At 42.7% G+C, this 57671-nt stretch carries 63 protein-coding genes and 1 pseudogene (1 of these 64 running past the window's edge); 19 read left to right on the top strand and 45 right to left on the bottom strand.

From position 1 onward, the window contains the following. The 9 genes from ABIB39_RS21520 to ABIB39_RS21480 all read right to left on the bottom strand — a co-directional run. Positions 1-161: the 5' portion of an RteC domain-containing protein gene (locus ABIB39_RS21520; RefSeq protein WP_354432248.1), read on the bottom strand. The gene continues 709 nt to the left of window position 1, outside the view; the window shows 161 of its 870 coding nt (coding positions 1-161); its start codon is at positions 159-161; its stop codon lies beyond the left edge, outside the window. 129 nt (positions 162-290) lie between these two features. After that, positions 291-2228 carry a conjugal transfer protein MobC gene (gene mobC / locus ABIB39_RS21515; RefSeq protein ID WP_354432247.1) on the bottom strand — a complete coding sequence of 646 codons (1938 nt, stop codon included), beginning with the start codon at positions 2226-2228 and terminating at the stop codon, positions 291-293. A 10-nt stretch (positions 2229-2238) separates the two neighbouring features. Beyond that, positions 2239-3483, bottom strand: coding sequence for a relaxase/mobilization nuclease domain-containing protein (locus tag ABIB39_RS21510; protein ID WP_354432246.1), 1245 nt, complete (start codon positions 3481-3483; stop codon positions 2239-2241). Beyond that, positions 3438-3860: a plasmid mobilization protein gene (locus tag ABIB39_RS21505; protein WP_354432245.1), complete on the bottom strand. Its 423-nt coding sequence runs from the start codon at positions 3858-3860 to the stop codon at positions 3438-3440. Before ABIB39_RS21505 ends, ABIB39_RS21510 begins: the two co-directional genes overlap by 46 nt. 179 nt (positions 3861-4039) lie before the next feature. Continuing rightward, positions 4040-4297, bottom strand: a complete 258-nt coding sequence (locus ABIB39_RS21500; protein WP_354432244.1) for a hypothetical protein — start codon at positions 4295-4297, stop codon at positions 4040-4042. 69 nt (positions 4298-4366) lie between these two features. Next, entirely contained in the window at positions 4367-4654 is a 288-nt protein-coding gene (locus ABIB39_RS21495; RefSeq protein WP_354432243.1) for a hypothetical protein, read from the bottom strand. A gap of 60 nt (positions 4655-4714) precedes the next feature. Beyond that, positions 4715-4972, bottom strand: coding sequence for an AAA family ATPase (locus ABIB39_RS21490; RefSeq protein WP_354432242.1), 258 nt, complete (start codon positions 4970-4972; stop codon positions 4715-4717). Positions 4973-5390: 418 nt separating this feature from the next. Further along, positions 5391-5711, bottom strand: a complete 321-nt coding sequence (locus ABIB39_RS21485; RefSeq protein WP_354432241.1) for a hypothetical protein — start codon at positions 5709-5711, stop codon at positions 5391-5393. Beyond that, positions 5708-6037 (bottom strand): helix-turn-helix domain-containing protein, encoded by a 330-nt coding sequence (locus ABIB39_RS21480; RefSeq protein ID WP_295793729.1) that lies wholly within the window; start codon positions 6035-6037, stop codon positions 5708-5710. The genes ABIB39_RS21485 and ABIB39_RS21480 overlap by 4 nt, the downstream gene beginning before the upstream one ends. Positions 6038-6733: 696 nt before the next feature. On the opposite strand from ABIB39_RS21480, the gene ABIB39_RS21475 reads away from it, so the two are divergent. Together ABIB39_RS21475 and ABIB39_RS21470 are read left to right on the top strand one after the other, a co-directional pair. Next, the gene (locus tag ABIB39_RS21475; RefSeq protein WP_354432240.1) at positions 6734-7522 is read left to right on the top strand and encodes a DNA/RNA non-specific endonuclease; all 789 of its coding nucleotides are present in this window, start codon (positions 6734-6736) and stop codon (positions 7520-7522) included. Positions 7523-7566: 44 nt separating this feature from the next. Next, positions 7567-8409 carry an ion transporter gene (locus tag ABIB39_RS21470; protein WP_354432239.1) on the top strand — a complete coding sequence of 281 codons (843 nt, stop codon included), beginning with the start codon at positions 7567-7569 and terminating at the stop codon, positions 8407-8409. A 324-nt stretch (positions 8410-8733) separates the two neighbouring features. Here ABIB39_RS21470 and ABIB39_RS21465 read toward each other — a convergent pair whose 3' ends face one another. Then, complete coding sequence (locus ABIB39_RS21465; protein ID WP_354432238.1) at positions 8734-9666, bottom strand: hypothetical protein; 933 nt, start codon at positions 9664-9666, stop codon at positions 8734-8736. 571 nt (positions 9667-10237) lie between these two features. On the opposite strand from ABIB39_RS21465, the gene ABIB39_RS21460 reads away from it, so the two are divergent. The 9 genes from ABIB39_RS21460 (at position 10238) to ABIB39_RS21420 (ending at position 19785) form a co-directional block, all read left to right on the top strand. Then, positions 10238-11908, top strand: coding sequence for a tetratricopeptide repeat-containing sensor histidine kinase (locus ABIB39_RS21460; RefSeq protein ID WP_354432237.1), 1671 nt, complete (start codon positions 10238-10240; stop codon positions 11906-11908). A 10-nt stretch (positions 11909-11918) separates the two neighbouring features. Beyond that, positions 11919-12584, top strand: coding sequence for a response regulator transcription factor (locus ABIB39_RS21455; RefSeq protein ID WP_354432236.1), 666 nt, complete (start codon positions 11919-11921; stop codon positions 12582-12584). 92 nt (positions 12585-12676) lie between these two features. Continuing rightward, positions 12677-12880, top strand: a complete 204-nt coding sequence (locus ABIB39_RS21450) for a hypothetical protein (RefSeq protein WP_354432235.1) — start codon at positions 12677-12679, stop codon at positions 12878-12880. Positions 12881-13076: 196 nt separating this feature from the next. Further along, positions 13077-13355, top strand: coding sequence for a hypothetical protein (locus ABIB39_RS21445; RefSeq protein ID WP_354432234.1), 279 nt, complete (start codon positions 13077-13079; stop codon positions 13353-13355). A gap of 35 nt (positions 13356-13390) precedes the next feature. After that, positions 13391-15391 carry a phospholipase D-like domain-containing protein gene (locus ABIB39_RS21440; protein ID WP_354432233.1) on the top strand — a complete coding sequence of 667 codons (2001 nt, stop codon included), beginning with the start codon at positions 13391-13393 and terminating at the stop codon, positions 15389-15391. A gap of 127 nt (positions 15392-15518) precedes the next feature. Next, entirely contained in the window at positions 15519-16343 is an 825-nt protein-coding gene (locus ABIB39_RS21435) for a hypothetical protein (RefSeq protein WP_354432232.1), read from the top strand. Positions 16344-16370: 27 nt separating this feature from the next. Continuing rightward, entirely contained in the window at positions 16371-17744 is a 1374-nt protein-coding gene (locus ABIB39_RS21430; RefSeq protein WP_354432231.1) for a DUF4236 domain-containing protein, read from the top strand. 178 nt (positions 17745-17922) lie between these two features. Then, positions 17923-18387 (top strand): hypothetical protein, encoded by a 465-nt coding sequence (locus ABIB39_RS21425; RefSeq protein ID WP_354432230.1) that lies wholly within the window; start codon positions 17923-17925, stop codon positions 18385-18387. Positions 18388-18534: 147 nt separating this feature from the next. Beyond that, positions 18535-19785: a hypothetical protein gene (locus ABIB39_RS21420; RefSeq protein ID WP_354432229.1), complete on the top strand. Its 1251-nt coding sequence runs from the start codon at positions 18535-18537 to the stop codon at positions 19783-19785. 104 nt (positions 19786-19889) lie between these two features. Here ABIB39_RS21420 and istB read toward each other — a convergent pair whose 3' ends face one another. Beyond that, the gene (istB, locus tag ABIB39_RS21415; protein ID WP_295674711.1) at positions 19890-20636 is read right to left on the bottom strand and encodes an IS21-like element helper ATPase IstB; all 747 of its coding nucleotides are present in this window, start codon (positions 20634-20636) and stop codon (positions 19890-19892) included. 20 nt (positions 20637-20656) lie between these two features. Continuing rightward, positions 20657-22186 carry an IS21 family transposase gene (istA, locus tag ABIB39_RS21410; protein ID WP_354432228.1) on the bottom strand — a complete coding sequence of 510 codons (1530 nt, stop codon included), beginning with the start codon at positions 22184-22186 and terminating at the stop codon, positions 20657-20659. A 71-nt stretch (positions 22187-22257) separates the two neighbouring features. Here istA and ABIB39_RS21405 point away from each other — a divergent pair, with 71 nt between their 5' ends. Together ABIB39_RS21405 and ABIB39_RS21400 are read left to right on the top strand one after the other, a co-directional pair. Next, positions 22258-23070: an McrB family protein gene (locus tag ABIB39_RS21405; protein WP_354432227.1), complete on the top strand. Its 813-nt coding sequence runs from the start codon at positions 22258-22260 to the stop codon at positions 23068-23070. After that, the gene (locus tag ABIB39_RS21400) at positions 23063-24301 is read left to right on the top strand and encodes a 5-methylcytosine restriction system specificity protein McrC (protein ID WP_354432226.1); all 1239 of its coding nucleotides are present in this window, start codon (positions 23063-23065) and stop codon (positions 24299-24301) included. The genes ABIB39_RS21405 and ABIB39_RS21400 overlap by 8 nt, the downstream gene beginning before the upstream one ends. Before the next feature lie 190 nt (positions 24302-24491). Here the strand turns inward: ABIB39_RS21400 and ABIB39_RS21395 are convergent, their stop codons facing one another. The 7 genes and pseudogenes from ABIB39_RS21395 to ABIB39_RS21365 all read right to left on the bottom strand — a co-directional run bounded on the left by ABIB39_RS21395 (position 24492) and on the right by ABIB39_RS21365 (position 31972). Continuing rightward, positions 24492-24791: a hypothetical protein gene (locus ABIB39_RS21395; RefSeq protein WP_354432225.1), complete on the bottom strand. Its 300-nt coding sequence runs from the start codon at positions 24789-24791 to the stop codon at positions 24492-24494. A 40-nt stretch (positions 24792-24831) separates the two neighbouring features. Continuing rightward, positions 24832-26463: pseudogene (locus ABIB39_RS21390) on the bottom strand (DNA translocase FtsK); the annotation flags it as partial. A gap of 280 nt (positions 26464-26743) precedes the next feature. Then, positions 26744-27970, bottom strand: a complete 1227-nt coding sequence (locus ABIB39_RS21385) for a site-specific integrase (protein ID WP_354432224.1) — start codon at positions 27968-27970, stop codon at positions 26744-26746. 470 nt (positions 27971-28440) lie between these two features. Then, the gene (locus tag ABIB39_RS21380; protein ID WP_354432223.1) at positions 28441-29706 is read right to left on the bottom strand and encodes a type II toxin-antitoxin system HipA family toxin; all 1266 of its coding nucleotides are present in this window, start codon (positions 29704-29706) and stop codon (positions 28441-28443) included. 2 nt (positions 29707-29708) lie between these two features. Next, complete coding sequence (locus tag ABIB39_RS21375) at positions 29709-29972, bottom strand: helix-turn-helix domain-containing protein (RefSeq protein WP_354432222.1); 264 nt, start codon at positions 29970-29972, stop codon at positions 29709-29711. A 369-nt stretch (positions 29973-30341) separates the two neighbouring features. After that, entirely contained in the window at positions 30342-31019 is a 678-nt protein-coding gene (locus tag ABIB39_RS21370) for a hypothetical protein (RefSeq protein ID WP_354432221.1), read from the bottom strand. After that, on the bottom strand, positions 31016-31972 hold the full coding sequence (locus ABIB39_RS21365; RefSeq protein ID WP_354432220.1) for a hypothetical protein: 957 nt from the start codon (positions 31970-31972) through the stop codon (positions 31016-31018). The genes ABIB39_RS21370 and ABIB39_RS21365 overlap by 4 nt, the downstream gene beginning before the upstream one ends. 98 nt (positions 31973-32070) lie before the next feature. On the opposite strand from ABIB39_RS21365, the gene ABIB39_RS21360 reads away from it, so the two are divergent. Continuing rightward, entirely contained in the window at positions 32071-32442 is a 372-nt protein-coding gene (locus ABIB39_RS21360) for a ubiquitination-like system serine protease family protein (RefSeq protein ID WP_354432219.1), read from the top strand. A 35-nt stretch (positions 32443-32477) separates the two neighbouring features. On the opposite strand, the gene ABIB39_RS21355 is transcribed toward ABIB39_RS21360, so the two are convergent. Both ABIB39_RS21355 and ABIB39_RS21350 read right to left on the bottom strand, forming a co-directional pair. Then, on the bottom strand, positions 32478-33917 hold the full coding sequence (locus ABIB39_RS21355) for a HesA/MoeB/ThiF family protein (RefSeq protein WP_354432218.1): 1440 nt from the start codon (positions 33915-33917) through the stop codon (positions 32478-32480). After that, positions 33895-34272, bottom strand: coding sequence for an E2/UBC family protein (locus tag ABIB39_RS21350; RefSeq protein WP_354432217.1), 378 nt, complete (start codon positions 34270-34272; stop codon positions 33895-33897). The genes ABIB39_RS21355 and ABIB39_RS21350 overlap by 23 nt, the downstream gene beginning before the upstream one ends. A gap of 724 nt (positions 34273-34996) precedes the next feature. Between ABIB39_RS21350 and ABIB39_RS21345 the strand changes: the two genes are divergently transcribed. Beyond that, positions 34997-36124, top strand: coding sequence for a Fic family protein (locus ABIB39_RS21345; protein WP_354432216.1), 1128 nt, complete (start codon positions 34997-34999; stop codon positions 36122-36124). A gap of 79 nt (positions 36125-36203) precedes the next feature. On the opposite strand, the gene ABIB39_RS21340 is transcribed toward ABIB39_RS21345, so the two are convergent. Continuing rightward, positions 36204-38390 carry a TonB-dependent receptor gene (locus ABIB39_RS21340; protein WP_354432215.1) on the bottom strand — a complete coding sequence of 729 codons (2187 nt, stop codon included), beginning with the start codon at positions 38388-38390 and terminating at the stop codon, positions 36204-36206. Positions 38391-38445: 55 nt separating this feature from the next. Beyond that, entirely contained in the window at positions 38446-38766 is a 321-nt protein-coding gene (locus ABIB39_RS21335) for a DUF6660 family protein (RefSeq protein WP_354432214.1), read from the bottom strand. An 84-nt stretch (positions 38767-38850) separates the two neighbouring features. On the opposite strand from ABIB39_RS21335, the gene ABIB39_RS21330 reads away from it, so the two are divergent. From ABIB39_RS21330 to ABIB39_RS21320, 3 genes are all read left to right on the top strand, one after another. Continuing rightward, entirely contained in the window at positions 38851-39036 is a 186-nt protein-coding gene (locus tag ABIB39_RS21330) for an ATP-binding protein (RefSeq protein WP_354432268.1), read from the top strand. Positions 39037-39334: 298 nt separating this feature from the next. Then, positions 39335-39682 carry a helix-turn-helix domain-containing protein gene (locus ABIB39_RS21325; protein ID WP_354432213.1) on the top strand — a complete coding sequence of 116 codons (348 nt, stop codon included), beginning with the start codon at positions 39335-39337 and terminating at the stop codon, positions 39680-39682. Continuing rightward, positions 39682-40974 carry a type II toxin-antitoxin system HipA family toxin gene (locus tag ABIB39_RS21320; protein WP_354432212.1) on the top strand — a complete coding sequence of 431 codons (1293 nt, stop codon included), beginning with the start codon at positions 39682-39684 and terminating at the stop codon, positions 40972-40974. Before ABIB39_RS21325 ends, ABIB39_RS21320 begins: the two co-directional genes overlap by 1 nt. Positions 40975-41115: 141 nt before the next feature. On the opposite strand, the gene ABIB39_RS21315 is transcribed toward ABIB39_RS21320, so the two are convergent. The 21 genes from ABIB39_RS21315 to ABIB39_RS21215 form a co-directional block, all read right to left on the bottom strand. Beyond that, the gene (locus ABIB39_RS21315; RefSeq protein ID WP_354432211.1) at positions 41116-41730 is read right to left on the bottom strand and encodes a hypothetical protein; all 615 of its coding nucleotides are present in this window, start codon (positions 41728-41730) and stop codon (positions 41116-41118) included. After that, positions 41723-42046: an RNA recognition motif domain-containing protein gene (locus tag ABIB39_RS21310; protein WP_354432210.1), complete on the bottom strand. Its 324-nt coding sequence runs from the start codon at positions 42044-42046 to the stop codon at positions 41723-41725. Before ABIB39_RS21310 ends, ABIB39_RS21315 begins: the two co-directional genes overlap by 8 nt. Before the next feature lie 436 nt (positions 42047-42482). Beyond that, positions 42483-42962, bottom strand: coding sequence for a hypothetical protein (locus tag ABIB39_RS21305; RefSeq protein ID WP_354432209.1), 480 nt, complete (start codon positions 42960-42962; stop codon positions 42483-42485). A 64-nt stretch (positions 42963-43026) separates the two neighbouring features. Then, positions 43027-43797, bottom strand: coding sequence for a hypothetical protein (locus tag ABIB39_RS21300; RefSeq protein WP_354432208.1), 771 nt, complete (start codon positions 43795-43797; stop codon positions 43027-43029). Positions 43798-43826: 29 nt separating this feature from the next. Continuing rightward, a complete protein-coding gene (locus tag ABIB39_RS21295; protein WP_354432207.1) occupies positions 43827-44657 on the bottom strand; it encodes a DUF4138 domain-containing protein in 831 nt (276 codons plus the stop codon). A 33-nt stretch (positions 44658-44690) separates the two neighbouring features. Next, entirely contained in the window at positions 44691-45266 is a 576-nt protein-coding gene (locus tag ABIB39_RS21290) for a hypothetical protein (protein ID WP_354432206.1), read from the bottom strand. After that, a complete protein-coding gene (locus ABIB39_RS21285; protein WP_354432205.1) occupies positions 45263-48004 on the bottom strand; it encodes a TraG family conjugative transposon ATPase in 2742 nt (913 codons plus the stop codon). The genes ABIB39_RS21290 and ABIB39_RS21285 overlap by 4 nt, the downstream gene beginning before the upstream one ends. Continuing rightward, complete coding sequence (locus ABIB39_RS21280) at positions 47976-48284, bottom strand: DUF4133 domain-containing protein (protein WP_354432204.1); 309 nt, start codon at positions 48282-48284, stop codon at positions 47976-47978. The genes ABIB39_RS21285 and ABIB39_RS21280 overlap by 29 nt, the downstream gene beginning before the upstream one ends. Beyond that, positions 48284-48595 carry a DUF4134 domain-containing protein gene (locus ABIB39_RS21275; RefSeq protein ID WP_354432203.1) on the bottom strand — a complete coding sequence of 104 codons (312 nt, stop codon included), beginning with the start codon at positions 48593-48595 and terminating at the stop codon, positions 48284-48286. The genes ABIB39_RS21280 and ABIB39_RS21275 overlap by 1 nt, the downstream gene beginning before the upstream one ends. Before the next feature lie 41 nt (positions 48596-48636). Then, positions 48637-48951, bottom strand: coding sequence for a DUF4134 family protein (locus ABIB39_RS21270; protein ID WP_354432201.1), 315 nt, complete (start codon positions 48949-48951; stop codon positions 48637-48639). A 7-nt stretch (positions 48952-48958) separates the two neighbouring features. Beyond that, positions 48959-49270 (bottom strand): hypothetical protein, encoded by a 312-nt coding sequence (locus ABIB39_RS21265; protein ID WP_354432200.1) that lies wholly within the window; start codon positions 49268-49270, stop codon positions 48959-48961. Continuing rightward, positions 49267-49626 (bottom strand): hypothetical protein, encoded by a 360-nt coding sequence (locus ABIB39_RS21260; protein WP_354432199.1) that lies wholly within the window; start codon positions 49624-49626, stop codon positions 49267-49269. Before ABIB39_RS21260 ends, ABIB39_RS21265 begins: the two co-directional genes overlap by 4 nt. Next, complete coding sequence (locus ABIB39_RS21255) at positions 49623-50258, bottom strand: ParA family protein (RefSeq protein ID WP_354432198.1); 636 nt, start codon at positions 50256-50258, stop codon at positions 49623-49625. Before ABIB39_RS21255 ends, ABIB39_RS21260 begins: the two co-directional genes overlap by 4 nt. A 57-nt stretch (positions 50259-50315) precedes the next feature. Continuing rightward, a complete protein-coding gene (locus ABIB39_RS21250) occupies positions 50316-51539 on the bottom strand; it encodes a relaxase/mobilization nuclease domain-containing protein (protein ID WP_354432197.1) in 1224 nt (407 codons plus the stop codon). 6 nt (positions 51540-51545) lie between these two features. Beyond that, entirely contained in the window at positions 51546-51923 is a 378-nt protein-coding gene (gene mobC, locus ABIB39_RS21245) for a plasmid mobilization relaxosome protein MobC (RefSeq protein ID WP_354432196.1), read from the bottom strand. Between the two features lie 12 nt (positions 51924-51935). Continuing rightward, on the bottom strand, positions 51936-52976 hold the full coding sequence (locus ABIB39_RS21240; RefSeq protein WP_354432195.1) for a DNA cytosine methyltransferase: 1041 nt from the start codon (positions 52974-52976) through the stop codon (positions 51936-51938). 775 nt (positions 52977-53751) lie between these two features. Then, complete coding sequence (locus ABIB39_RS21235) at positions 53752-54735, bottom strand: DUF8464 domain-containing protein (protein ID WP_354432194.1); 984 nt, start codon at positions 54733-54735, stop codon at positions 53752-53754. 15 nt (positions 54736-54750) lie between these two features. Further along, entirely contained in the window at positions 54751-55575 is an 825-nt protein-coding gene (locus ABIB39_RS21230) for a DUF8464 domain-containing protein (RefSeq protein WP_354432193.1), read from the bottom strand. 24 nt (positions 55576-55599) lie between these two features. Next, the gene (locus tag ABIB39_RS21225) at positions 55600-55875 is read right to left on the bottom strand and encodes a hypothetical protein (RefSeq protein ID WP_354432192.1); all 276 of its coding nucleotides are present in this window, start codon (positions 55873-55875) and stop codon (positions 55600-55602) included. 292 nt (positions 55876-56167) lie between these two features. After that, positions 56168-56446 carry a hypothetical protein gene (locus tag ABIB39_RS21220; RefSeq protein WP_354432191.1) on the bottom strand — a complete coding sequence of 93 codons (279 nt, stop codon included), beginning with the start codon at positions 56444-56446 and terminating at the stop codon, positions 56168-56170. Positions 56447-56611: 165 nt separating this feature from the next. Next, positions 56612-56848 carry a helix-turn-helix domain-containing protein gene (locus tag ABIB39_RS21215; RefSeq protein ID WP_354432190.1) on the bottom strand — a complete coding sequence of 79 codons (237 nt, stop codon included), beginning with the start codon at positions 56846-56848 and terminating at the stop codon, positions 56612-56614. A gap of 127 nt (positions 56849-56975) precedes the next feature. Here ABIB39_RS21215 and ABIB39_RS21210 point away from each other — a divergent pair, with 127 nt between their 5' ends. Beyond that, positions 56976-57194 carry a hypothetical protein gene (locus ABIB39_RS21210; protein ID WP_354432189.1) on the top strand — a complete coding sequence of 73 codons (219 nt, stop codon included), beginning with the start codon at positions 56976-56978 and terminating at the stop codon, positions 57192-57194. Here ABIB39_RS21210 and ABIB39_RS21205 read toward each other — a convergent pair. After that, entirely contained in the window at positions 57189-57521 is a 333-nt protein-coding gene (locus tag ABIB39_RS21205) for a hypothetical protein (RefSeq protein WP_354432188.1), read from the bottom strand. The two genes, ABIB39_RS21210 and ABIB39_RS21205, sit on opposite strands and share 6 nt — an antisense overlap. Positions 57522-57671 lie beyond the last annotated feature (150 nt).

Below are 57671 nucleotides of genomic sequence, written 5' to 3'. Positions count from 1 at the left end.
TCAAAATTGTAGCTGGCTATATAGTTCTTCAATTTTGCCATTGCTTTTTTACAAAGTATAATGGATGTCTTATATTGATCGGACAATGATTCGCCGTTTATAGAAACCTCGTTTAATTGGTTTTCTAAAGCGCCGTAGAAGCGCTCTGTGATTGTTCTCATAGCTGGATGTTGGAAACTAGGTATTGCATAATACGCAAAGACGGAATAAGATGTTCCAACATATTTTAACCAAAAATTAATAAATTTTTAAGTTATTAATTATCAGGCATATAATTAACCATTGCAATATTATTTTGACTGAGCGATTACATTCGCCACAATTCCCTTTATATCTTCTTTGATTTGCTGATAATTATCAAGGATTTCTTCCTTGTCAACATTGCGTACCAATGGTATTGATTGATACACAGCTTCCTGAATTCTTATAGACTCGTGATCATTTTGAATAGCATTATGAAAAGTTTTGAGGTCAATTTTGTTATTAGGATCATCGGCTACCATTCCCACGAACTCGCCGGATGAAAGACCTGAAATTTTTGATGCGGGTATCGCATAATCCAATTGCACTGATTTACTTATGGAAGTGTCCTGACTATTTATGGTAACGCTTTCCTTTACCTGGTTGATTTTTCCAAAACGTTCCGAGAGCTGTTTGGCGGTGTCGCCTGTTACCTGGCCGAACACTACATTGCCGACAATATTTAATATAACTTCTGCCTGTTCACGCCCATAATCCTTTTTCAATTGGCTGTAGTCCTGCACGGCCAATGTAACCGCTACCTTATTTGATCTCGCTGTAGCAATCAAATTATCTATGCCATTAAAGTAAATAGTTGGAAACTCATCAAATATCATACTGCATTTTTGCTGATTTTTTCGATTGACCAATTTGTTTATGCGATTGATATATAATGATAATACAGCACCATATATCTGCGACTTTTGCGGATTATTTGCTAAACAGACAATTTTCGGCTCTTCGGGATTATTGATATCTAATGAAAAATCATTACCACTTAAAACGTAATATAGTTGAGGGGAGGATAGCCGTGCAAGGCTGATCTTCGCACTTGCAATTTGTCCTTCTAACTGTTCAAATGCTTCATTTTGCCAGGCTGATACAAAAGGATTGATTAAAACTTCTATTTCTGGTTCCTGAAGCAATACTTCAAACAAATCCTTATACTCTACCTGTGCCAGTTCAATTACATGGGGAAGGGTACAGTAGCGCCCATTCTCGTACTTCTTTAAAAACCACATGATTGCGGTTATGAAATTTATCGGAGATTCAACAAAAAAGTCGCCTTGTTTTTTTATCCATTCACGGTTAAGGCCCAACATTATTGTACGGCTGGAATCAATGGCATCTGTAATGTCAAACATGGTGTGCGGTTCTAATGGATTAGCGCGGTGCATGATTTGTTCAAGGTTGATGACATACTGAACTGGCTTGACTTTATATAAGTGTCCGTATTTTAAGAGCGTGTTATAGACAATTTTAGTCAGATCATCATACTTAAAATCATAAACCAACATCGTAAATCCCTTTTGAATATGTTGCTGAATGATGTGACGTATTACAAAATAAGATTTACCAGAACCGGGGCTTCCTCCAATTAATGTTCCTCTGAAGGGATTGATAATATTGATCCAACTTTTGCGGGTTTTCCCTTTAAGATTATATACAGCCGGCAAATTGATTGAGTATTCATTTTCGAGTAAGCGTTCTTCCTGGGGGAATGATTCATTTTCTTTGTTAAAAATATCTTTGCCAAGGTTTAATTTAATCATTCTGAATAATAGGCTGCCCCCTGACATGATGAAGAAATACCCTAAAGTGGACAAGCTGATGTACAATAGCGCCACAGTATTAAAAGGATATTTTAAACCTAATACCAGGTTGCTGATAAAGTAAATTATCAATCCTGCAAAGCAGTAAGTGACTATGGTTCTAATTCTGATCGTTTCATCTTTTTTGCCCTTGCTTCCAACTAATGAAACCAATAATAAAATAAGGGCAGATAGTTTTGCAAATAAAACCGTTCTAAATATTGCCATTTTAGTTAGAGGCAATAACACCTGGTTTATAATTGGCTTAGTCAGGCCCCAGGCTACAAAAGCCGGGTAGCATGATAAGTAAAAATGCACCATCAATACCGCTAAACTCAATAATCTTGTAAAGTCAATTATCTTTCTAAGGGCTTGTTCATTTTCTCCGGTTTGCATAAAACATAAATTAAAGTGAATGACCTTTGCGTTTCTTCTTCCGCTTATTTTGGGTAAGCCGTCCAATGGCGGCCATATCCTGATGCTCCTCTTTAAATAGCATATCTATTAAAGATTCTCCACTACTACGTCCAGAAGTGGAACCTGAAATATTGTCAGTAAAATTGCAAGACGTATTTACCTTATCCGTTTCCTTTGTAAAGGTTGTATTAGCATTTTTGAACCATCCTGAAAGTGAAGAGGCACTATAAATTTTACCTAAATCGCTGCCGTTAAATACTGCTTTTGATTTATGATCTACGAACGTTATTCCATATAAACGGCCTTCTTCATTTTGCCGGAGTATTACCTCGATGCCCTCATTTTTTAATTGTTTCTGAAAAGCGGTTTGCGACATTGGTTTCGATAATGCCTTGTCAATTGTTGTTTTTAATTGGTTTTTTAATGGCTTCCTAAGCATTTTATTTAACCGGAATCTGTCATCCAAAGCTTTCATAGTTGGCTTGCCGTATATGCTGCTTGCCTTGATAGGTACTCCAAGTTTGTTGCCTTTTCCATCCAAAACCCAATAAACCAACCCATTTTTTTCGTACATTCTTGAATCTTTAGACCCTCGGTCTGCGGAAATATTATACTGATTCAGTACTGCGTTAAGTTCTGGGATGCTGGTAAATTTGTATGCTCTAACCACCTCCGTTACGACATTAGTAATGGATCTTTTTATTTCCGACTTACCATAATTCACTTGTTCGAGGGGTTTCGCAATAACGTTTTGTTGCTTACCTTGATCCTCCGCCTTAACAAGGTTGTAAGTTAATTCGACTTGTTTACGTGCACCTTCGGATGCCCTATTGGCGAGTAGATGAAAGCTGATCCGCTTACCATCCCGTTCAATATTAGTAGTTACTATATGTAAATGGGGATGCCCGGCATCGTAATGTTGATATACTAAATAGGGTTGTTTTCCAAACCCTAAACCATCCATATAATCATCTGCGATCTGCTGAAGAATGTCCTTATCTAAATTTTCACTTACGGCAAAGTTCAAGGAAACATGCAATGTATTGACAAGGGTACGCTCATTGCGCTTTGTCAAATCGGCTAATCTTTGCAACTTATCATTGAACGATAAATCGACCGGATCTTTGAGATAGCCCTGTGCTAAAATCAATTCCGCTTTACCCAGCCGCACCTTGTGCTCATTATAATTTATTGCACCGATGATACTTCTTCCGGTTTTAATTTTTGCGACCATAATTCAGAGAAACTTTGCATACGTTCTTTGATTTGCCCTATTGACGGATCAACCTTGCTACCAATGATAAAAAGGAGATTAGACCATAACCTGTTATCGGCATTTCCGTGGGCACTACTTATTTGACGGACTGCCTGATTAAGATTATTCCCGATTGCATTTAATTCTTTCCGCAGCAAGGCCAGCTCTTCAAGCATATCATCCATTGATTTATCACGGTAGTTTATAACCACCGGTTTGCCTAATAGAATGCTACGGGCATATTCACTAAGCTTGTTAAATCTTGTCTTTTTAAACGCGTTATAAATCAATTGATATTCAGTTGGCTTTAGTCTTGTAAGCAATGTTTTTGATCTGTTATTATCCTGATTTTCCATAATTCTTATCCTTAAAAATTCGACCCCGGAGAATTTTTCAATAGCCCCGCACTGACTTCGGAAGGAAGGGCAAGATTTCGTTTGTAATACAAACGTTTATCTTGCTGATTGCTATTAAGAGGCAATCTCATCCTTTAGGACGTCTTCAACCTTCATCCATTCTTTAATGACTGCCACCGTTATGACTTCTTCAATTTGGCATCTAAGAAGAATTTAAAGGCATCTATACTGATGTCTTTAAGAGAATGATCATATTCCACTCCATAGGACTTCAAGCGCTTTAAAAGCCCCTTTGGAATCCACACATTTAGTTGCGCTTCGTCTTCCTTGGAAGTAACATTCTGCCTGACAGGATGAACCTCCTGTATCGGGGTTTTTGGTGTTTCCTTCTTTAGCTTATCTGCTAAACCACTCAGCTTGTCTTTATAATCTGTCATTCTAACCTTTCTTTAAATTCCCCATTGCATAAAAGATTTAAGCAATTACATAAATATGTATTTATGTAATTATGCACTGATGCGGTTAACAGTCTCCTCCGCTAAGGATGTTATTTCTGACTTTGCTTTTGCATCGCTTCCCTTTAGAACTCCTGCTGTGATTGAAGACCTTGCAATGCTTACGCGGTCGTATATCAGTGTTTTTAAAACAGGGGCTGCCATGTCATCCAAGAGGCCGCTGACTTCTTTAGTAATTCCCGATCGCGGCTTTATCATATTCATTACAATGCCGGCTTTTATTTCGGGGTTTTTTCCCAGCGCATCGTTGACCAATGCGATAGTCGAACGGATGGCCATTACATCAAAGAAGCCTGCTTTGGTGGGAATTAATATGAAATCCGAAAGACTGAAAAGTTCCTATAGTTTGTTCGATAGGTAAGGTGGCGTATCTACAATGATGAGGTCATAGTCCAAATTTTTAATTTCCTGTAGCTGATCGTTGCCCATTACGGCAAGACCAGGTAACTCGTCCTTAATATGATACAAGCTGCCTTGCAAATCCGTATCAACCAAAGCAACGTTTAGTTGATCTTGAAAACAAACTGCTAAATTCATTGCCAGTGTACTTTTTCCTACGCCCCCTTTTTGGTGGGCTACTGTGATGATCTTTCCCATTTTCTGTAATTCTAAATTGTTATAAATACATAATGCTGTAATTGCATAATGCTGTAAATCCCAAATACATAATTCTTTAAATGCAGATTACTGTAATTGCATATCGCTGTAAGTTTGTATTTCAACAATTGCAGTTTTCTGTATCTGCATAACTCTATAATTACACGTTGCTGTAAATACAAAAACCTATAATTATGCATCAGGAAGGACATTAGATGATGCTTCCCGACGGTCCACTAATTTTGTTTTTTTATGGCACTTAAAATTCAGTCGGTTGGTAAACATCCACAGGTCCTGTGATTTTGACACCAGCTTTAATGACAATTTTTAATATCACAGCAAACAATTTCTTAATTCGATGAACAAATTTTGAATTTAACCGAGCCCGTCAAATTGTCATCAAATTTCTATTTGCAGTTCAAGACGATTCGCCGTAAAACGGAGACTTCCTTAACCGCATTTTCATTGCCTGCCGGTAATCATAAATCCAATCGGCGGCGCAAACTTTCCAGTTAATTATCGGTTGGCCGGTAGCACTTTTCCATTCCCGTAATTCATGTGCGGTATAAAAATCACCTGCAATTTCCAGCAGGCCTTTCTGATCAAAATAAATTTCAATACTGGTAAGCGATGGCGGCATGGACGTACCTAAGCCATCATCGTCACGAACAACAATTGCAATCCTGTTTCTTGACTGTCTATCCAAATTCGGAACGATCCGTTTTGCCTTTCGCTTCATGCCATTTTCATTTGATCGTTCAACTTACCAGAAGACATAAGTGCCTCGATATCTTCCAGGTTGTAATAAGTTATACCACCTAACTTTTTGAAAGGTATCAGGCCTTTATCACGGAGGTATTGAAGCTTGCTTTCAGAAAGGCGCAGCATCTTTTTAATCTCGAAGGCTTTGAGCCATTGGTGTCCCGGATGCCCGGTCTGTTCCTTCAAAAGCTTTTTAATGTCAACAATCAATTGTTGCTTAAAATCAATCAAGTCCTGTACTGTGATCAGTTGATCGCGGTGAACTTTCGGAAAGTCATTCTGAGTTTCGTTGTAATTTGCCATAGCTTAAAATTTACACAGCAAATGTGAGGAAGGGCAAAATATTTTTTTCACACCTCATGTACGAGGTAGGTGTTTTTTTTATTAGAAAAGGGAATACTCAAGAGCTCGCAAATTGATAATGTTCAGTTATCCTCTATTGAAATTCTGCCCGGTGCCCAATTTGAATATTCATATAAAACTGCAGGACGCCATCAATTCCTTATTTCTGAAAACAGAAGTAGAATCAAAACAGATCTTAAATGATTAGAGTTGATTAGATCTTTATTTTTGTTAGGGCGGGCATGCGCACATTCTTCATTCTCAAACTATGGAATCATTGCTTTTGCGATACATTAGCCTAAAGGAGCATCCAGAGTTTAATTATGACGTCTAACTTCGGTTACTGGTAGCGTTGTAGAAGTAGTTTTTGATTAAACGGCATAGGTATTTTGACTTATGCCGCTTAAATTAGCGTTTTTTCTCGCCAGATTTATGCACATGCGGTTTTAACGCAGGGTGCTTGGGCGCAGTAGGTGGATCCACGCGTTGCCTTCGATCCGGCGTTCCGTTTTCATTTTCCCGTTTCGGCCCGGGTTTGATGGCTTCAATCATATTTGTCATAATGCTTAAGAATTTTCCTAAAGGAAAAAATAAAGTATCGCATTCATTTACGGGAAACCGTAAGACTTCTTTGCGCGCCGATAATTATATTTGACTATGCCTAAATTTTTAATTTTTATATTATTTATCTTTAGCACTTCTACACAAAACACCACTGCACAGGAAATCAATGCGGCGTATGTCAAGTCACTGTACAAAAGGTATCCAACCCAAAAATCAGATTTCTGTGCCAGCTGCAAATTGTGGGTTAATCCCTACTATAAATCAATTGCAGACACGGCCAAACATACGCCGCTGCTCACCTATTACGTATATACCAAAGCCCACCGCCTGGAGCAAGAGGCTTTGGACCTACCAAGAAAAGGTATCTATGCATCATGGCACGCGGCAAACGGACAGCCGGACGAAACAAAACTTTACCAGTACGCGAATAAAAATTCGATTGATATGATTGCCAAGGGCCATTGCCAGGCTTGGATACTGTTGGCTTGGTGTGCGGATGCGGCTATCCTGTCGGATACGTATACGTTTAATGCTGGAATGGAATATCAAGGACAAAATATCGGTACAGAACTAGCGACCGAAGAATTTTGCCGAAAGTTAACCGGTTACCGTAGCGAAGCCAGTACCGATAGCGTCAAAATTTGGTGCGGAACTTTTGGAGCAAAACAAACCTATACACAGAACTCAATCACCGCTATAGTACCGACTTATTACTATAAAATTATCCAATATCGAGACCATAACGTTGGCGGCGATATCATCCTTTGTTACTGGATGCCCAATGAGCCTGGCGAGAAAAGAAACATGCTTTCAAAACGGATTGTTCGTTACAATGACCTGGTAGCTAATCTCGGTTTTGACCCCAAGCTTATTTTTAATTAAGTTTCCGAGTACGATCCTGATTTATACTTAAAAATCCTTTCATCATGCTTTCAAATACCGTTTCGCTAAATCAAAATAACCTAAAACGCGCCTACAAGTCGTTGAAAAGAAAAGTTCATTTATTACTTGACCCTACCGATGGCGGCACCTTTTGGGATCGGGTGGTGAACGGCATTATCGTTTCCTTAATACTCTTGAATTTAATAGCGGTTTGCTTGGAAACCGTGGAAAGCTTGTACCATGTTTACCGATCCTGGTTCAATAATTTCGAGCTATTCTCGATCATAATTTTTACTGTTGAATATCTCTTAAGAGTTTGGTCTTGTACCAGTATCAAAAAATATCGCCATCCGATTAAGGGACGGTTGAGATATATCACTTCACCCGGCGCATTGGTCGATCTGGCAGCGATATTGCCATTTTATTTGCCATTATCAGGCTTGGACCTTCGCTCACTTCGTTCTTTAAGGATGATTCGCTTTACGCGCTTCTTTAAGCTCGGTCGTTTCTTAAACGCTTCAAGGGTTATCCGGCGGGTATTTAGCTCCAAAAAAGAAGAACTAATGATCAGCATGCTATTGGTTTTTACGCTGATACTGGTCGCGGCAAGTGTAATGTATTTTGTAGAACACGATGCGCAACCTGATAAATTCTCCAGCATTCCCGAAACCATGTGGTGGAGCGTGGCTACGCTGACAACCGTCGGTTACGGTGACGTCTATCCCATCACCGGCATAGGAAAGACCTTAACGGCTTGTATTTCTATTCTGGGTATTGGCATGTTTGCTTTACCAGCGGGAATACTGGCCTCCGGCTTCTCAGAAGAATTTAAGCGGAAAGAAGCAGCGGCCAATCAATGTTGCCCACATTGTGGAAAGGATTTGTAGCTATTGCTCAATTTTGCAAAGCTCCAACTTCCTTTTTTTAGCAACGTCCAAAGTAATTTCGATGATGTGGTGCGTACACCGGCTAAGACCCCGACAATCGTTTTTAAGGTGGTACTTTTTAGGGTTACTGCTGTCACATACATACACAACAGTTTTGGTTGGAGGGTGTTTGTGCATCAAAAGCACGAACAAAAGCAAGAAGGTTTTCATGTAAGGTTAGAATCAATAGTTCCGTTAAATATCATAATCTTTCTGAAATCAGCAAGTTCATGACAAAAATAAACGACGCACACATGAATCCTTACGGTTTCCCGTAATCTCACTTTATTTATACCTATTCCCACGATTACGGCAAACATTCACGACATAATCGGTAACTAGTTTGAGCTTTTTGTCTCCATACAAGGGATGCTTGCCGCCCGCAGTATATAACTCTATGCTGTCACCTACTCTAACCCACCATAATTTATTGACCGAATAAGCAGTTAAGGTATCCACTTTCTTGATACGCCGAAAGCCCCGCAATTTCTTTTCATCAAACTTGATCAACAGCGTATCCAATCTCGGTACACTACATGACGTCGCCACATAATGGTCATCATTCCAATACATACATTCATTATCCTTCGCCGTGAACCGCCATATCAATACTCCTAATAAAATAACACTTACTCCAATCAACCAAGGTTTGCCTATTATCTTACTGCCTGTACCGTTTGGATCTGTGTCTTGAATAATAGGCTGGACTGGAGGATCTCTCTCAGCCTCGCCTATCACAATTTGTGGAGCGGGTATTTCAGGCTGCTCAACGTCTGAATCTGAAATATCCCTTTGATCTTTTTGCTCATTATACAGTATAAGTTCCTCCTCTACGGTAATTGGCTGATTGCCTCCATATTCAAGGTAAGTGGAGTAAGGTCTGGCAGGAAAATGAATTAGCCAGCTTAGTAACTCCAAAGTGGTTGATGCTGGGTCCCTGGACGGTTTTTTCAAAAATTGAAGTAGACCTTGAAAATAATCCGCATCCGTGGCATTAATAGCAGTTAAATAATCGTGATCATCGGCCTTCATCTTTAGAAAATCGCTAAGGGCGCGCCGATCATTTGGTTCAACTCCGCTTTCTATGCGTTCGATGCAATATTCTCTAATTTTTCTTCTATTCAAATCAACAAGCCACGATTCGTTAGCTTGTTCACTCTTTTTAAGAAAAGCTGCGACCACTTCTTCTTTATAAATTTTGAATTTATCGGAATACATCACCCTAAAAATAAACTATTTCCGGAAACTTTCAGGAACTTTTGGAACAAGGCGGGAATTAAAGGAATCTTCGGAAACACTCATGCCACGGATTTCAACCACTCTACATTTGTATCATAATCAAAACAACCCCCGGACGGCCGGTCGGGACAGTGCACGAAATTGATTAAAACAGCGCGAAGAAAGCGGAAGCGATATCCGGCTTGGGAGGCAGATAAAAGCTTCCGTTTTCAGACGCTCACTTCCCAAAAATTAATCTGCACTCCGCGGGATAGTCCCGCAGGAACAGCAGGATCATTTAACCATTAATTTTTAGAAAGATGTTTCAAATTTTTTTCGCCATTTTCATGGCACTGTCATGCCCTGCGCATAACCATAGCAACAATTGTCAACACAGCGATACGGTAACCACTCAAGATGTACCTCCGCCTGACACAGGTGGCGACGACGGACATGTTCCGCCAAAGCCACCAAAACCATAGTGAACATTGAAGTAAGGCAGGTTCTATTCTGCCTTACTTTTTATCTTATGCGCTGGCTTAAATTAGTATCTTTAACGTAAAAACTAGCGTTGAAAAAATTATTATTTCTTCTACTTTACCTTATTTGCCTCTTATCGTGTAAGAAACATGCTGAACCTCTTGCTACCACTGAAACAGCTGACTTCAAAAAGGGTGAAGCTTTATTTAATCAACAAAAAACTGATTCTGCTTTTTATTACTTTGATAAAGCGGCGACTTCTACCAAAGACAGCCTGCAGATAGCTATGTCTTATAATTATATGGGTTCCATACAAGCCAATGAAGGGGACTATTTTGGCGCTCACGAGAGTTTGGTTACATCCTTAAGGTATCTGGATGAAAACAAGCCAATCCATCGTTATTGCCTGGCATCCGATTACAACGAACTGGGTATGACGAACTCGAATTTAAAAAATTTCGACGACGCTATCCATTATTTTGATTTGGCCTTAAAATTTTCCGACTCCAAAGATTACAGCCTTATTTTTACCAACAATAAGGCGAATGCTTACCGAAATAAAAAGGTTTACGCCAAAGCGCTCACGCTGTACAAGCGTGTCTTAAGGGGCTTCAAAGTCGATGACAAGGAATATGCCCGAACATTAACTAATATTGCAATTACAAAATGGTTAAATAATCATGCCTACGCGGCAGCGCCTGATTTACTTAAAGCACTTGCCATTAGAATGCAGGCAAAAGATCTTTGGGGACAAAATTCCAGCTATGCACATTTATCAGACTACTATAGCTCTACGCGTCCTGATTCCGCATTCTATTATGCCCTTAAGATGCATGGCATCTCAAGGCAACTAGAAAGTCCCGACGATGAACTCGAAGCGTTAGAGAAATTAATAAAACTTAGCCCGCCGACTAAAACGAGGGAATATTTCCGGCAATTTGAAAAATTAAACGACAGCCTGCAAACTGCGAGAAACGCGGCTAAAAACCAATTCGCCCTAATACGTTACAATGTTGAAAAAGCGAAATCCGAAAACCTTAAGTTGCAGAAGGATAATGCTAATAAAAAGCTTCAGTTGATCCAGCAAAATATTCGCTTATACGGTATCCTTTTGGCATTTATTATTATAGCGACTATCGCAGTGTTGTGGTACAGGAAAAGGCAACAACGGCAAGCACTCGACAAACAAAACGCCATAGTGGAAACAAATCAAAAAGCCTCCAAAAAGGTTCACGACACACTGGCTAATGATATCTACCGGATAATGAAAAGAGTTCAACAAGAACCCATCTTAGACCGCAGCTGGTTGGAAGATAATATCGATGAAGTTTATCAACGCGCCAGGGATCTTTCTTACGAAATCATAACGGATCCCGACGAGTTTTATGCGGAAAAAATTGATGATTTACTTATGGGATTTGAAACGGATGATGTAAAGATTATTTTAATCGGCAATGAAAAAGAGTTTTGGCAAAAGTTCCCAGTTACAGTCAAATCCGAACTTAAATACGTGCTTCAGGAATTTATGGTCAATATGCAAAAGCACAGCAAGGCTTGCAATGTAGTCGTAAAATTTAGGGTTACACCCGAACATTACCTGATTAATTATAACGACGACGGCGTTGGATTTCCGCCGAACTATTCCCCTAATAACGGATTGCAAAATACGGAAAACCGTATAAAAGCGATAAATAGCGAGATTACCTTTGCGAGTATACCGGGCTCAGGCCTCGAGATACAAATCAAAATCCCTATCGCTTAAAACAGAAAATATGTTTGAAAGAGTACTTGTTGCGGAAGATCAACAAAGCATGAATTTTTGGATGCTGCAAACGCTGAAAGAACTAAATATTAAAGACGCCTATTATGCCTGTTATTGCGACGATGCTTTAACAAGAATAAAAAACAGTTTAAAAGATGGCGCGCCATTCGACCTGTTGATCACCGATCTATCCTTCGTTGATGATGGAAGAACGCAATCGATTAACAATGGAGCAGATCTTATTAAAGCAGTAAGGCAATACCAACCGGCGATCAAAGTACTCGTATTTTCTTCCGAACCTAACCCAAGGGTCGTTAATGCGCTTTTCGATAAATTGGCCATTGATGGGTATGTTCATAAAGGCAGGACAGACACAATTGACTTGAAAGCTGCATTAGAAGTTATCTACAAAGGCAAAAAGTTCGTTCCCGAAGCTTTCAGAGTTAGCATACGGCAAAAGAACGCTTTCAAATTTAGCAACTATGACGTTGCTATCATAGAACAAATCGCGGGAGGCGCAAATCAGAACGAGATCCCGGACTATCTCAAACAGCAAAATATGAAACCAACCAGCCTTAGTAGTATCGAAAAAAGGCTCGCTCAAATCAAAGAGGAATTGGGGTTTAAAAAAAATGAACAACTGATAGCTTATTGCAAAGACCTTAAGATTATATAATTCTCCACCGTTAATTCACTTACGGCTTCCCGTAAAATATGTCTTTCCACTACACATACTTTTGTTTTGTTGTTTAACAAAAAACTAAAAACATGAAGTACTACGCTAACAAAAACGCCCAAAGTAACGGCGATCATGAAGTCCACAAAGAAACCTGCAACTATTTGCCACTTGAACACAACCGCAAATCGTTAGGTGAATTTTCAAATTGCCAGGATGCAGTAACAGAAGCCAAAAAATCGGATTCATCTGCAGATGGCTGTGCCATCTGTTCTCCAAGCTGTCACACCCGGTAAAATTTTAGCGGTAGGCGCACCTTGAACTCACAAGACACGCTTACCGCTGTTTTACATTCCATTCGGTCGTCCCTGTTTGTCACGTTTATTTCAACGATTTTTAAGTTATGAAATACCCTTTCCAATTACGGTTTCCCGTAAATAAAGGTGCTTTCAAATAGGTAAATTTGGACTATAAACTTATTAGAAAAAAGCAATGGACATCATTATCACTTACGACATCAAACGGAACCATACAGAGATCAAAACCGAATTAAAATCTCTTGGCTATACAGACACTATTACCGGTGTCAGCCGCGGCACGACGACAGCAGCCGTTCAGCAATTACCAAACACAACTTTATTAAAATATAATGCGGTTGGGACCGAATCAATAATGGACCAGGTTGTCGGTATAATCAACAAACACAATGGTGGTCTTGATCGGATTTTTTGTGCACAACTGGCCGTGGATTTCAGTTGGAGCGGACAATAATTCTTGAACTTTAAAATTGGCCTAAACCTTATCATATGCTAGATACAATCGACCAAGAGGTAATCGACGACAATAAACAGATTTTCGCGACGATACTGGCGGCACTGCAGCATGCAGAATTTGAAATCCTTATCGCTACGGCTTGGTTCACTGATGATGAATTATTCGCGGTAGTCCTCGACAAAATTTCCCAGGGAGTCCATGTAGAGGTAATCGTTGCGGACAACCAGGAAAACGAAAAACTTGATTTTAACCTGTTAGTAGCCAAAGGCGCAATCGTCAATAAAATTAAAAATATTGGTTATGGCATCATGAACCAAAAATTTTGTGTGATTGATAAACGTCTTGCATTACACGGTTCCTACAATTGGACGGTCAATGCCAAAAAGAATAATCACGAAAGTATAATCAAAACCAACCACGAACAGACGGTCCAATCGCTGATTAACAACTTTAACACTATAAAACAACGAATCGTCGATATTGAAAGTGGCATAGATCCCAATGAGGTTAGGCGGAAATTACCAGAAAAGCCAATGGCAATCCCAATAGCATTGCCGCTAAAGGCAGGTGAGGAATTCGAAAAAATATTAGATTCGATGATTGCAGCTGAGGTCGGAAGCTTTGATCGGAAGCTCTTACGTGAACAGGGCTTTGAACGCTCGAAATTAAACAGTGGAGATCACCAGGTACTCAGTAAGGCTTTCGATACCGTGTATTCGGTTTTCATCAATGATATCGATGTAATTGATGATAAAAAAAAGCGTCTTCAAACGAAAATCGATGAGCACCGCATAAAAACGCGTGACGCATTGACCAAAACAAGCCAATTCGAAATTGATCATTGTTCAAAAAACAACGCTATAAGTAAAACAAACTTAGAAAATGAAAAAAGTGGTGCAGAATCGGAAATCGAGGTTTTGGAACGAAATAGCGAACAGATCCATAAAGATAAGATCCCATTTATTGAACGTCAGAACGAGGAGCTGAACACCGAAATTAAAAAATCGGAATTAGAGTTCTTTACACCGAAGATAAAATGGTATGAATTCATCCCTACAGCAATTTTCAATATCGCACTTCTTAGTTATCTGTTCGTTTTCTATTCCTCAGCCGCTTACATACTACTTTTTAGCGTAGGCGATGCAAAAGAAGCTGAAGCACAGAATATTCCTATAGCTGTGCCGCAAATATTCAATGCGCATGCAATCAGTAAGGCATTAGAAAAGGGTTGGGTGGCTTTTGTATTCATTTGCTTGTTCGTTTTCATCCCCCTGTCATTTGCAATGGCAGATAGGTTCATTAAAACAAAGTGGGTTAATTATCTAATTTTTTGGACTGGAATAATTTTCCTGGATGGCGCGGTGGCTTATAAGGTCACTCAATCGATTTATGAAGTGAATTATGCCCGGGGTAATGTCAATACGCCCTGGATCTGGAACATCGCATTTTCTGACACCAACTTTTACCTCGTTTTTGTTTTTGGTGCATTGGGCCTACTCATGTATAAGTTTTCGTTAAAAAAACTGATGCAGCTTTTTGAAGACCGGGATCCTGATATTCTTACTCAAAAGAATCAAATGCTCGTTAAACAATTAAGGGCTGATCTGGAAGTAAAACTTGCGAAAATTATGACGCTTAAAGAAGAAATCAGCATGTTGGACAAACAGGTGATTCGTTTAAAAGCGGATATTAAACTACTTATTCAGGAATTGGCTAATCTACCTTTAAGATTGGCTGATGAGCTACAAAGGAAACAAAGCAAATTGATCATCGACCTGGAAATGATCGACAATATTGCCTCAATCTATGTACTGCATATTCAGTCAGACAATCTGCCTATTTCTGTTGATGCTTTGAAAGACCGGATTAACGTCTTTCTGGAAGGCTGGAATGACTTTCTTTATCAAGAATATTCGATTCCAAAAGCGACTTCAAAAACAGCGCAGGCCACTGAAATAGCGCTAGCATGGCAGAAAGAAAAATTGCATACTGACAGGGTCGACAAACGTGTAAAATTCAATACCGGTGAATAAATTATTGATCGCGGGGCTACTTGTCCTGCTGCCTTTTAGCTCAAAAAAATACGTCATAACGCATTATAATATAACGTTTGCAGCCGACCTGTCAAATAGGGTAAATACGAGTTTATATCGACGCCCAATGGATGACGCTCAAATACTTGGCTTATTAACATCAAACCTATATCCATCGGTCTTGCGAAGCCATCGTAGCGAAAATCAAAAAGACAAATTGCGCATCGATTTTATAAACAAAGGGCTGATTAACCAGTACAATGTTAACACAGATAAACTAACTATTGATTTTGGCCGTTTCCCGAATCAAAACGCGAGAATCGATTACATTAAAGAGAGGAATAATGTTAAGCAAACATTGCGAAAAGATCTTACGAGTCTTGTCTCGGAATTCCAAAGGGTAAACAAGGCAGCAGAACACCAAAACTTTGGCGCTGATATATGGACTTACTTAAATGAAGGAATGGATAACGCTGCCGTTCTGCCTGATGAGAAACCGATCGCTGATGAAAATAACACTTATACAAACAGTTACCGAAATGTCCTAATACTGACGACGGACGGTTACATTGAAGCAGGCATTTACGATAAAGGCTTTGATCTAAGTAAAAAGACCGTAGACCGTTTTAGAGATGCCTATCTTGCTTCTGGAGACAACGACATCGCTAACTTTTTCAAGAAAAATAAGCAATATCGAATAAAACCGGTTCATAATGACAACCTCAAAAATCTGGAGATCCTTGTGCTTGAATTGTACGACCGCTCAATGTCAAAAGTTGGCGCAGCTACCGTGCATCCTACAGACCTGGAGATTATCAAACTATTCTGGTCAAATTGGCTAAAAGAATCCAAAGTTCGACGATTTGAACTAAGGCCAATGGCGAATTCTAAAAATGAGGCCGAAAAGATCATCCTTGATTTCCTGAATGTCGAAAAAAAGACAGATCAATAATGTATTCACCTAAACCTTATAACAACTATGGGCTGGTCATATCGTAAATCATTCGGCTCCGGGCCGTTTCGAATCAATCTATCCAAAGGTGGCATCAGCTACTCGGTTGGGGTAAAGGGCGCAAGAGTTAATTTCGGCCCCCGGGGCACTTATGTTAACTTAAGTTCTCACGGCATTAGTTATCGTCAAAAGATCTCGGGCGTAGCGCCCTCACAGCGCCCTGCCGAGCCGCAAATGTTGCCCGCCATCTCCTACGACCATGTGCATAACATTGCTTCAGCCGACATTGCGCAGCTGACGGATACAGGTTCGAAGGCATTCGTGAATGAATTGACGGAAAAAGCGGGTAAAGCTTCTTATGTAAGTTGGTTTGGCATATTTCCGCTGATCGCATTTCTGCTGATTCTGGGGTTTACAACCTTCAACACCCGCAAATTAATTATTCAGCCTGCTACCGATAGTATCTTCGCAAAGATCACTTTCTATCCCGGCGTTAACATTCGAAAGGCGGCAACTGCAAAATCGCCAATTTTAAAAACCGCGGTCACGGACGAAAGTATACCCTTACTTGATTCAGCAAACAGCAAATGGTTAAAAGTCGGCTTTAACGATTCCGTAGGATTTATTGCCCGTCGATTCGCCACGATAAACCATGTCCACCAAGAACAAATCGATAGCGAGGAACTTAACCTATCCAACCCTTATGCGCCTTATGAGTTGGCAGGTGGTATTCTTTTCTTCATAGTTCTGATTCGAAAACTTAAAAGAGTTGACAAAAGCCGGTTTGAGATGGAATTGCATTATGAGATGGATGAACAATTCAAACAAGTATATGAACAATTCAGTTCGCATTTCTTGAGCTTTGCCGGTTCAGCAAGGATCTGGCAGTATGTAAATGCTCGACAGACCAATGATTACAAACGTACGGGTGGTGCTGGTAAACTGATCAAAAGGGTAGCTGTGAGGAGTATTTCCACAAATCAACCTCCCCTTTCTTATTTTTCCACAAACGTAGCTATACCTTGCTTAAAGCTCAGTAACCTCGAGTTCTACTTCTTGCCCGAACGCTTATTGGTGAAACGTGGCAAAACGTTCGCCGCAGTATTTTACAAAAACCTCCGAATTCATGGTGTTACTACACGTTTTATAGAAGATGAAAGCGTACCACGCGATGCTAACATTGTTGATCAAACCTGGCGCTACGTCAACAAACATGGAGGGCCGGACCGTAGGTTTAATAACAACCGCCAGATTCCGGTCTGCGTTTACTCTGAGTACACCATGACATCGGATTCGGGGATCTACGAAGTCCTTACAACGTCCAGACTAGGCGCGATGGATGCTTTCATGGGATTTTTGGAACAAATCGGTAAATTGCTGGAGAGAATGGCAATATCGTAATTGTCAGGCACGTCGGTTTTAATTAAAGATATTATTATCTGCACTATCCATGCTGAATTATTGCCATTGAATTGATCAGATACACGTTTTTAAAGTTCTTGAAAGTCTTTGTACATTGCGCGTTAGATGAGCATATGAATTTGGAAATGTGTATATAAACCTGACTTAAACATATCGATTGGAATCTCCTGAAAAAATACAACTACAAAGATATCACGAGAAGCAAAAATGGGGAAAATGGCATATCGCAGCAAATTTGATCGGCGACGGTGAAGGTCGAGTTTTTGTTAGCCGCAGCAATGATGACGGTGTTTTAGCCAGCAGTCTTAATCAGATTCTTGATCCTGATGAAGAACCAGACTTGGTCGTTTTGGAGCTGACCCAGGCTGCAAATCAATTTAAATTTGAAGAATTTGCTTTTGATCATCAGGCAACTGAGATTACTTTCCCTTTTCATAATATAATTAGAAGGTCATACATTTCCTTGGAGCGTATTAAATTTGAGTGTTATATACAAATGCCACTTTTGGATTTGGGCAGAATATCTAATCAAGCCGATACTGTTTTACCAAGTTCGGCGATTTTTAAAGAAACACTTGATATAGTTTACGAGACGCCAATTAGAACGCAATATGAACTGTAACCTGTGCTAGAGCAGGAAAAGTGGGTGTTCAAAAAGCAGTTCGCCTGGTAGATAAAGTATTTTATAAGTATGTTTGAAAATAAGCATGACATTTCACAGCATGGACGATCACATTAATTATTATGACTGGTTCCTTTCTTTCGGGCATTGAGCGAGGGCATTGCGGCTTTAGCTGGAGCGAAAAATCGAGATGAATTACTAATTGAAAAGGCTAGGCTGACATTTGATGCGGGGAACCCGATTCTGCGTTTTGACTTTACTGATCCTTTTTCTTACTTGTATGCGTTAGCACAGCGGAACACAACCAATCAGTCTGATTTATATTTTGAGCGGGCACGCATTGCTTTCGGTGTCACAGTTCCTATTCCGACTGATCTGATATTTCCAACACCACAGCCGAATGCACTCAGTTTATTTTATGATGCGGGGAAGTATCATGATAACAATGGGACCTTGATCGGCAGTGAACCAATCTGGGAATTGTTCCTGGCCTTACAGCGTCATGAACCAGCCGATACAGAGGCTTTCCAGCGTGTATTGAGCTTGAAAAATGTTGGGGTGGTCAAACTTACCCAAGTCATGTTCCTGATTGATCCCGAAAATTATATCCCATTTGATAACCAGATGAATTCACTGCCGGTATCTGATCTGGCTAATTTGGCGCTTACTGTGGCGAGAATTTCAGAAACGGGTTTGCCTGCTTATTTGGCAGCCATCGATGAACTACGACGCTGGTTTCCAGGGTGTCGGCTTTATGAAATCAACCTGCTGAATTGGTTGATCAATACGAATGACCCCGCCAAATTGATAGTCGAGAAAAACTATGCGGTGATTAGCAGCTACGCTGATGGGCAGGAAAGCAGCGATCAGTTCAATGATTTTGTTGCCGAAAATGCGGTATGGACCGGCGGGCCGGCTAGTAAAAACGGGCACCGCGTTTATCCGCTGGACGAGTTTTACCGCGGAGATATCCTGCTCGTTCGCCGGGGCACCGTTTGGCTCGGCGGTATAGGTATAGTGTTGCACAATGGTTATCTGACCAGTGGCTGGGACGAGGATAAAAATATACAGATTCTATGGCTGATTAAACAAGATCGAAAGATCAGCGACACCCGACTAGGCCAGTGGGATGGCTTTGTTGAGGCCACAGCTAAAACTTTAGGATGCTTTCGAGATGTCTACCCGGAAACTTTTCAAATTATCGATCAGATTCGTCAAAAACAAAGAAAGATCATGAATCATCGTCTTAACAAACAAAAGAATATTATCTTGAGCGGCCCGCCGGGCACCGGCAAAACGCGTAAAGCACTTCAGATCGCTCAGTGGCTGACCAGCGATGCCGATAAAACGGTCAGTTTATTGCAGGCGATCAATGACTGTATATTATGGAGATGTTGACCACCCTGTTCCGGGCCAAATTGACCACTGGGTTAGCTGACTTTTGGGTTGCAGCAAATGCTATAAAAGCATGTACAAAAATAGTTATTTAAAAGGTAATTTCATTAGTGGCTGTTTTCCGGTTCAACACTACGTTTTCTTCTCATAGATTCCCCCTTCAGTTCGATGCGGTGTGCATCATGAACGATCCGGTCCAGGATAGCATCAGCAATCGTTTTTTCACCAATTACTTCAAACCATTTACTAACCGGCAGTTGTGAGGTAATGATCAGCGAGGTCTTTCCATGCCGGTCCTCAATGATCTCCATCAGGGCAGCCCTGCTTTGTGCGTCAAAAGGTTGAATGCCGAAGTCATCCAGTATCAGCAGTTGCTGCCGTTCAAGCTTGGCGATCTCCTTGATATAGGAGCCGTCTGCCTTTGCCATCTTCAGTTTAGCGAATAGCTTGGGCGTACTGGTGTATAATACCCGGTAGCCCAATATGCAGGCCTGGTAGCCTATAGCAGAAGCCACATAGCTTTTACCGATACCGGTGCTTCCGGTGATCAGCAGGTTCTCGAAGCGGTCAATAAACGTACAGTCCGCCAGGCGCATGATCTGGTTGCGATCGATACTTCTGTCAGCATGGTAATGAACGTCCTCTATAGCAGCTTTATAGCGGAACTTGGCATAAAGGATGGTGCGTTCAATACGCCTGTTTTGCCGGTCATCCCATTCAGCTTCCACCAGGTGGGCCAGCAGTTCATCCGCTGTATACTCATTTGTTTTACCGGTTTCCATGCTGCTTTTAAAGGCATGGAACATGCCGAAGAACTTCATCTTCCGCAGTTTGTCTAAGGTGCTTGTGTTCATGTTATTGTTGTTTTAAATGGTTATTTGTAATAGTCTTCTCCCCGGATATTACCATGATCAGGCATAGGCAGCTCATCGGCAAATAAGCTTTCCTCATAGTTATCCATCTTGTTTTCCAGTATGGTTTGTATCGTTTTATAGTTATAGACGCCGTAACTCAATGCCCGCTGGCAAGCCACTGTTAACCGTTCGTTCCCTGCTTTTTTTGCAAAGCCAAGTACCCCCAGGCAGGACTTGTAAGCCTGTTCCGGGTGTTGTTTACGTTCCAGTATCTGAAGGATATACAGCCTGACATCCTCATGAATGGAGGCTGCCCAATCCAAAAACATATCTGGTGTCCAGTCACTTTTAAAGCGGTGGGTACTGGCCATATGCTCTTTGTCAGTGGTATAGCCATAAGGGTTTTTATTGCGAGGGTGCAATGCGATACGCTCATAGTTGGAGTAGATCTCTACAATGGTGCGCGAGTATAACAGCTTGACCCGTTTGCCGATATAGCGGTAAGGAACGCTGTAATAGTGCTTGTCCGGGCCGAGGTTAACGTGGCCGTTCTTGATCACCCTGGCCTGGAACTGTTTTTTGAACTGGTAGCGCAGAACAGGCAGCGGAGCAAGGGTTTGGCGCTCTATCTCTTCAAACTGTAGCTTCCGGCTGTAATTGCGACCTTTAAGCAACTGGCTGTTATGGCCTTCCAGGGTCTGCCAGATCGCTGTATTGAGTTCTGTTAAAGAATGGTAGACATGTTTGTTTAAAGGGGCGTAGATCTTGGTATAAATGATCTTAACGGCACCTTCTACCAATGCCTTATCGCGCGGGCGGTACGCCCGCGCTGGTAATATGGTTGTGCCATAATGGTCGGCGAAGTCTTCAAACGTTTCGTTCAGGGTAGGTTCATAGCGGCTGCTTTTGGTTACTGCAGCTTTCAGGTTATCCGGTACAATGGCGGCAGGAACGCCGCCGATAAAGTGCAGGGTATTTTCGCAGGCCGCTATAAAGTCTTCCTTTTGCTGGCTCATAACGGCCTCTACATAGGTTAACTGGCTGGCACCCAGAATAGCTACAAAAACCTCTACAGGCATGATCTCCCCGGTTTCCTTGTCCGTATAGCTCATCTTTTCACCGGCAAAGTCAACGTACAGCTTGTCACCGACCTTGTGATCCATGTGCATGGTCGGGTTTACCCTGGCCTTCCATTGGTTATAATAAAAACAAAACTGGCTGTATTGGTAGCCGTCAGGAAACTCTTTATAGTAGGCTTCCCATAGCATCTGCCGGTTAACGCCAGTTCGTTTGAGTTCTTTGTCGACGTGGGGAAAGCAGCGCAGCATGGACTGCATACGTGCGTTAGGCAGGTGTTCTTTGCTTTTACCGAACAAATCTTCCAGCTCTTTGTCGTTCAGTGCATTAACCTCTTCAAAGGTAAAGCCGCTGTCATTAAAAGCTGCTATGTACTTCTTTACGGTGTTTCTCGATGCATCGGCCTGGGCAGCTATGGTCATTATCGCCCGCTGCTGGCTGTACATCTTTAGTATCTTTCTAATCTTACTCATGCTGATTGTTAAGTTGGCCATGCTTTACGAAGGTGTCTTTGCCCTCAAAAAGATGGTTACTTCTACAGCATTTGCTACGCGTTTGGGGTGGTCAATTTCCCCCGGAATACCCTGGTCAGTTTCGCCCGGAATGGGTGGTCAGCTTGCGCCGGAATGGAGTGGTCACATTCATCAGAATCTCCATCAATGACGGGCTTATTCCTAATACTGATCCGAGTATTGAACAGATACCGGAAGCTGAGTTGATTCAGTTCCATCCCTCTTATACCTATGAGGATTTTGTACGCGGCATTGTGACGGTAACCGAGGGGGAAAAGCTAATTTATCGCGTAGAGAACAGGACACTGGCTAGAATGGCAATGGAAGCATCTGAACCGGAAAATGGCGATAAAGCTTATGTATTGATCGTCGATGAGATCAATCGTGCCAATTTATCCAGTGTTCTTGGGGAACTGATCTATGCGCTTGAATACCGCGGTAGAACTGTGCAAACTTTGTACGCTTATAAAGAGGATGCAGGTTTGAACTTACCTGATAATCTTTATATCATTGGCACTATGAATACGGCCGACCGGAGTATAGGCCATATCGATTACGCCATCAGGCGACGCTTCGCCTTCGTACCGGTTCCTCCGGATGGAGCTGCGATAATTAGCGCGGTTGGTCGTAAACTTTATGATGAGGTGCAAGCCTTATTTGATAATCATACTTCCCAAGAATTTGATCACGCAGATGTACGCATCGGGCATAGCTATTTCCTTGGCGAAGAAAGTGGATTAGCCATGCGTCTAAAATATGAAATTAGGCCGATCCTGCTGGAATATGTCCGGGACGGCATTCTATTGGAACCCGCCAAGCCCCTGATCGAAAATTTGCATGTCTGAGGGGTTGATCTACACGGCGGAACACAGTACGGTACTATTAAGTACCGACGAATTATTGCTGCTTGAAAAGCAAGGTAATTCCAAACTCATCGACCGGATCGATTTTAAAAATGAAACGTTGAATACCGGGTATTTTATAGGGTTAGATAGATTATTCCCGTTGGATAAATCCATATATGTAGGACCTAAACGAGAGGCTGGCAAACGGCTTGATTATTTAAAAATGCTGTCCGTTTGCTTGCAGCATCCTTCGATTAATTTGCACAGTAAAGATCTGTTTGACATCAGTTTTGAAAAGCAACCTATCCGTATTTTACAGCAAGATGATTTGCTGACCCCCTTGCTGATCGTCCAGTTCTTACGTGCTACCGAGCGGGTCGTACGTAAAGGCTTACAAAAAGGCTATTACAGCCGAATCGAAAATATGACCGCTAAGGTTAAAGGCCGTGTATTGGTAGCAGAAACGATCAAACGTAATCATCACCGCAATAATTATTTGCAAACCTGGTGTAAGTTCCAGGAGTTCGGCCTCGATACCTCGCCGAACCGCATTCTGAACAAAACCCTTCAATTTGTTCAGCGCTATGCCCAGTTGCTACCCGCAACCGTCCTGCCGGTGGGTGCCAAACTCCGGTTTTTGCAACCTGCCTTTGCGCACGTAGGCACGGAAGTAGCGTTAAATGAGATAGAACATTACCGCTCCAATCCATTTTATGCTGAATATAGCGAGGCCATCGCCTTGGCCCGGCTCTTATTAAAGCGGTTTGGCTATCAGCTCAATTCGGTACAGTCGGAAATCCACACGGATATGCCGCCCTTTTGGATAGATATGTCGAAACTGTTTGAACTTTACGTACTAGGCAAGTTACAGGAAGCTATCGGCGCACAAGAAGTTATTTTCCAGGCGGACGGAAAGTTCGGCTACCTGGATTTCCTCCGCATCAGTCAGGGAGAGGAAATGATCATCGATGCCAAATACCGGTACCTATATGGTGAAAAACGTTACGAGATAGATGATGTCCGCCAGTTAAGCGCCTACGCCCGTGATCGCGGTCTGCTGGCGCAGTTAAACATGCCCGAAACAGAATGGGCCAAAATTGTCCTGCCTTGTCTGATTATTTATCCTGATGCGGCAGCGGAACCTGACCTTGAACGCTTGACCCTGCTAAAAGACCCTATTAAACAATTTGAATGTTTTTACCGTCAAGGTATTTGCCTGCCACGCCTATGAACTGGAAAGTCTTTTTTTTAAGACTGTTGCTTAACGGCGAGACCGCGCAAGCTTTTGCTTTGAAAGCGGATCATGTTCTTCAGTTTTATATCGTTATCGAAGTTTTAGCGAACATAATTTGAAGAATATGGCGAGTGGGCATGAGTGGATGAGTTTTCCGGCGGATTTCAATGATGTTTTGATGGATGTGTCACGAATGTGAAGCGCGATATTTATAAGGCACTTCGTAAATCTGCTGGGGATGGTAAGTTTGGTGATCCGAAGATAGTAATGGGAATTCGCCCTCAAGATGTTTGTGTTTGAGCAATAACAGGATCTTTAACAGGCGCTCGAAGCCGGCGGCAAGTAATTGCAGGGTCACATGGTTATTCGCGCCGACAAATTTTGCCGATCTCAAGTTGATCAAGCCGGGTTCGATGAAGCGGAACGAGGCTTCCACTTCCTGCATTACCGCTGAAACTTTACTTAAATTTTTACCAAAATCATTCATGCCGTAAAGTAAATTCTTTGATGCGCAGCCTATCTGCGCACTAATATCTGTTAAATAGCTTTGACCAAAATCCTTTGGGTCTGGATTCCGGTTCAGGAATAATAATCGGTGGGAAAATAGTTACCGGTAATTCGCTAACGGGGGCTGGTAATATCGGTTCAACTTCCGGGGCCAGGTCGTCTAAAAATCGTTCAAGTGAATATTCATCAGCAAATAAGACCTCGCGCGCTTTACTGCCTTCGAGCGGCCCGACCACACCGGCGGCTTCAAGCTGGTCGATGATGCGACCTGCACGGTTGTAACCTAATTTGAGTTTACGTTGGATGAGTGAGGTAGAGCCTTGCTGATGCAGTACAATGAGCCGGGCGCAGTCTTCAAATAATGGGTCGCGGTCAGCTGGATCAAAAGCTAACGGCCGGCTATCAGGTCCGCTGTTGTATTCGGGTAAGTATAGCGGACTCGGGTAGCCACGTTGTGCGCCGATAAATTCGCAAATGCGTTCTACTTCGGCAGTTTCAATGAAAGCCCCTTGGAGGTGCATAATTTCCGTCCCTGTCCCGAAAAGCATATCACCCTGACCATTGAGCAATTCCGCACCACTGGCGTCCAGGATGGTGCGGGAATCGATATTGGAAGCCACCCGAAAAGCTAAGCGTGAGCTGAAATTGGCTTTAATACTGCCCGTAATGACTTTTACCGACGGTCGCTGGGTGGCGATGACCAAATGGATGCCGGCCGGTCTGCCCAATTGTGCCAGCCGGTTGATGGGCGCTTCTGCGGCCATTAGCTCCGCGAATTCATCGATTACCGTCACTATATAGGGCAAGAAGCGATGTCCATCATTATAATCTAGTTGTCGATGGATGAATTTTTGATTGTATTCTTTGATATTCCGTGCGCCGGCAGCCCTCAGTAATTCATAGCGCTGGTCAGTTTCAAGGCACAAGCCATTCAGGGTATCCATCGCTTGGGTCACATTTGCAATGACCGGATCGGCTTGTTCAGGTAATGCCGCTAGGAAGTGCCTGGCTATTTTTCGGAACGAATTAAACTCAAGGCGGTTGATATCGATTAGCACCAACTTCAGTTCTGAGGGATGTTTCTTATATAGTAACGAACTGATCAGTGCATTTAGGAAAACCGATTTTCCCTGACCCGTTGACCCCGCAATAAGCAGATGTGGCAGCGCGGTCAGATCAGTCAAATAGACCGCGTTATCCATCGTTTTGCCGATAACTACCGGCAATTCCATTTTGGCAGCCTGAAATTTCTCTGTGGCCAAGACAGATCGCATCGCCACCACGTCCGCTTTCTCATGCGGGATCTCGACACCCATGGTGCCCTTGCCCGGGATCGGGCCGACCACTTTCACCTGCGCGGCTAAGTACAATCCCAGATCGCCTTGCAAGGCCTTGATCTTCGCTACTCGGCTACCTGCTGCCGGTGTGAACTCATAAAGGGTTAAAGTAGGTCCGATTGTGGCCCTGATCTGCTCGACCTCAATATCATTGTAGGCCAGCGTCTCCACGATTTTGTGCTTATTCGCTTCCAATATCTCCGCCGTCAAACCAAGTTGACTTGCCGGAACTGCTAACAGTTCCAGCGTCGGGTAATGATAGTTCGACAAATCTAGCTTTGGGTCATACTGACCAAATTGTTCGACTAATTCATCCATCATTGATCAGGTTAGGTTAATAATTCAAAACCATTGTTCCTGGCGATCGTCGCCATGGGTTGTATTTGTTCGAATACACGCTGCTGCTCGAACAATGACAGGTCAGGCACGATAGTCAAGTAATCTTCCAAAAACTTATGCTTGGGCGCTTTGAAGTGAATCACTCCAAGTCAAAAGCAACTAAGCGAATTCGTTAACTTTACCTTCAATTCTATTCAGTAATATATGCAAGCCTGCATTTAAATTGAAGATTATTTGAATGCAGACTTGGAATGCATCAATCCATATTAAGGCGAGATTTTAAATTTTGCATATCCTCCTTCAATTTACTTTCAACCACTTTGGCATAAATCTGTGTGGTTGTAATCTTTGTATGGCCTAATATCTTGCTAACTGTTTCGATAGGTACGCCGTTAGATAACGTTACTGTTGTCGCAAACGTATGCCGGGCAATATGGAATGTAACTTTTTTTGTGATGCCGCATAGATCAGCTATCTCTTTCAAATAACTATTTACCTTTTGATTAGATACTGTCGGAAACACCCGGCCATCTGAAAGTGACCTTATATTATCCTCGTATTTATCCATAATCTTTAATGCTGGTGGAAGTAGCGGTACATTAACCGGTATTAGTGTCTTTTCACGGCAAGTCCTAATCCATCGTTCGCCGTCACTACCGGCAATGATGTGCGCCGGAGTTAAATTAATCATATCCACATAGGACAAACCCGTATAGCAACAAAAGACAAACATATCCCGAACCATATCCAACCTGCTAATTGACAGCTTTTTCTTTTCCATGTCCGCCAATTCCTTTTCAGATAATTGTTCGCGGTTAACTTTTAGAATCTTCAATTTGTATGTGGCAAAAGGATCGTTGTTAATCCATTGTAGGTTCAAAGCCAGATTGGTCATTTTTTTTAACCTGATGATATGCTTCATTACACCGTTATTATTTAGTGGCTGCTGGTGATCTTTAGGTTTATGGGTGCGTAGAAATACCTCGAAGTCTTTTACAAACTTATAATCTAACTGATGTAAGTAAATATCTGTTGCGTTAAATTGAGTTTCCAGAAACTTCACTAAATACCGCTGAGTGACATAATAATGTTTAAGGGTACTCCACTTTAAATCTTCGGTAGAAGTTTCGTTATGGTACGTTATAAGGCGGCTCAGGGAATAAACCTGGGCTTCCTCTCCGAGATAAAGGTCTTTAACTGCTTTAGCCGATAACATTTTCCTTTTGATCTGAAGTTCCTTGTAGCTATTGCCAATGGCAAGCCTTACTTCCTCCAGGTAATTGTTAATGGATTTAACTTCCTCCTTATTTCCTTTAGCGGCACCTTTGCCGCCATCCCAATTTTTGGGATCAACATTTTGCTTTAAAGCGATGTAAGCGCGTTGACGGTTTACTGTCACGCAGGCGTAAATAGGTTCTTTTCCGTCTTTCGCTTTGTCCGGACGGGTGGTAAAATGAATACCGAACGACTGTGATGTTTGCATAAAATTCATTTTTAAGTTTAAATAATTCAATACTTCGTCCTGTTTTTAGGTAACACAACAGGTAACACAAACCCTTTGAAAATTGGTCATAAAATTCAACTTTTAACGCTGTAATAAACTGTTTTTCAATTCATTGAAGCGGTTTGTGTTACCTAAGTTAAAAACAAAAAACAGGTAGTCGGATAGGTAACGAGAACCTTGGCTTTACAAAGGGTTAGTAAGGGGATTATTAATGAAAAAACCCCTTAAATCAGCGATTTAAGGGGTTTTGAGGTGTAGACGATGTCTACTTTGTGCGCCCACCTGGGCTCGAACCTATCTTTGTAAATAACTATTTATCAATAACTTATAGAATATTTCAATCTTCAAGTGCTCAGTTATGTGCAAGCAAAATGACTACTCAAATATACAGTTTTCTCTTTATTCAATAAAGTTTAAGTAAAATAATGCACATCGCTATCCGGCTTGGGTTAGGTTAATTTAACGAATGATCTTTCTATCGCCGTAATGATCTGTTGCGGTATTTCAAGTCCCTTCGCATATTCACGCCAAGTATCAATGCCCTCTTTTATCTCTCGTATTACACCTATAGGATTTTTAACCGTGTACTTGTCAGCGATGGTAAGCACATCACCTAACCGGATATCGATCCGTTTGCCATTAACCGATAGAACATGTTGCGCCCGTGTAAAGTTCAGTAAAGGGTTTAGCGAATAAGTCAGAACATACGCCGGCGATAAGCGCCATTTGTTGGTCATCGGATCAAAACAAAAGCTATGGTTCTTTAAATGGTCGTCCTTGTTAGCGAAGGTCAGGTTGAAGACCATGCGCCTGAAGATCGCCTCAATATCTTGATGAGGCAGTTTTAAGAATAGGGCCAGATCAAAAAGATTTTCATAACTTGATACCTTGGGATCTTTAAAATCCCAGCCAGCTATCCCACAAGCAGTGAGTACGTGTATCTTTTGTCCGTTCTGGCGATCGTACCGCAACGTAGCGAAATGTTTATCACCAACCAATTTTGAATCCATCATCTCGATGCCCAGTGCCCTGGCAGTTAGGTAATACGAATACTCGATCAACTCCTTGCTGTAGCTTAAGCCTTCATTGATACCAAGCTTTACTAAGTAATGATCATAATCATCCGAATACCCCAAATCACCGGGTATGATCTTCCCTGTGGCTTTGTTTTCGGAGATCAGGATCTTAGGGCCGACACCACCTGCGGAAGTACCGATCTTAAAAATATTGAGTAGAGAAGTATGGTCCAATGCATCGCCAGCAGTTTCCTGCTTATTTTCCAATACAAGTCGGGCCACTTCTGCCATATCATCGATGTTGATCGTTGTATTAGTAGGCAGATCTTTATTGGGCTTGTACTCCAGCGCACCCATTCCACGTTCGCCGACATAAGCAAGTTGTTCTAAAACGGATATCTCTTGAAATGTCTTATTTTGTTGTTCCAGCCAAGTCTTAAATACCAGGTTACCAAACACGTCAGGCAGAGAATCTGCTATCATGGGCGGAAGGCCACGAAAAGTCGAATTATTATACCGATCAAAAACCTGTGTTTGCGGCTGCTTCCGAATAATTAACGGAAACAAGTTAAGAAAAGCATCATCGTTTAAAAAAGCGGAATGATACTGAAAAAAAGAAGCATTTCGGTTTTCGTCATATCCGATCTTGCCGATCTCCTTATCAAATATGTATACCGATATGTGATTGTTCTTTGCCATGATCAATACAATGATTCTTGATTCCTGTTATTGATCTCGTTGTCAATAAATCCATTGAACGCTTCAAGCATATCGAAATATTGCAAAATCTTAAATAGCGTGTCTAAGGTAGCATTCTGACCAGATTCTAAATTAGTGATCGTGTACCTGGAAAGACCGAGCTTTTCAGCCAGTTGTTCCTGAGAGAGATTTTCACGTTTTCTCAATGTTTTTGTCAACTCGCCAGCCTTGAGTTTGACATCCTTAATATTTACCACGTTTAACATGATTGTTGAATATAATAAACAAAAATACTAAATTCCATTAAATTGTTTAATATATTAAACAATTTAATGGAATTTAAAACGATATCCATAAACCAGCAATATGGAATATGTTCAATCTCTGTATATTACAGGGATATGTCCCGAACCGAAATGACGCCGATCAAATCAGCGCCGCAAAAAAACTGTTCTACGTGATTTGTTCAGGGGAAAAAAGACTTGCACCTTATCGCAGAAAACGGATGCACTCGAGAAAGAAACCCATTATTCGCAATATTGCAATTGGAAAGTGTTTTGTTTAATTACGATTAAAAATATTGAAATCATCACCTATCACTAAATACTTTTGCTCATTTGAAAGCAAGTTAGAATCTAAGCTACCTGTTTACTATTGTAAGCATTAATCACATCAGTTTTGATGCCGTCGATGAATGTCTTCGTTACAGGGATTTCAGAACTGAACGCGCCAGAAAGATACTCTAATGGTAATATACGGCGTAAATTGGCTTTGAAATCATTGATTTCGATATCTGGATTCTCTTGTTTTACGCGTTCAAGAAACTGTTCTACGTAAGTTTCATCAAGTGTGCTGCTATCCCAGTCTATATAACTAAAATAATCCTGATCGCTTAAAAAACCTTTAATTACATTCAAACAGAATCCTACGCATGTCATATACTCAGGCGAAGTTGTTGGGCTTATAAAATCTCCAGCTTGATCGTATAATGCTCCTTCATAAAAATAACCGAACCTGGGCTGGGCCTTTTCCAAAATCAACTCACATTGTGCAAGAAAAGCAGGTAGCAGTATTGGATCAATTATATCAAAAATTTTATGAAAGTAAATTTCGTCCGGATTGAAAAAATCCTGTATCATCACGCTTTTTCCGGTAAAATGGAAAAGTTTTGATTCACTGTTATACCTAATAAAAATAGCAGCATGCTGAGTACCGTCCGGATTATTCACAATTGCTGCGCCAACCATATTTTCCGGCAAGTCATCGGCTTCGCAGCTAATGATGTTATCTTCTATATATTTATAATTAATCACTTGTTCTTTTCTTTACGTCTACGTTGAACTTTAAGCTGCTTTTCAAAAAGTACGCTTATTTTTTTCCGCATTTCTGCTAACTTTTCATGATCCTTGAATGACTGTGTAATGATTAGTAATGTTTTTAGAATATTGACATCAATACTTTCATGAATAAAAAGCCGCATGAACTTACGGAATGAACCATAGTCTTTAACATCAAGATAAGATCGGCTTTTGTAGTGTAGTTTCTTTAACTGCTCTACTTCATTTGAAGTGTTTGAAAAATCAACTAGGAAAGTGTCAAAATCCTTAAAGTATTTAGTATCCCAATAAGTATCGCACAACTCGTACTCATCGTCTTCTTTGCCGCTTTTAACCCAGCAACTAATATTTATTTGCTCATAAAGAAATCCTCGCGCCTTTTTAGCATTGGCTTCGGTACATTTAATGATGAGTGGTTTCTTACCCACTTGTTCCAAATGAATATTAGGATTGGTACCACCTACTGCCAATAGCTTACCATGCAAAAACCGAATAGAACTACTAATTTGGTAACTCGCAGGCTTAGCGCGTAAAGTCCTGCTGGTTTTCAATGTGTTCAGAATAGAAGTTCGTTTACTTCCACGGATAATGTTCGCACTATATTCTAAACCGTTAGCGTGAAATAATTTTTGCACATCGCGCCAACTGTTAACCAACTCCTTATTGCTTGAGCGGTACCGAATGACGTCATTGAAATTCTGTTCGATCTCTGCGATTTGCTCGTCGTTGCCGTCTGCAATGATAACCGCTGATCCGGACTTAATCTGGATGTTGATCCCTTCAGAATTTTCATTAAGCTTAATAATGTTTATTGTTGCGGTAAGCAAAACGGAAAATGCTTGTGCGGCATTTACGGACATGGCATCAAGAGCTACATTCCTATGTGCAGCGTCTTTGAAGATTATAAATTCTAATTGATTTTCAGCCATGATATCATCGCATATATCAGAGATATACACTAGGTTTAGACGTCTAATGTATATATATTATTTTTACAATTTCTTAAATTTTTAAAAATACATACTTAATGCAAATTTTTCATCGGATAATTCACTATATAAATAGGCTCACTGCTTTAATATTTAAAAAGTGGAGACCTGACAAAACATTGAAAGTCAACGTGCTTCAGCCGATTTTAAATAGTAAGGGGAATTATATTTTCTACTGCCCTGGATGCGAAGCCAATCATTTAGTCAGTATAGCGCCGAAAGCAGGTACCTATCACACGCTTACAGGAACTTTGGCTAGGCCTACGATCAGAGCTTCTGTAATGGTGGCAGGTAATAAGAAACTTGGCATTCACCGGTGCCACTCCTTTGTAACGGAAGGAATGATAGCTTACCTTGACGACTGCACTCACCCTCTTGCAGGCAAAACGGTCTCAATGGAACCAATGTAATTAACTGGCGCGGACATATATCTGCGCCAGTTAAACTAATTTTGACGTTTCCGTGCCTTATCAGCGGAATGATCTAATCCAATGGACGGTGGGATTACCGTATCCGCTAATGACAGATTGCCTTGATAGTAACAATTGGCATGACAGTGACGTTCGTCGTTCAGCCTGATATACCCTTGATTATAAGAATACCTTTGCGTGCCGAAATAGTTTACGCCGGCTATCCCAGTCACCATTTCAATGAGCTGAAAAACCTCCAGCGAAGCTAGATTGGCACTAAAGGGAAAAATATTCTCATTACGTTTAAAAGCATGATCAACCGGCAACCCTGCCAAATAGGACGGGTCTTCTAATAAACCGGCTTGCTCGGTAGCAACATCCGCAGGTGAAAATGCCTCCAGGCATTGTAAACAGGGACGATTTGGTCCTATTGTTTGAAGTTGCCAGTCAGCACCAATGAACGCCTCGGTTTCCGGATCGATCCGAACCTGAATCCCCCCATCTATTACCGGAATCAGATGGCTATAAGCGATATGATTTTGTATTTGCCTCGGCCATGGACGGTCAACGCAACTAAACAGCACATCACAATCCAGTGCATTCCTGTAACCAGATTCTTCCGTAATCCCGCCATTAACCGTATGTATCTGAACTTTTTCCGCTGTAGCTGATTTTTGGATCTGCCGCTGGGCAACCAATACTTTCGCCATACCTACATCCGGTTGATAAGCGCCCAGTAATCGATCAAGATTATGGAGTTGCACTTCGTCAAAATCAATTAATACAAACCGTTCAAGCCCGATGCGGGCCAAAGTTTCGGCAACAATGCTACCCACACTTCCCAGGCCAATTATCCCAATACGTAAACGGGCTAATTGCGCGTGATTTTCAGGCCCCCAAACAGTAAATGTTCTTTTATAGATTTCTCTGAAGGCGGGTTTTGGCCGCAGTCCGTCATGATAAGTAACTTTTAATTCTTTACCGACGACTCTTACACTCGCAGCCCAGCGCTTTTCGTACCAACCATTTTGTTCTTCCCAAAAGCGGGCACTCCAGGCACCATCCGTCCCCAAAGTAAGCCCAACAAAGGGTAAATCCGTGAGCGATTCTGCATTAGCAGCATAGGATCGCTCCGTTGCAAAATCGTCAATGCTCATTCCTTGCCAACCCGGACCCAGGTGGCTATGTAATAAAACAATACCTGATTTTTTTTCGGCTGCAAGTTTGCAAATTCTCTTAAAATACTGGCTGTGAATCTCTACATTACCGTGAACATCACGATCACCATCTACAGGCAAAATCACCTGATGTATTATCGCTGTAAAGCGCAATTGCCCGTAGGATGGTTTATAAAGCGCAAATACCACATCTTCCTGCTCGTCCTTTCGTAGCAAATGTTGATTTAAAATTAAGTTAAGCGCCGCTGATACAGCGACACTTAACTCTTCATATTTAGTTTTTTCTGAATATTTCATTGATTTGACTGATTAATTGTGCGGATGGATTATCCGGCAAAACGTTAAAACGATAGCTCCAGTACTGCCAGGTAGAACCTAAGCCACTCGCTATGACATTTCTTACATTCGCTACTTGGCCGAATGGCACTAAATGCGGATCGCTCCGCAAATGGATTGACGCCCCGAATAACTGCGGATATTGATCAGGAGCAGGTATGGCCAAGTCTATATTTTTGCCGCGAAAGCTTCCTGCCGGAATTTCAAAATTAGAAATTACCACGTAGCTAATGTTAGCGTTATCCTTGATAACACTAACCTCGTTGAAGCCTAGATCAACCAGGTCTTCAACGAGGCGGTTAACACCTAAACTCAAGATACGGTAGTTGGTGTGTTATTGAAAATTGTGAAATGCCTTTCACCGCACAAGTCCAGTTTTTCGGAATAAGTCCCACAGGGTGAACAGGCCGAGGAACGAGGGCGGTTCATTATGCCGTAGTCTTTTGCGGATTTTTAAGAATTTTTAAGAAATGCGGGCAAAACCTTAGCTGCCTTTTTCTCCGTTTCGATTGGAAAATAGCTACTGAAAGCAATCTGATATTTTAGCAGTAGGTCAAGTGCAGCATGAAGGCAAGCGAAGCTTTTCCCGGCGCAATGCAATAAGTGGGTAAACAAGTGAAGTCCTGAATAATGCTCTTGGCCGGACTTTTAGAAATTATAGATAAAGCGCATGCTTTTGCAGCGAAGCAAAAATGCAGAAGCGGGATTTTGAGCAATCGACCTTTTATCCATTACTGGCAAGGGTAGAAGTAGCATCATGCATAGAAAGATATAGCTTGTAACCTTTGCAGTTGTAGAACTACTCCGGAAGAAATTGATAGACTAATACTTCATCTCGACAAGAGAATTTGACGGTAAAAAAAATACATTTTACCGTTTGCTATTCAAATACTTTGAATTTTACCGTCAAAAATCATACAAAACGGTAAAAAAACAATATTATACCGTTTACTGGTGAAATTCATTCTGTTTTATTGTCAGAAGCAATAGTAAACTGTATAAATATTCGATTTTACCGTTTGCTATCCTTATATTTGATCATGCCTGTCAATTATAAAATCAATCCGGACCGTACAAAACCTTGGAACGATCTTCCGGATTTGCCGCCTTCAAAAGAAATTTACGAGGATATCGAGATTCTTTTACAGTTGGGAAATGCAAAGGCCGCATTGGGGCGTTTGCAAGGGCGGAGCATTGTTATCCCAAACCAAGGTCTGCTGATCAATTCAATCAGTTTGCAGGAGGCGAAAGCTTCAAGTGCCATTGAGAATATATTCACCACAGATGACGAACTTTACAAAGCCTACAGTGAGCAGCAAGGCCAGCGCTTACACGGCCCCGCAAAAGAAATACTGAATTACAGGGAAGCCTTATGGGAAGGTTATCACCATCTTAACCAACAACCCAAATTTGATGAACAGTACTTCATCCGGATGTACCGGGTGATCAGTCAATATCCTGACGGTATCAGGACACCTACAGCGCAGATCTACATCAAAGAAGGTGGTACAGGGCCTAATGCCGGAAAAGCATTTTATACGCCGCCAAGAGGAAAAGGCATTTTGGAAGCTAAAATGACCAACCTGATCGAATTTCTGAATGATGATCAAAAATACCCTATCGACCCTTTGCTAAAAATGGCCATCGGGCATTTTCAGTTCGAAGCGATCCATCCTTTCCGTGATGGTAATGGGCGGACCGGGAGGGTGTTTAATATTCATTATCTGACTCAAAAAGGCCTGCTGGATTATCCTATACTTTTCCTGAGCCGTTATATCATGGAAAATAAGGAAGATTATTATTCGGGTCTGGCCGGTATCACACAAAGAGGTAGTTGGAAAAGCTGGCTTTTATATATGCTCAAAGCGGTAGAAGTAACAGCCAATCTGACTTATAATAAGATCAACGATATTATTGCGGCAAAAGACGCTATTTTAGAAGCGATAATCGCTGATACGAATATTGCCCGGCCTGATCAGATCGTCAACGCGATCTTCACCCAACCTTTTACAAAAGTCAAACACCTGCAAGACGCGGGTATGTATGCGGAAAAAACGGCTCGCAACTATTTAAATCAATTAGCCGAATTGGGTATTTTATCGCGTCGCACCATTGAAGGAGCTCATTATTATCTTAACCTGGAACTCTATCGCATCCTATCAGAATAATGTGGGTATGAGGTCGGATGAATGTTGCTAGTGCCAGCCTGTATAGTCGTTGTGATGATTTTTCCATAGTTGAGATCTATTACAGTTTAAACTTAATTCCGCCATTGACTACAAACCCATCTAAAGGTGCGTAGATATCCTGAAATACCGGGCTGGTTATACTGCCTGAATAGATTGGGCCAAACTTTGTTTGCCTGGTATCCGTCAGGTTCTCGAAATTGATGAATAGCGAAAACCGATCCCATATCTTTTCGGCCATTAGCCCGGCAGTCCAATAACCACGGCCAGTCGTTCCGTCATTGAGTTTTTGAGGACTGTAATAATAGCCTTCCAGCCCGATCTTTAGTTTATGCTCAATTTCGTACATCAACACATTATTCAGTCTGTTCTTAGAGACCAATGGATAAACACTTACCGTGTTATTGGTATGTTGCATTACATCTGCCAGCGTATAACCGATATATAACTGAAAGGCATTGTAAGTTAGTTTGACGTTTGTTTCCATGCCTTTAGTATTCAGATCACCCTGCGGTTGCAGGTATTGAAAATCTCCATTGGCTATAGGAGTCAAAATGATCGGGTTGTTAATACGGGTGTAAAAGAATAACTGGTTAATGCTGAAGCTTACCTGGTCATTAAACAAACCTGTTTTGTAGGTAACATCGAAGTTTGCGCCATAGGATCTTTCCGCCTTGGTATTAGTCACATCTATAGGTAACACATTCCTGAACTCGATACGTTCCGCGTCCTCGGTAAATACGTTGGGTGCTTTATAACCCAAACCGCCACCTAACCGTGTAGAAAAGTGCGAATTGATCTTATACAGCCCGGAAACTCTCGGCAAGAAAAAGAATCCGTAATCATTGTGGTAATCGCCTCTTATTCCTGATTCCAAAATGAACTTGTCGGTAGCATTCCAGGTGTTTTGTATGAATGCGCCAAGCGTATTGTAATTATAGCTGCGAAGCGGGAAACTACTGTTTTTGTCTTCGTTGAAGTTATCTGTCAAATAGTTTAACCCTGCTACCCAATCTGTCTTTTCACTGTTATACGCGTAGTTAGCCTCACTATAAGATGATACCTGTACACCGGAAAAGCGGTAATTGGGTAAACTGATACTCCGGTCAAAATAGCTGATGCTATTCTTGAAAGTTAGCTTTTCTTTGTCGTTTAACTTATGATCAAGCTCTGCCTGAGTACTGTAACGGCCTGTTTTGTTTAGTTCAAAATAAGAATGCTGCGCATCACCGTCGCCGCGTAGATATTGCATATCACCACCAATACGATTTTCTACTGTTGAATTGATACCTGTAATTAAGGTCGTCCGATCACTCAGGTAAAAAAACAGTTTGGGATTAAGGGTGTAGCGATTAAATCGGGGAATAGCAGAAAGACCGATATCAGACGGGTCGTAGGCAGTGCCATGATTATAGGCCGCATAAATAGTAACGCCAACTTTTGAAAACTTCTGCGAATAAAATCCGCTCGCATCCAGGCCCAATGCGGACGTGCCGTTTAATATAAAATCAAGGTGCCGTTCATCCGTAGGTGTTTTGGATACCAGGTTGACCAAACCGGCAATAGCGCCGCCGCCATACAGTGTCGAAGAGGAGCCTTTGATCACTTCTACCTGCTTCAGATCAAGTGGCGCTATCTGTAACAGACCCAATCCGCCGGAAAAGCCGGAATATAGCGGGAAACCATCCCGGATGATCTGCGTGTATTTACCGTCCAGCCCCTGAATCCTGATGCTGGAATTACCGCTGGTCGCCGAAGTTTGCTGCGTTTGGATTCCTGTACTTTCATTAAGCATCATGCGAATATCGCCGGGCTTCATATTGCCTTTTTCGTCCAGTTCCTCACCGGATATCACCTCTACCCGCGTAGGAATATTGGCGATTGTCCGGCTACTGCGGGTAGCCCCAATAACCACTTCGTCAAGTTCCTCGCCGTCCCCCTTACCTGTAGGCTGTAGTATGATTGCCTGAGGTTCTGTCTGAGTCAATGGGAAAGACAGTGTATCTGTTCGTGGTTGATAACCGACGTAGGTAAACTTGAGCACTTGCTGGCCATCAGGCACATTTGAAAGCCTGACCAAACCACTCGTGTCGGAAATGGAGCCAATCTTTGTCCATTGTACTGATACAGAGACGCCGATTAATGTTTCCTTGGTCTTGGCATCTCTAATTATAGCCAGGAACGTATTTTGGGCATAACACATACCCGTGTAAAGCAGTGCTATCAAAAGCACAGTTAGTTTTTTCATGAAAAATATTGATTAAGTAAATACAAGAATATTGCCCCAAAGGGTGCTTTGTGTATCAACTCAACTTGGGCGGCTGCCAGATAGAAAGTGAAATCTCCTTAACGAAAGGTTGCTGGTAATCAAAATAAGTCAACTCCTGGCTTTCTGTAATTATAGATAGATCAAAAGTTAGCTTTTTTACAATAACGAATCCGGCACAAGTCCCACAGGTAAAAAACGGCGAGCAGCCCTGGCATTCTTTATCCTTAGCAGGCAGTTTACGTCCCTGTTCCTTTTGATGAATCAGAGCCTTACTCATACAATCATTATCTGCACAGCACGGCTTTAAAGAAAGCATTACTACATAAAAAGATAATATCAAGCATAGAAAATTCACGCTGCAAATTTATTATAAAAAGTTAAGTTTTATAAGCTTGATTTAAATGGATTCAGGTTTAGTGTATCAAATTCCGGTGAACCTATCCCCACAAAAATAATAAGAACTGTTTTTGAACCTTTTTCCCGCGATACCTCCAATGGGATGAAAGAAGGATTAGGGTTGGGATTATTTATCGCCTCTAAAATAGCCAAAGCCCACGGCGGGAAATCAAAGGTTACTTCGGACACTGAAAAAACAACCTTTTCATTTATCCTGCCGAATTCATAGGGCTTAAGAGGAAAACATATTTTGTAAATAATGGATTAAACCCATCGTTTGTATTCACCGGGAAAGAACAGCGGCGGTATCCTTTCCCGTAAATATTAAGTGTCCAATCTACAACAGCTCCCTACCTTACTCAGACTGTCGAAAATCTTATAAAAAGATGGTAAATTCCATCATTAAAACTCATTATACATATTAAAGATTGAAAAAACAAACATTATCAACCATGATATTAGTTATAAAAAATAGTTGTATTTTTGTTGATAAAAATAAGCATTAATGTCTTTAAAGGTATTTAGTGATGGAAAAAACGAGCACAGATTGGTATGCCATGAGCGATAAGGGTATTTTAGTACTTATTGGTCAATTCATACAACAAAGCAGGTTACAACAAAATAAAACACAGCAGCAAGTGGCAGATTCCGCAGGAATCAACCGTTCTACCGTGGGCCAGATCGAAAAAGGTAATGGAGGTACGTTACTTTCTTTACTTCAGGTCTTAAGGGTATTGGAGCAGCTACCTATACTGCAAGCTTTTGAAGCAGAACAAAAAGTAAGTCCTTTAGCCTTGGCTAAGCTGGAACAACAGAAAAGACAAAGGGCGAGGAATAATGACAACGATAGCCTCAACACAAAAGTTAACTGGTAATGATCAATAGCGCATTTATTAATCTTTGGAATGAGCGAGTTGGTGCAATAGCGTGGGATGCTGATAAGGGAGTAGCCAATTTTGAATTTGAACCTGCTTTTTTACGAAAGGGCCTGGATATTGCACCGCTCAAGATGCCTGTTGGCACAGCTAACGGCAGGATCTTTTCATTCCCGGAATTGAGAGACAGCCAAACCTTTAAGGGTTTACCCGGACTCTTGGCTGATGTTTTGCCGGACCGCTATGGAAACACCATAATTAACGCGTGGCTGGCACGAGTTGGTCGTCCTGCGGATAGCATGAATCCCGTAGAAATGCTCTGTTTTATCGGGAAGCGTGGTATGGGCGCACTTGAATTTGAACCTGTTGAACCAAAAGGTAAGAATACTTCCACTAAGTTAGAAGTAGATAGCCTGGTTGAAATATCCGAAGCTATCCTATCCGGCAGAAAGGACTTTCAAACCGACCTATCCAAAGACGAAGAAAAAGGATTACTGGATATTTTAAAGATCGGAACCTCTGCAGGTGGTGCCCGGGCTAAAGCCGTTATCGCTTACAATCCAAAAACAGGTGAAGTCCGAAGCGGACAAGCCGAAGCTCCCAAGGGGTTTACCCAATGGCTCATCAAATTTGATGGCGTACATGATGCGCAATTTGGCACTTCGAGGGATTATGGGCGTGTTGAAATGGCGTACCATTTAATGGCGGTGGCTTGCGGTATAGAAATGACCGAGTGCCGTTTACTGGAAGAGCATGGACGGGCACACTTTATGACCAGGCGGTTTGACCGAATTCCAGACCAGGGGAAGCTACACGTTCAAACTTTTTGCGCCATGCAGCATTTTGATTTCAATAATGTAGGCACTTACAGCTATGAGCAGCTTTTCCAAACCATGCGCACCTTACGGTTGGATTATCCGCAGGCTGAGCAAATGTACCGCCGAATGGTATTTAATGTTTTGGCGAGAAACTGTGATGACCACACCAAAAATTTTGCCTTTACAATGGATAAAAGCGGACAATGGGCATTAGCCCCGGCTTATGACGTTTGCCATGCCTATCGTCCTGACAGTCCCTGGGTCAGCCAGCAATCTTTAAGTGTAAATGGAAAAAGACAAGGCATAGACCGTAAAGATCTGTTGGATGTCGCCAAACAAATGAATATTAAAAAAGCTGATGATATGATCAGCCAGATAGCAGCCACCATAAAGTCCTGGCCTACTTATGCCGGTGAATGTCGTGTACCTTCTGAATTGCAAAAAGCGATAGCGAAAACATTTGTGACGTATTAATGTGTCATGCCTCGCTGTAATGACAACAAATGAAAAAATAATTCAGGTATTTAAACTTGTCTGCATCCTAGTTGGTAATAGTAAATGAAGTGAAGCACTCAGAGAAGTGCTATGAACTTTTCATCCTTAAAAAATGATCATTTAAAAATCTTCATCAACTGTATAGACGAAATAGGTTTCATCATCCGGGTAGTCGTTCGGACCAACCTTCACAAATAGCAGACCGTCCCCGATGTGATCCGAAAAACGTCCGGTCATCATCCGTACACAATCAGCATAAAATATGCCTGCGTTTGCATAAAGGCGCTTAATCGTCAGCGCGATGACAGGGAAGAAAACTTCTTCATTAACTTTCGCCGCCTCCAAAACAGGGTTACCCCGCTGAATAGCAGCGCTCATTATATGAAATTCCTCAAGTGACAACGCCTGATCTTTAGTCTTCAAGTCCTGGACTTTCCAATAAGTTTTCCAGCCTTTATACAATTCGATGATCAGGTCATCGGGCACGAGTTGAATCTTTTCCGTTAAAAAGGCAGACCACAGTTCCGCAGGAAACTGGAGATAGATCTCGTTGTAATCTACCTTAAAGTAACCGCGATAATCTGCCACCATATCTGAAAAATGCGATACCTTATAAACGTTCACACTGTCATTTACTAAAGCATGACGTCCAAATGGCCGGGTATGAAACACTTTATTCAAGGCTCCTAACTGAGCAAAAGCAACAATGTATTTAGAAATCCTTTGGCTACCCATTGTTTGAGTCGGTCTTGTTTTTGTACTGCTCAGTGTGGTCGAATGTTTTATCAGGTGCGCCAGCACGATCTGTACTATTGCTCAACGATTCTGACAATGATAATTTGTATCCGTCGATCATTTTGTCATGCAAGGCCGAGATGGCGGTAAAAGCCTGCGATCTAACGGGCATTTCTACCGAACCAAACCCTGTCCGTTTCCCTGTTTCCGGATCAGTTAGCAGCTTGATAGTGCCCACCTGACCAAACTGTGTAAGCATTTGCTTGAACTCATCATCTTTTAGGCGAGGCGGTATATTAGCGATTAAAAGTTTCATTGTTCAAAAATATCACCTCATTTCAATAAACCTATCGAATGATGACAAAATTTTACGCTTAGTAGCATTTAGCGGCTTCCTTTACTCATCATTAGAAAAATTCGGGTAGTTCAAAAAGAAGATTAATTAGCCAATAATAGCTGATATTGAGAACACGCCGCAGAGATAAAAATAAAGGTTATTCAAAGCTGACTATTATGATATTTTTTGAGCGTTGAATATGGCATACTTTGTTCAATGGGATCGTTTTATTAAATCTTCAATTCTGGACTCACTGCGTCACGAATTAAAGGTATACAGTTACGGTAATTATGAAATTAAAAATGGCCGATAAATACATCTACCCTAATTCTGTGCCAACTATTACGAAAATTTACCCTAATTCTGTGACAAGAATTTAATATGACCTCTAATACTAACTAAAAGATACAAGTCTTCAGGCAGCAGGAACGGATAGCAAAGTTCGCCACTTATTCGGTTTAAGAACAATTATTTGTGCGGGCAATTCATTATCCCAGATTTTGAGATTTTTGGAAAGAAATTTATAAAGTTTCTTCATCCCGACATTGTTGGGGCTAAAAAAGTGAGTGATACCAATTTCTTTAAGAAATTTTTCCCAATAACCGTCTGAACTTAACGGCTGGATATAAACCTCGTTGTCAATATCCGTATCATAGCCAAAAGAAAATCCTGAAATTTCAGACATTAAATCACCATCCTCCGGGTATTCTAAGATAGATGTTAAACGGAAAAGAAAAACAGGGAAATGACCATCTATTCGATACATTATTTCTACAGTCGTTAATAGCCGTCTGTTTAGGGCTAAAACATTTTCCGTTAGCAATTCAACCAGATCAATCCATTGCTGGTCGGCTATTTTTAGAAGATTACTATGGGGATGAATGGTGTTTTCCATATCAATACTGGTTAGTGGTCAATTAGAAACAGGCCTATAGAAGACCTGTTTCTGAAAATTAAAATTAAACGTGAACCTTTGCTTTACGCGACTGCTTTTTTACAGGAGCATCCTCCTTTTGCTGCTCACGTTGTTTTAAGTTCCTGGTCGGTTTTTGTTCGACCTGCAATAATTCTTCCCGTTTGATCTTCTTCATCTGGTGGTCGTACAGATCAACCGTTTTGAATTGCGGGTTAGCAGCGATAAAATACTTTTTATCGCCATCGGCACCACCAACGGTAATTTGCTGCGCATTACCTTTTTTCAGCGAATACATCAGTTCCTCTTTGGCCTTCGGATCTTCCAGTTCTTTGATCCCTTTACCGGCAAGCACTTTATCCAGGTCAAAGCCATAATTTTCATGGTAATGCTTGATCTTTTTGTTGCCATTGTCGGTCAGGTTCTTATCATCCAGGGTTAACCAAGCCTGGTATTTTTGACCTTCTAAATTGTAGAGTTGTTTGTGAACGGCACGTCCCTCCATCAAATTAAAAGCTTCTTTAGCGGTTATGCCGCTGCCTTTGTTGATGAAAAAGGTCTGATCAATATTTTTTGAAAGGTCATCCTTGTGGTTGACGGTGGCATCGTATTTATTAAAAAAATACATGTCCTGGTTATCACCGGCCTTGAAATGCAGGGTGTAATCGATGGTCTTCTGATTAAACTCGTGTTGCAATCCCAACTTAAATTCGGGCGTTTTAGCCGCCATTTCCTTATCCAGTTCGGCATTCAGTTTGTCACCAAACCCCAGGTTTAGCAAGCTTTTCTTTAAGAATTCAGCATTTTGCGTATTCATAACGTAATGATTTAAAATGAAATAAATGGTTAATTAATTTTTATCGCAGCATAAGTATTGTCCGGTTGCTGCGGTACCGGGTTAATGGTATGGAGGTCGTCGAGATCCTTTTGTTTGATCTGTAGATATAAGTGGCGGTTCCCGTTGCGCTCATAGACTTCCACATTCAGTGCCTGGTCCTCGGATAGGGAAAAACGGCGAAAGGCGAATACTTTAGCAATTTGTTGTTTTGTCAAAATCGTCGTGTGCTTTTTCAATGAAGAATAAACAGGAACGATCTCCTGTTCATGGGTAGCCATGCGGGCAACAGTTTTCAGATCCCTGATATAAAAGCGAATGAAATCCACATCATAGGGTAAGTGGGATTTGTTACGAATATCCATCCTGAAAAAAATATGGTTGTCCGCAAGGGAAAGTTTATTGACCCAGGCTTTTACCCCGCCAGTTTTCTTCCGGTCCACAACATCCGAGCGTTTACCCGCTGCCAGCTGCTTTCCAATCTGCGCATCAGCATTGAACAAAGTGCGGCTAACCGTAATAACCGGTCTCGACGGTGCAATGTCCATCCTGCGGCCAGCTCTGCCATAGGAATACTGTACCGGAATATGAAACACCTGATTTGTATTCCTATCCTTAACATCCAGTTTTGAAAGTTTAAAATCGGCATTTTTCGCCTTCAAAGTAATCAATCCGCTTTCTAACTGTTTTGCCTGAAAATCCGGAGGAATATTCCCGACAATACTCACGTCCGACTTAAAAAACAAAGCGGTTACCTTATCACGGCTGATATAAGCCGTATCCTGACCAAAGGAAACTGTTCCCAATTGGGCGAGGAATATTATAGTGATCAACTTTTTCATCCTATTTTTAATTATCGCGGTCATTGCTGTCTTTCAGTAAATACCCCTTTGTTTTGCCCAGAACATGGTGCGCTGCATGCCATAGGCTACACCCCGTAGGATCATGAGCTCGGTCCTGATACGGTTCAGCAACTTGGCCCTTTCTCCGGAATCCATCAGGTTATTTATACCGCCCTGCATAACAAAGGAACTCACCTCGGTAGCCAACGCAGTTCCGCGGCGCTTGAACTCGCGGGCACCGGATTCGGCGAACAATAATAAGGCAGGATTGCTCTGTGCCAGCGCCACGGCCTTGTTAACATCACCAACAATATCTACACTGATCTCGGCAATATCCTGGACCGCCAGTAGCGAACGGACCGCGCCTGATACCTCACTCAATCCCTTATAGATCTGCTGCTGCAAATTATTCACGATCACCAACTGGCCTGTAACTGCCAGCTGGCCACGCTGTATCAGCGTCAAGTTATCGTTGGTTTTATTAAGTTGGCCGTTTATCGTGCCAGAATGTACGGCCATTGCTGCGGCGGTTGCCGGGTCAACATATATCTGGGAAAATCCTGCGCGGCCCGAAAGGAACAGCGCAGTAAGCAATATTAATTTTTTCATACAAATTCAGGTTTAAAGTATTCGAGTGTACCGGGCGTGGGCAACCCGTCCTTGTTGATCCTTCGGACAAAATTTTCAAGCGTCAGGCCGCTCTTTTCCAGGTCAGAAACAAAGGCTTCCAGACCTGCCTGATAATTTCCGTAGGTTTTGGTATAGGTTTCCACCGCGCTTTTTTCAGGCTTTTCAGTTGTGTAGGCCAGGTATTGAAAAATGCTCACCTCTACGCCGTATACCTCGCCGGTAGATCCGCGCCGGATATATACCTCTTTAAAGCGGCCACGGTTATCGGTATTGTCCAGTTTATTGATGGTAAATATCTTTTTCTGTTCGGTATCGGTAATGGCCAGCAGTTTTGCAATCTCTTTGTAGTTCTCCTTGAACTTGCTCTGGTCGAGCAGGCAGATGGTATCCGAGTTGTTCAGGATACTGTCCTTAACAACGGCGTTGCCCAATATGTCACCCAATTCCTGGGTGACTACGATAGCTTCGCCCCAAAACTTTCTAACGGTCTTGTAGAGGTATAAAATGTACCCTGCCATTAACGGGGAAGCGATGGCCTTCCAGGCTTCTTCCACAATTAGGGCCTTTCGCTGATCTTTTCGATGCCGCATTTTCTGTATGAATACATCCATAATTATCAGCGTCACAATGGGGAACAGTATGCGATTTTCCTTTACCGCATCAATTTCAAACACAATAAAGCGCTCAGAGAACAGCGAAGAATCGGCGGCCTCGTTCAGGATGCTGTCGAACTCTCCGCCCCGGTAGAATTTTTTCAGCACATAGCGGAACTCATCCAGGTCAAAAGATATACTTTCTTCACTTTTTATCTGTGGTATTTTCCAGATTGCGAAATCGTAAAAGGTATTAAAGTCAAGTGACCTAATACCAGTTCGTTCGTACCTTGATCTGCCCAATTTTCTTTCTTCCATTATGGCAGTAAGATATTTTTGATTGAATGCAGCCTGAAACGGAGAAACCTCAGGGTTGTCTGTGAGCAAAGCCTCATCCGAATTGCTTATTTCGCGGATAAGTATATCATCATCAAAACACTCAGGTTCAAAATCGGAAAGGGGATCTTCCTTCATTGCTTCAACAACTCGCCTGCGTATGCTGATAAGTTCCTTATGGGACAGGCCGGGGTAATCTGGATTAAAATATCGGCTGTAATAAGCGGATATCACATTAGAGATCACATCACGCTCTACAGCACTTACAGTTCCCTCGGCACCTTTCCATAACAGACTAACTAAGGTTACCAGGAAATCCTTCTTCTCAATATTGTATTCATCTTCACCGATGGCAAAGGGGTTCATTGTGATCGGCTTGCTATCCGACCAGGTGATGTACTTGCCCTTAAAATAGTCGCACATACCAGAATACGAATGCCCGGTATCAACGATCACCACATCCATATTATAAAGCATGTACTGCTCGATCAGTGCATTCATGAAAAAACTTTTCCCCGATCCCGATGGGCCGAGCACGAACTTGTTGCGGTTATTGATCCTGTTGGTCCGCATTGGCAAATCGGCCGGGTCAATGCCAACCGGAATGCCCTGCCTGTCGGTAAATCGGATCAGGAAATCCGATTGCTCGTCTTTTAACAGCGCGTCCTTAAAAAAGAAGCAGAGCGCAGCGTCGGCAGTCGTAAGGAACCAGTCGTATTTTTTAAGCTCGACGCCGTTTCCCGGCAAAGCGCAGCGGAATAATTCCAGCTGGTTATAGGCATTGCGGGACGGAATGATGCCTTGCTGAAAAAGTGCGGCTTCAATATGGTTAACCGCTTTTCCGAGACGGTCGCTTTCCGCACTGATAATCATGGAATAATGAGCATTGACCAGCAACTGGTTGTCCCTTGCCACATCGACAAGCAGCTGATCTATATCTTCAACACAGATCAGGTTCGCCGGATCAGGCACGCCAGAATGCCGTTTTCTCTTCAATTCGAGCTTGTTCAGCGTCATTTGCTGCGCGGGTATTTCCAGCAATTGGTTATAGATGATGACCTGGTAGCCCGGCACATGATGGAGAAACGAAAGGTTGTCTACGGGAAAATCCCTCATGCCCTTACTGTCCTGTTTTACGGTATAGGGGCCGACCTTTTCCGGCAGATCAATGGAATCCGTATTGACCATACTGATGCAGCGAATCGCTTTGTCACCCATGTGCAGCTGCTGGTCACCGCACCGCAGATTATTCAAAGCAATGTGCGGCATGGCAAACTCCATGCTCAGGATTCGGGTGACATATCGGTTGATCTCTGCTTCGCTCAGGAATTTTGGCGCCATGCCAGAACTGGCCAGCAGGTCGTATAATTTGCCCATGTTCTGGGCGAAATCGGCGAGCACCTTTTTATCATAGGTGTAAAAAGTGCCCCGCTTAACCTGACGGGTAATGATGAGATAGGTTTTGATGTCCGTATATTCCCTGCCGTCAAAATGGGCATGGTATTTTTGTTGCAGGAACTCGCCGGCGTTTTCCCCTTTATATTTCCTGCGTATAAAAACATCCTGTTTTTGGATGATATGGCCTTCACCCAATATCTTGATAATGTTAAGCAGCAGGTTTTGATAGGCGGAATAGGCGTCCGGATCGGCGCCGTATTGCAGTACGGGATTGGACAGGTGCAGGATGACAGAAAAATCTCCTTTTTCCCCGTAGAGAATGGAAAGGTCCCTATAGGAATCCACACCTGCATAAGGAAGGCTAAATGCTGTTTTTCTTTCTCTGGACATAACTGATTTTTAAATTGACGGGATGGACAATGATGCCGGTGTTCCGGGTTTTGGAATGCAGGCCGTCTTTCTGGCGGAAGAAAGTTAAGCCGAGCCCGGCGGAGATCAGGGCAATGGTGACAAAACCGCCCAGGTACATACTGGTCAGTGCGCCGATCAGACCGCCCAGGATCAGGCCCCCTGCCAGGGAGCCGATGCCCCAATAAATAAATTTGCCCTTGAATCCGCGGTAAATAAGGGGCTTCTGGAGCCCCTTATAAATTGCATACTTAGCGGTCATTAAACGCCGAAAAACGCCTTGATGACCACAGAAACCAGTACAAGAAATAAGCAGGAACCGCCCCAGCTCATTAATTCCTTGTTGATGTCCTGATCTCCCGAGTTCCACTTGATGTACACGCGGACGCCACCGATCAGTCCGACGACCGCGCCGATGGCGAGGATAAGGGTGGATACCGGGTCAACATAGCTGGTAAGCGAGGATGTAGCCGCGTTGATACCGGTCGAACCGCCGCCCTGGGCCATTGAAGATTGAGCTGCCAGCATGGAAAGCGCAGCGAATGCAAACAGTTTTTTAGTTTTTACTGTCATGGATTAAAAAATTAAAGGGTGAATTGAAAATTGAAAAGCTTTTAGTGTACCCCGAAAAGGGCTTTTAGCACACCGCCGATCACCGACAGGAAAAGGCAGGAAAAGAACCATCCCATGACCTGGGCGTCGATGTGGTGCTTGCCGGATTGCCAGTTGGCATAGACCCGCAGACCGCCCAGTATCCCGCTGATAGCTCCGAGTACGAGCACCATATCGGAAAGGCTGAAATACCAGCGGTGCATTTCACCGCTGACATCATAGAACTCTGAAATGCCCGGTTGGGCTACGGCTTGAAATGGCAGTGCAAAAAAAAAGACAGCCGGGGCTGTCTTCAAAAGGATGCTGTAGCGTTTCATTGCGATGCTAGTAAGGAATGGCTTTGGTGCATTCGATCAGGTCTGACTGCGCCAGTGAAAAGAGCTGTTTAAGGCTTACCGCACCGGTAGATTGCAGGGGGCCGGAAGATATGACCTGCCGGGTTGGTGCGGCTTCTGCCGGATCAGCGGTTTCTTCTCCAACTGGTTGGGCGGTATTTTCTTCGGAAAAGACAAGTTCGTCCTGATCTGTCTCCGTTTGCCCGTTGCCCCCAGCCCGGAACAGGTCGTAAAGTACATTGAGTACATAATAAAATAAGTAGGCAGCAGCAATGCTGATTAAGAATTGTGTCCAGTTCATAATTCGATGGTTTTAATATTGTCTTTTATATATTGGATAAGTTCAGGATGCCTGGAAAAGAAATTTTGCAGGCTGAAAGCGATCAGTTTGTTCATGTCGATGCCCTTGGCGATCTTCAGTTGTTTAAGCAGGAAAATAGTACGGTCGTCCAGGCGGATCAGCAGTTTTTCATTTCCGGCAAGTTGATGGGACAGGATACTTTCCAGCAGCTTTTCAAGATCATCACCTAACCCCTTTGTTTTTCTTTGAACCGTTGTTGTCTTTTTAGGAACAGGTGAACTTTTGTCCGTGCCGACTTCATCGCTATTTTTAATGGTCTCCCTTAGTTCATCGGCAAGGGACCTTATGCCGGTCATGCCTGATCCTCCCAGCCGAGGTATTGGTCATAGATCAGGTCAAGCAGCGGTAGCACCACAGGCATCAGGATAAGGGGCGTCTGAAAAGTGCTGATCCGCTGGAAATCTACCCGGTCCGCAAGTCCCGGCGCAATGACCCCGAAACGCTCCATTACCCTTTCGATCTCTGCCCTGGTTTCGTACTTGACCGTATTCTTGATCCGGTTGGGTATAAAAATAAAGGGCGCCTTATCGTTGATCTTGCGCAGAACCATTGCAAACAGCAAGGTAGAATCGACTGAAAACTCATCATAGGAAAAAGGGCACAGCACTACATCTGCCGCACCAAATACCGGCAACAGCCCGTCATCATCCATCTTTCCGGGAAGATCGATCAGCACAATCTCACGGGAAACCTTGTTGAGTGATCTGTACAATGCGGGAAAATGTTTAAGGTCTGCCGGTACCACTTCGTAAAGCGGCTGATTTTCCAGCACTTTGGCCTTTTCAGCTTTGGAGTACAACGATTGCTGATAGTCCATATCCAGGACGGTCACCGTTCGGTTTTGTACCTGTGTAAGGTAGTTTGCAAAAAGTAGGGTCAGCGTACTTTTTCCGGCGCCCCCTTTCTGATTTCCAATTAATATGACCATGATTGTAGATTTTAAATAGTATGAAATATTAAGCGTTCTATATTGGTGGCGGATTTACTACCGGGTGTTCGTCCGCGCCTTGCGCTTTCGCTGCCGGTTACGTCCGAGTATAGCCTCATCGTCGATGTCATCTGAAATGTCAATATTGAGTTCTGGCATCCAGGTTGTGTGTGAAGTTGTTTCAGGCAAAGTCTTGCTGTCTTCAACTGTGTCGCCTTCATTTTCAAAACCCTTAGGTTCTAGCATTTCTGTTTCGCCATCCAGCCGGTCTGCGCCTTGGTTGGCTCTTTTGGTTCTGGTATTCGCTAGTTCCTGTATAGCGTCCGCTTGCAGGGAAGGTTTGATAAATTCTGCAATCGGCATCAGGTCGTTCCCTTTGTAGGCGGTTTTTTTCGCATGGTCAATAAGGGTATAGCCATAGGGCGGCTTGTCGGTTGTTCCATGAAAAAGTACCTCGACACCAAATTTTCCAGCTAATAATTGGGCCATTTCAGAGGTATAGGCGGTAGGCTTTGCAGACCGTCCTCCGGGCAATGGTGCCATAACAGGAATAATGGCCGGATCGTGGATTTTGCGATAATCATAGAAGATGGCCCGGAGCTGGGCTAGCCTGTCTATATTCTTATCATACAATTTGATCCGGGCATCTACTTCGGCCAGTTCAACGCTGGCCAGCTGCTTGCCGAATTTAGAAACCTGATATCCTGTACCTACTAGTTTCAGCGAATAGCCCTGCATTTCCAGGGTCATCATAAATTGGGCGCGAGTGGTAAAATGATAGCTAAATGCTTTGGTGAGGTCAGTTTCGGCCTTGTACTTTTCATCTTCCCCCATAACCTGGTTCAAAACCTCGTATGCCTGCAATTGCTCAAAACTATCCTTGATCTTTCGGCCCTCCTTGTTAATGCGGGTCGAAACCATGTGAATATGATTGTTATCGGTATCCTTATGAAATACCAACAGGTAAGGCTGATCGCCGTAGCCCATGCCGCGAAGCCATCTGTCGGCGATCTCTGTTAGCTGTTCCTTTGAATGGGAACGGCCTTTGCAGGAAATGACCGCATGGAATTGAGGCAATTTTATACGTGCGCTTCTTGCGGACCATGCGGCCAGATAATTAAAATAATCTTTGGGGCGCAGATGATCTAAACCCTGCAAAGCACCGAAGTTCGCCGTTTTTAGCAGTTCTCCTTTGTCCATTTCTACCTTCCCGAGATTGTAACTGATGCCGTTAAAGCTCTGGGACTTAGCGGCAGATGGCCGGAGAATTTTCACGATCATTGTGTGTCACTTTAGTAAGCGGATGATCTGCCTCAAAGCCTTTTCAAGTTCCCGCTGATCGCTGATGTACCGGACAAATAGTTCATTGAAAGTGGCTGTTATGTCCTGGCTTAACTGTCCCTGCTTGCCAAGTACGTTTGCGTGCCGGGCAAGCTGATTGATGTTATTACCCGCCCGGCCCAGCTCTGCGCCGATATGGTCAAGATGGTTTAGCAGCTCCCGGCCGTTGAGCAGCATTTTGCCGGAGTTCCTCAATACTCTGATACGTACTATGTCGGCGCGGCTGATCCCCAGAGATTTTTCCAGTTCCAGGAATTGCAATAATTCTTCTTCAGTCAGACGGAGTTCAAAGCGTCGTGTTTTCTTGGGAAATGTGTTTTTCATTTGGCCACGTTATTAAACCCGCACCTTATAAGACTGGATCGATTTAAATATTTCCAGCGCGACCTGCGGAACGATAGCATTGCCGTAAGCCTTTACGCTTTCGGCTCGCCAGGCAGAAAAGGCAATTCCGTCCAGTTCGGCGGGAAGCCCATCATTTCCGCCACAAAACGGGGGTTCAGCTGGCCATACTTGCCAGCCGGGAATGTGGTTTTGCCAGTCTGTTCCGCGCCGGGCAATATGCGGATCAGGCGGTCCAATATCGACACTGGCGTATTGTTCGGTGCCAGTTTGTATGTGGTTGATTGCGCCTGAAGTGTGTAGTAGATCAGAAAATCCGTCAAAGAGACCTGCCCGCCCGTTCCCTTGTCGTTCTTCCGGTCGGCCAGTTCCCGGCCTTCCTGTACCTGCGCTACCGTTGTCCCGGTATTGGCGATCTCTGTCGCGGTTGGCGTGGGCAACAAACCAGACCCGGTCCCTTTGGTGCGGGGCGTTAAGGGCAGCAGCCGGAATACACAGAACGACTGGCGTGCCGTCTTTAAGCTGTGGTAATACATATCCTGCTGCACTGATCTCTGAAATGATGCTTCCGATAACCCTTCGCTGGAGTCGGACAATGGTGCTGTCCGCCTCGTGGTCACCGTCCTGACAAAAAAGCTCAACCGCTTTAATTTCCATTTCAGATAAACTGTCTGGTTCGAGAATGCTGAACAGGCCAGCAACGTTTTCAAGAACGATCCACTGGGGTCTTGCTTCTGTAATAATTCGGCAAGCCTCCGGGAAGAGGTAGCGGTCATCCGCTTTGCCCTTTCGCTTTCCGGCGTGACTGAAAGGCTGGCAGGGAAATCCCCCGCTGATGATGTCAACACGTCCTCGAAACTGAGCTGCGCTGAATTGAAAGATGTCGTCATAATGATGGGTGTTAGGCCAGTAATGTTTTAGTATGGTTTGACAAAAAGGGTTCCTTTCGCAGGAGAAAATATTTGTCCATCCCATCCAGGTAGCGGCGATGTCAAAACCGCCGATACCGCTAAATAGACTGCCGTGGCTAAGCATTGGCGGCGCTTTTAAATAAATTAAGGGTTGAAAAAAACGGGCATGGGAAAGCCCTGACGAGTTTTCCCGTCAAAGGATTGCTGAATAACATACTTTAAAAATTAAGGGTTAAGAACTGGAACGGGGCGGTTGCCCTATGGCGGTGGTATGACCGCGTTGTCGGAAAAAAAGGGAGTTGCGACCTTTTTTCTCCCTCAGTCTTGCCTTTCCCCAGCGGGGTTAGGCAAGGCGAGGCAAGTTCGTTTTTGTTGGTCAGCCCAGCCGTAGGCGGGCTGTACGGACAAAAACACAACTTGCCCAATACAAAACAAAAAAGGCGGTTATGCCGTTTAGGTGAAAAAGGGGACATCGCCCCAGCTTTGACCGTGTTTTTCGTGCAACACGCAGAAGTCAACTAGGTAGTGCGCTGTACCATCGTATATAGGTTTAGTCGCCTTTAAGAACAACCCGATATACGATTATAGGAATATTTATCCCCTTGAATAAACAGCTATTCAAATAGCGGTATATCCGTATAAAAGCTAAGCGTATATACAGATATGGAAATAAACAGCCATACTGATAAACGGATAGCTGTAAATCCATATAGGCAGATAAATGCATAGCCATTTAGCTATGCAGACAGCTATCCAAATAGAGGGAAATATAGGCGTGTATATATTTGCCTGTAGACATAGATGAATATCCATATTATTATATATAGAAATAAATAGATAGCCAGATAAACAGCTAACCATTAAGCTGAATAGCCGTTTATACAAATAGCTGAACTGGGTTACCGTTTCCGGCTGGTTTGATGACTTAGTATTTCTGCGGATGGTTTATATGCCGAGCGGTTTGGGTCGTGCAGGCTGGCTTTCAATTTATCGTTATAATCGTTATATCCCTGGTACTCATAAGACCGATCAACCGCAACGGGTATTTCTTTTTTTAGTTCCTGCAAACATTTACGGCCAGGGCCGTCATTGTCAAAATACACATCTACCGTTTGAAAGTTACCGATCCTTTCCATGGCATAACCTAGCATCGTAATGGCATTCAAAACAATAACCGTTGGCCTTGAATCCGGGTGCAGTTTCTGCCAACTCAGGTAATCCGTGTAACCCTCAAATACGGCAACATGATGTGCATCGCCTGGGATCAATGAAATACCTTTGGGGCCAATGCAGCTCTTAAAACCCTTTGCATTGGAGAATTCCCAGGAACCGTGTTCGTTTTGCCAGCCGACCGCATAATACACAGAAGTATTTTCAGGGTTATTTGTACGCTTGTAATAAACTTCCTTTACCTGCTGGGCTTTTGCGATGTCAAAAAGCCCTCTTGAAAGCAGGTATTGGTTAAGCACGAAATTACTGCCGAGTTCCCGGACGTCTGTCAACTTCCATTCAAAGGTTCCTTTTTCGGGATCTGGAGCGTACATTTTGGGCGGGACGTATTCAGGGATCTTTGCGGTATCAAGATTGCAAACCTCCTGTATCTTGTTCAGCACCTCCACAAAGGAATGGTTCGGCCAGTAAGCCATGCCCAGCTGTACGATACCGCCCTTATAAATTCCTGTCGCACCTGGCCCGCCCCAGTCTTTCCAGCAGTTTCCGGCATCCCACACTGTAAAAGAGGGTGTATCTTTCTTGGTCTCGCGCAGCATACTATGGTAAAAGTGTTCTTTTCCGGTCTTTCTGACCGGATGATGGCCCAAGCGGGCCAAAAAATCCACGATAGAAATATCTGCCAACGTGGAAACATCTACATATTCAGGCATGGCAGTAAAAATTAGTTAGGTATCGGCTTTTTCAATAGCAGATAGCAGTTGTACGTTCAGGTGTTCTTTTCCGAAGAAAAAAGCTACATCCCGGAATTTTGTAGCCCTGCTCTTTGCGGCAGGTAAAAATTCGGGGGCGTTCATGACCAGGATGCTGTGACCTGCCGTCCTGTTGGCATATTTCCAGCTGAGGTAACTGATATAGTCCTCAAACAGGATCAACCTGTCTGTATCGCCAGCTATAAAGGTCATGCCTTTTCTGCCTAGGCAGCCTGCGAAGTTCCGACCCATTACTTCCCAGCCACCATTCTCATTTTGCCAACCGGCAGCAAAAAAATCCTTGCGCCGGTACTTTTCATCAACGACGTAATAATAGACCTCTTTAAGTTGTCCGAGGGCAATCTCCCAGATCCTCTGAGATTGCAGATAGGCGGTGATCTCTGGGTTGCAGCCAATTGGCCGAGTTTCGGCGATATGATAATAAGGAATTTTAACCGCCCGTCTTTTTCTTCTTCCGGCCCGGTCATCGCTTATAATGGTTTCCTGCCGACTGGCACAAAGCAGGCTGATCTTTTCCATAACCTGGTCCGAATTTAGACCTGACCAGTAAGCCATACCAAAATCAATGATGTCACCGCTTTTTTTGGTAAAGCGGTCGAACCACATGTCCAGCTGCGTATTGATGGCAAACGTGGGGCTGGTTTCTGTATCCCTTAAAACATTCAGGTATAGCTTTTCATCGCCTGAGCTTTTGGTAGGCTGGTAACCCAGCCTGGAAAAAAGCATGCTTAGGGATACCTGTTCCCGTGTGGAACCGGTATTTAAGAATGTTGTTATCATAGTTGTATTTATTTAGTATCGGTTTTAGAAATGGAGCATAGCGTCCAGTGACTTGCGGATCGCTTCCGCTTCGGTGCGGTCAATGCGCCATGTGGCCGAGCGGTCACCGTCCTTGCGGGATGTAATGAGCCCTTGTTCAATCCAGCGCTCAATATTTTTCCGGCCGTAGAGGCGGAACGCTTCCGATTTGTTCAGGTAAGGTTTGATTCTGCCTGTTTTGGAAAGCGCCAAATTGGCCCCCATTTCCGCGGCGTCGCGTAAGAGCAGGCCGAGCTGATGGCTGGTCAGTAATATGTTCATGGGAAAATACTTAGAGGTGGAAAAAAATATTCTTTGAGAACCGGCAACGGGTAACGAACCCGGTGCAATCCACTTTTGCCGGTTTATAAATTCGGGACTACCTGCGTCGTATCCTACGATACGGGCTTTCGCCTGCCAGTGCGCTTTCAGTTGTTGGTGCTTGACAGGCCCGGCACAGGGCTGCATACCAGCCTTGACCCGGCGCGGTACTAACCTCACCTTCGCAAAATTTCCTGCTATTCGCAGGATAATGCCTCATCCCCATACGTCAAAGACCTGACGGAAATGATATTCACCTTTCTGCCACAGGCAGGTAGGTGATCCGGTTACTGGATGCTGCAACAGCTTCCAGTTTTTTCCGGTCCAGGCACTTTCGGGAAATTTCGCCATTGCGTGTGATGGGACGTATTAAGCCCTCGCTTATCCAGCGGTCCACATTGCCCCGGCCGTAAAGTCGGTAGGCTTCTGCTTTGGAGAGCTGGTACTGTAACTGTCCGCTTTCGGCAAGTGCCTTCGAGGCGCCTTGCTCGGCAGCGGTTTTTAACAGGTGTACCAGATCTTTCAGCTTCATTTTCTTTCCTTAAAATGTTGGTTTAACTATCATTTCCTGGGTCAAAGCACGAAAATAGAGAGGGGCAAAAACAGGGACAGGGGGTGGCTTTTGATGGTCACCCCCTGTCGCAAAATGGGGTTATAATAGAAATATGTAGGGTTTTTAAATCGAAATAATTTTCCGTTATCTCAAGGTTTCAGTATCCATAAGTTCAGTTAAAGGCATTTCAAGCCCGCTGCACAGGGCATATAAAGTGCTCAGGCTGGGGTCGGTCTGACCCAGCTCGATATAAGACAACTGGCGATAATCTATGCCAGATAGTTCAGCCAGTTTTTCCATGGAAAGCTTTTTGTTATTTCTAAGTTCCCTTACACGGTCGCCAAGCGCTTTTATAATAATTTCATTGCGGACATTCTTCACCCAACGAAATTGCAACAGATATTGTCAGGATATTATGAAGTATACTTCATATTTAAAGATTGATTGCCTAAATTTACCGGGTAATCAAAATTTATTTTTACTTTCAATTGGAAATCCTAATTAATTTATGACATCAATAAATATACCGCTGGCCGAGCTGAATATCGACGCGCTTTTTGTCGAACAATGCCGCCGTTTAGGATTAGCCACTTTAAATGATATTCTGGATTCATCGCTGGAAAGTTTAAGCAAAAAAAAGGATTTTACCTACACCTGGTATGCGGACCTGCTTGCTTTATTAAAAACACACGGCTTACTCGATGAATTTCAGCAGCGTCAACTATGATCCTTTATAATTTGACAAGTTATAATTTTCATTCAGCCAGTTCAGCATGGCGATCAGATGCGCTTTAAGTTTTTGGGCTGTGCTAAACTCTACGTCGGTTGATTTCTTACGCAAACTTTCTGCTGAAATGAACATGGTTTGCGGAGTGTAGAAATGGGCGGCAAAAAAGTTGAAAAGTTCGCCGATATTTTCCTTTAACAGTAAACCCTTTTCGATCTGTACACGGATAAATAAACCGAATTGTGCTACCGGCATATTGATCTTTAGACGGGTCATGGATTTTGCAAGCAGATCATCCTGGAGAATCACACGACGGAGTTGGAGCATTTCAGTGATATAATGTTTTTTTTCCGAAAGGTAACCTAGTAATTGTTCGTCAATGTGTAACCCCTCCTAAAAACCGGACTGCTTAAAGGACGAAAAGTCTTAACTTTAACCAGTCAAACGATGAAGAACTCTATCATTACCGAAACGCAG

The organism is Mucilaginibacter sp. UYP27, from assembly GCF_040547175.1.
Taxonomy (GTDB): Bacteria; Bacteroidota; Bacteroidia; order Sphingobacteriales; family Sphingobacteriaceae; genus Mucilaginibacter.
Note: the sequence above shows the minus strand (reverse complement) of the source record. Positions and strands in the feature narration are given on the sequence as shown.

Bases quoted from the DNA above. Each gene is read 5' to 3' on its own strand.
- mobC (WP_354432247.1), bottom strand. From the start codon at position 2,228: ATGCAAACCGGAGAAAATGAACAAGCCCTTAGAAAGATAATTGACTTT.
- ABIB39_RS21510 (WP_354432246.1), bottom strand. From the start codon at position 3,483: ATGGTCGCAAAAATTAAAACCGGAAGAAGTATCATCGGTGCAATAAAT.
- ABIB39_RS21505 (WP_354432245.1), bottom strand. From the start codon at position 3,860: ATGGAAAATCAGGATAATAACAGATCAAAAACATTGCTTACAAGACTA.
- ABIB39_RS21500 (WP_354432244.1), bottom strand. From the start codon at position 4,297: ATGACAGATTATAAAGACAAGCTGAGTGGTTTAGCAGATAAGCTAAAG.
- ABIB39_RS21495 (WP_354432243.1), bottom strand. From the start codon at position 4,654: ATGGCCATCCGTTCGACTATCGCATTGGTCAACGATGCGCTGGGAAAA.
- ABIB39_RS21490 (WP_354432242.1), bottom strand. From the start codon at position 4,972: ATGGGAAAGATCATCACAGTAGCCCACCAAAAAGGGGGCGTAGGAAAA.
- ABIB39_RS21485 (WP_354432241.1), bottom strand. From the start codon at position 5,711: ATGAAGCGAAAGGCAAAACGGATCGTTCCGAATTTGGATAGACAGTCA.
- ABIB39_RS21480 (WP_295793729.1), bottom strand. From the start codon at position 6,037: ATGGCAAATTACAACGAAACTCAGAATGACTTTCCGAAAGTTCACCGC.
- ABIB39_RS21475 (WP_354432240.1), top strand. From the start codon at position 6,734: ATGCCTAAATTTTTAATTTTTATATTATTTATCTTTAGCACTTCTACA.
- ABIB39_RS21470 (WP_354432239.1), top strand. From the start codon at position 7,567: ATGCTTTCAAATACCGTTTCGCTAAATCAAAATAACCTAAAACGCGCC.
- ABIB39_RS21465 (WP_354432238.1), bottom strand. From the start codon at position 9,666: ATGTATTCCGATAAATTCAAAATTTATAAAGAAGAAGTGGTCGCAGCT.
- ABIB39_RS21455 (WP_354432236.1), top strand. From the start codon at position 11,919: ATGTTTGAAAGAGTACTTGTTGCGGAAGATCAACAAAGCATGAATTTT.
- ABIB39_RS21450 (WP_354432235.1), top strand. From the start codon at position 12,677: ATGAAGTACTACGCTAACAAAAACGCCCAAAGTAACGGCGATCATGAA.
- ABIB39_RS21445 (WP_354432234.1), top strand. From the start codon at position 13,077: ATGGACATCATTATCACTTACGACATCAAACGGAACCATACAGAGATC.
- ABIB39_RS21440 (WP_354432233.1), top strand. From the start codon at position 13,391: ATGCTAGATACAATCGACCAAGAGGTAATCGACGACAATAAACAGATT.
- ABIB39_RS21435 (WP_354432232.1), top strand. From the start codon at position 15,519: ATGGATGACGCTCAAATACTTGGCTTATTAACATCAAACCTATATCCA.
- ABIB39_RS21430 (WP_354432231.1), top strand. From the start codon at position 16,371: ATGGGCTGGTCATATCGTAAATCATTCGGCTCCGGGCCGTTTCGAATC.
- istB (WP_295674711.1), bottom strand. From the start codon at position 20,636: ATGAACACAAGCACCTTAGACAAACTGCGGAAGATGAAGTTCTTCGGC.
- istA (WP_354432228.1), bottom strand. From the start codon at position 22,186: ATGAGTAAGATTAGAAAGATACTAAAGATGTACAGCCAGCAGCGGGCG.
- ABIB39_RS21400 (WP_354432226.1), top strand. From the start codon at position 23,063: ATGTCTGAGGGGTTGATCTACACGGCGGAACACAGTACGGTACTATTA.
- ABIB39_RS21395 (WP_354432225.1), bottom strand. From the start codon at position 24,791: ATGAATGATTTTGGTAAAAATTTAAGTAAAGTTTCAGCGGTAATGCAG.
- ABIB39_RS21385 (WP_354432224.1), bottom strand. From the start codon at position 27,970: ATGCAAACATCACAGTCGTTCGGTATTCATTTTACCACCCGTCCGGAC.
- ABIB39_RS21380 (WP_354432223.1), bottom strand. From the start codon at position 29,706: ATGGCAAAGAACAATCACATATCGGTATACATATTTGATAAGGAGATC.
- ABIB39_RS21375 (WP_354432222.1), bottom strand. From the start codon at position 29,972: ATGTTAAACGTGGTAAATATTAAGGATGTCAAACTCAAGGCTGGCGAG.
- ABIB39_RS21365 (WP_354432220.1), bottom strand. From the start codon at position 31,972: ATGGCTGAAAATCAATTAGAATTTATAATCTTCAAAGACGCTGCACAT.
- ABIB39_RS21360 (WP_354432219.1), top strand. From the start codon at position 32,071: ATGCAAATTTTTCATCGGATAATTCACTATATAAATAGGCTCACTGCT.
- ABIB39_RS21355 (WP_354432218.1), bottom strand. From the start codon at position 33,917: ATGAAATATTCAGAAAAAACTAAATATGAAGAGTTAAGTGTCGCTGTA.
- ABIB39_RS21345 (WP_354432216.1), top strand. From the start codon at position 34,997: ATGCCTGTCAATTATAAAATCAATCCGGACCGTACAAAACCTTGGAAC.
- ABIB39_RS21340 (WP_354432215.1), bottom strand. From the start codon at position 38,390: ATGAAAAAACTAACTGTGCTTTTGATAGCACTGCTTTACACGGGTATG.
- ABIB39_RS21325 (WP_354432213.1), top strand. From the start codon at position 39,335: ATGGAAAAAACGAGCACAGATTGGTATGCCATGAGCGATAAGGGTATT.
- ABIB39_RS21320 (WP_354432212.1), top strand. From the start codon at position 39,682: ATGATCAATAGCGCATTTATTAATCTTTGGAATGAGCGAGTTGGTGCA.
- ABIB39_RS21315 (WP_354432211.1), bottom strand. From the start codon at position 41,730: ATGGGTAGCCAAAGGATTTCTAAATACATTGTTGCTTTTGCTCAGTTA.
- ABIB39_RS21310 (WP_354432210.1), bottom strand. From the start codon at position 42,046: ATGAAACTTTTAATCGCTAATATACCGCCTCGCCTAAAAGATGATGAG.
- ABIB39_RS21305 (WP_354432209.1), bottom strand. From the start codon at position 42,962: ATGGAAAACACCATTCATCCCCATAGTAATCTTCTAAAAATAGCCGAC.
- ABIB39_RS21300 (WP_354432208.1), bottom strand. From the start codon at position 43,797: ATGAATACGCAAAATGCTGAATTCTTAAAGAAAAGCTTGCTAAACCTG.
- ABIB39_RS21295 (WP_354432207.1), bottom strand. From the start codon at position 44,657: ATGAAAAAGTTGATCACTATAATATTCCTCGCCCAATTGGGAACAGTT.
- ABIB39_RS21290 (WP_354432206.1), bottom strand. From the start codon at position 45,266: ATGAAAAAATTAATATTGCTTACTGCGCTGTTCCTTTCGGGCCGCGCA.
- ABIB39_RS21285 (WP_354432205.1), bottom strand. From the start codon at position 48,004: ATGTCCAGAGAAAGAAAAACAGCATTTAGCCTTCCTTATGCAGGTGTG.
- ABIB39_RS21280 (WP_354432204.1), bottom strand. From the start codon at position 48,284: ATGACCGCTAAGTATGCAATTTATAAGGGGCTCCAGAAGCCCCTTATT.
- ABIB39_RS21275 (WP_354432203.1), bottom strand. From the start codon at position 48,595: ATGACAGTAAAAACTAAAAAACTGTTTGCATTCGCTGCGCTTTCCATG.
- ABIB39_RS21270 (WP_354432201.1), bottom strand. From the start codon at position 48,951: ATGAAACGCTACAGCATCCTTTTGAAGACAGCCCCGGCTGTCTTTTTT.
- ABIB39_RS21265 (WP_354432200.1), bottom strand. From the start codon at position 49,270: ATGAACTGGACACAATTCTTAATCAGCATTGCTGCTGCCTACTTATTT.
- ABIB39_RS21260 (WP_354432199.1), bottom strand. From the start codon at position 49,626: ATGACCGGCATAAGGTCCCTTGCCGATGAACTAAGGGAGACCATTAAA.
- ABIB39_RS21255 (WP_354432198.1), bottom strand. From the start codon at position 50,258: ATGGTCATATTAATTGGAAATCAGAAAGGGGGCGCCGGAAAAAGTACG.
- ABIB39_RS21250 (WP_354432197.1), bottom strand. From the start codon at position 51,539: ATGATCGTGAAAATTCTCCGGCCATCTGCCGCTAAGTCCCAGAGCTTT.
- mobC (WP_354432196.1), bottom strand. From the start codon at position 51,923: ATGAAAAACACATTTCCCAAGAAAACACGACGCTTTGAACTCCGTCTG.
- ABIB39_RS21240 (WP_354432195.1), bottom strand. From the start codon at position 52,976: ATGCTTAGCCACGGCAGTCTATTTAGCGGTATCGGCGGTTTTGACATC.
- ABIB39_RS21235 (WP_354432194.1), bottom strand. From the start codon at position 54,735: ATGCCTGAATATGTAGATGTTTCCACGTTGGCAGATATTTCTATCGTG.
- ABIB39_RS21230 (WP_354432193.1), bottom strand. From the start codon at position 55,575: ATGATAACAACATTCTTAAATACCGGTTCCACACGGGAACAGGTATCC.
- ABIB39_RS21225 (WP_354432192.1), bottom strand. From the start codon at position 55,875: ATGAACATATTACTGACCAGCCATCAGCTCGGCCTGCTCTTACGCGAC.
- ABIB39_RS21220 (WP_354432191.1), bottom strand. From the start codon at position 56,446: ATGAAGCTGAAAGATCTGGTACACCTGTTAAAAACCGCTGCCGAGCAA.
- ABIB39_RS21210 (WP_354432189.1), top strand. From the start codon at position 56,976: ATGACATCAATAAATATACCGCTGGCCGAGCTGAATATCGACGCGCTT.
- ABIB39_RS21205 (WP_354432188.1), bottom strand. From the start codon at position 57,521: ATGCTCCAACTCCGTCGTGTGATTCTCCAGGATGATCTGCTTGCAAAA.